Here is a 57,671-nt window from a genome sequence, read left to right on the forward strand (position 1 = left end):
TCCGGAATGCTGGCCGCTAAACTCGCGTTAAGACAATTAAACGGAGAAAAAGTAGATTGGCAGAGGGAATACACAGATTATATTTTATACGGAGTGGATGTTTTCACCACGTATGTAAAAGAATGGTATACCGGAAATCTTCAGGAGCTATTCTTCCATCAGCCGGAAAATCCGGATGTAAAGAAAAAAATCTGTGCTGTTTTAGCAGGCTATGTCTGGAATAAAGACAATCCTTTTGTGAGAAAGCACGATACGGTAATTAAAAACCTTGCGAACCTGATCAAGCTGGAAAAACAGGAGCAGCAAAATCAAGCATAAAAAAAACGGTCTGAATTTTTCAGACCGTTTTTGTTTATTTTATAACTTCTTTGATTTCCTTTCCCAATTTTTTTCCGGTAACTTCATAGGCTGCAGCTATTCTTCCGTATTCCCATGCAAATTCTTTATTCATTTGCTTGCCTCCTATTTTATCTGCTTGTAATCTCATCACTACTTTCGAAGGATCATCAGTTTCCACAAACTTCATATCTGCTGTTAATTTTGCTTCCTGAGAACCTATCATTCCGCCATACCAGCCGGCATAAATCCATTTTGCATCAATAATCAGCGTGTATTTTGTCTTTGCATCCTTTTTGAAAACTACTTTTTTGGATTTCCCATTTATGCCTTTAAGGAAATAGTCCAAATATTCAGAATTTTTAAACTGTCCCCACTGATAAATCCAGTTTTTCCATACAGCTTCGCTTTTTTTGGCTGTAATATCCGCTTTCCTGTTTTCCAGGTATTGAGCTTCCGTCATGTTCTTCTCCTGATAGACTGCATTATCAAACACCAACTGAACATTCACTTCGTTTTGATCTTTTAAAAAATCAAAATTTCCGGATTCAACTTTAATTTGATTTTGGGCGAAAGCTACCTCTCCAATTGCCATGAACAGCAATAACAATAATTTTCTCATATTTTTTAAATTAGTTTTTATTTAAGCGCCCAAATATATTTACTTTTATTGATAAGTAACAGAAAAAAACAGTCTGAAAGTTCAGACCGTTTTTGTACAAAATTATTTCAATTTATCTTCTTTCTTTATCTTAGCATCTTCTGCCATCATTTTTGTATGATCTTCTGTCATTTTTGTATGTTCACGTATCAGTTCTTCATCCTCTTTCATCATTCGATCATGATCAGCTTTCAATTGATTGATGTCAAAATTTTCAGTTGCATGCTTTTTCTCCAGTTCATCATGTTTTTTTATTATTTCAGAATGCCTGGTAAGCAGGTCTGCATGCTGCTGTAGAATATCCTTATGCAAAGCCTCAATTTTGTTATGCTCACTGGTAGCAGGTTCATTCTGCAGGTGATGAATACTGGTAAAAGCAGCATGTTCTTTTTCCATTACCGAATGAGCTGCTTCTAATTTACTATGATCAGATTTCAATTTAGCATGTGCTGCCGAAAGTTCTTTTTCAAGTTCAGTACCTGGTTTTTTACATGATACTAATGCAAGGCCTACAGTTAAGCCGGCCATCAGAATTAAATTCTTTTTCATTTTTTTATGTTTAATTCTGGTAAAATTACTAAATAAGACTCTAAATAACAGATTTTTGTAAAAAAGCCATTTTATTTACATCGTAAGAAAAAATCCCGGTAATTTAAACCAGAATAAGTGTAAAATAAAAAGAATAAAATTAATTTTAAAGAAAAGCAGATCAGCGTAAATCAATAAAATTAATCGGTTTTCTGCTGTTTGGATTAAAAACTGCTTTAGAAAGAATATCAAAATCGATGATTTCAATTTTAGGACTTACTCTCAGTTTTGCACGGAAGTGGTCTCTTACTTCATTGACAAAACCTTCATGATCTGCTTCTGTACTAAGTTTAATGATAATCTCATCAAGTCCGATTTCGTTGGCCTGAATCACAATCTGGTAGCATAAAATAGTATTGAAATCGTTCAGAATATCATTCATAGCAGGAGGATACAGCGTTGTCCCTTTGTATTTGATCATCTGCTGTTTTCTTCCTACAACAGGTCCTAATCTCATTGTATTTCTTCCGCACTGGCAAGGTTCATAATGTGCCTTTACAAGATCTCCGGTTTTAAACCTCAACAAAGGAATGGCTTCCACTCCCAAAGTCGTAATCGTAAGTTCTCCGCTTTCTCCCTCTTTCACAGGATTGCCATCGTCATCCAGAATTTCTGTAATAATCAGTTCCGGATGGTGATGTCCTCCAACCTGGAATTCACATTCTGTAAAGGCAGTACTCATTTCCGTAGAAGCATAGGTGGAAAAAAGTTTTATATCCCATTTTTCTTTAATCTTCTGTGAAAGAATATTATCTGTAAAATCCTGATTTTTGATACTTTCTCCAATACATACAGCACCGTAAACACCGGAATTTTTATAATCCAATCCATGTTTCTCGGCGTAATCAATCATTTTCAACAGAAAAGAAGGAACAGTGATCAGATATCTGGGTTTGTATCTGAAGATAGAATCCCATTGCAGTTCAGGAATTCCCGGTCCCATTCTTACTACGCTTGCCCCCATTTTTCTTAAACCAAGAAAATAAGCAAGCCCTGCCATAAATCTTTTGTCTATGGTTGTAATCATCTGAACAACATCTCCTTTCTGAATCCCTGCACAGGCAAATGATATGGCTTCATTGTATGCCAACCTTTCCAGATCACTGTCGGACAATCCGAAAGTCACTGGATCTCCCAATGTTCCGGAAGTGGTGCTGTAATCCACAATTTTATCAGGTGTTATGCAGAAAAAATCATGATTGTACTGCTGAAGATCATTCTTTGTGGTGGTAGGAATCTTCTGAAGATCTTCCAAAGTACGAATATCCTCAATAATAATATTATTTTCTTTGAACAGTTTCTGATAAAACGGCGAATGAGCTTCAAGATAGGCCAAAAGCTCATGAAGTTTTTCTTCCTGAAACAATTTGATTTCCTGAATCCCTGCTTTCTCGATTGACGGATGAAATTCCAATGATTTTAATTTTTAAAAAGCAAATTTATTTAAAATTACAAGATTGTAGGAGGTATTCATGTAAAATGTATTCATGATTGCAGCTACAGTTTTATCTTTGAAACGTATAAGTTTGTGTATTGGTATTCCCGGCAGTATTGATGGTTGTTATTTTTAAAGTATGAGAACCGCTTCCTTTAGGACATTTTTCATCAAAAGTGTAGACAAAATTGTCTTTTACTCTTGCAAACCTCAGCCATTTACCATCCAGTTCGGCACGAAATGATACAATATCTCCCACTTTCGTTGTTCCTTTTAAAAGTAATGAACTGCTATTAACCAATGCTCCTTCTGCCCAGCCTGATGAAACGGATGGAAGATTATTGTCAATCAACAATTTCGCCGTACCCAATCTTTTGAATTTCCCTTCTGCCCAGTCGCCATTCCATTTTGCTTTTACAAAATCTTTATCATTTCCGTAATCAAGAACAATAACTGTCTTATCTTTTTCTGTATTGGTTAATTTTCTATTCGGTTTTATTTTCAAAGTATATTCATCCTGAACAGGAATGTATGGACTATGCAAAACAATGGTATTTGAAACAGCATCCGGATCTGTATCCGGTTTTTCATAAGCATTGAAATTTAAAGCATCATAGATGGCATTTTTGCTGAAACTGATTTCCGCATTTCCGGTTGCAATTGTTTTCCCTTCATCAGGCATCACCGTTTTTCCTGTTGGAGATACTTTCTCTGAAGTTTTACTTAACTGAACTTTTGTTGTTAAGCGGCTTGTATTTCCTTTAACATCTTTCAGAACAATTTCAATGGTATGAACATTTTCATCCTGAAGTTTGACAAGCCCACTTAAGTCTGAAAGGCTATAATTCTGCAGTTTCATTCCCGGTAAATCAGACAAATGCTGGATTCCCATTTTATCTCTTATGAATTTGGTATAATCTACACAGCCGTTGATATACCGGGTATCGTCGTAATGTATTTTATCAATTTTAAAACTGTACATCAGCTTGCCATCCATAAACAGTTCTGTCTGATAAATACCAAGATTAAATCCTTTATTGGCTTTATCTACAGCTTTAATGGCAAAACTTGTCTCCGGAGAACTCACCTGAACAAGATTAGCTGTATAAGCATTTCCAGCTTTTTTTACGGCAATACTATTTGCACCAGGTTCATAAGTACTGAAACGTCTGTCATACCAATAGAGTCCACTGATGATTGGCGCTATATTATCAGGAATGTCAAAGCCAAAAAGTAACGGATTTAAGCATTCCTCTGTTTGGGTATCTCTTATTTCGAAATGCAGGTGTGGTCCTGCAGATCCTCCGGTGTTTCCGCTCAGTGCAATCTGCTGCCCTTTCTCTACAGGAAACTGGCTGGGCTGAAAAGTTATATCCTGTTCCCACTTTTCGTCTTTATATTGTCTTTCCTTTACGTATTCATCAAGTTGATTGAAATATTTATTCAGGTGGGCATATACCGTGGTATAACCATTGGGATGAGTGATGTAGACTGCATTTCCAAATCCGTAACGCTCTACTTTTATTCTGCTCACATAGCCTTCTGCGGCTGCAAGGACCGGAAGATTTTCCTGGCTATTGGTTCTTAAATCCAGCCCCATATGAAAGTGATTAGTCCTGATAGCTCCAAAATTGGCAGCCAGCTGCATGGGAATATTCAGTGGGTTTCTGAAATAATTTTGAGGGTAATTATTTTGAGCTTGTACAATGCCTGTGTTGATAAAACAAACAAAAAGCATAAGATAATAAAAGATTTTCATACAGCATTTGGGTTTATACGTCTAATTAAATATACGAATTTTTAAGTTATGCTTATTTTTTTGACCGCAGATTTCACAGATTTTCACAGATGATTATGTTGTAGGTTTTGGCTAGAGCCGGTGGATTTGTTTTTATTATTTAAGCGGGTTTCTTTCGACTATGCTCAGGATAATTGCCGCTCCTATTGAATAAATTGCATTAAATTCCACATCAAATACAACCCGAAAAATTCACTTATTGACCATTCACCATTCACTTTCCCCCACTTTCTTTATTATATTTCTGAAATTGAACTTTTTAATAGATGATATCGAAATAAAACATATATTATAAACCGACAAATTTTAGTAAATTTGCAGACTTAATTAATCAACGATATTGAGATATTTACAATGAGCCAATTTAAAGAATACAAAAACCTCAACCTTATTGACGTAGCAGAGAATGTAGCGGAATTTTGGAAACAAAATAAAACCTTCAATAAGAGTGTTGAGATCCGTCAGGGAAATCCTGAGTTTGTTTTTTATGAAGGTCCGCCTTCAGCAAACGGTATGCCTGGAATTCACCACGTAATGGCAAGAGCATTGAAAGATATTTTCTGCCGTTACCAGACTCAAAATGGAAAGCAGGTTTTCCGTAAAGCAGGCTGGGATACGCATGGTCTTCCTGTGGAACTGGGTGTAGAAAAAGAATTAGGAATCACTAAAGAAGATATTGGCAAAAAAATCTCTATTGAAGACTATAACAAAGCTTGTCGTGAAGCCGTGATGCGTTATACCGATGTTTGGAATAACCTTACGGAAAAAATCGGATATTGGGTAGACCTTGATGATCCGTACATCACGTACAAGTCAAAATATATGGAAACCGTTTGGTGGCTATTAAAGCAGTTGTATAGCAAAGATCTGTTGTACAAAGGCTACACGATTCAGCCTTACTCTCCAAAAGCAGGAACAGGACTTTCTTCTCACGAGCTGAATCAGCCCGGTACCTATCGTGATGTTTCGGACACAACGGTTGTGGCTCAGTTTAAAGTGAAAAAAGACTCTTCAGCATTGTTCAATGATGTTGACGGAGATGTTCATATCCTTGCATGGACGACCACTCCGTGGACGCTTCCATCCAATACGGCTCTTACCGTAGGGAGAGATATTGAATATGTTGTAGTGAAAACCTTCAATCAATATACATTTGAACCTGTAACTGTAGTTTTATCAAGTGTTCTTTTACCTAAAGTTTTCGGTAAAAAATACGCAGAAGGTACAGATGAAGATTTTGCCAACTATACTCCGGAAACGAAAGTAATTCCGTTCAGAATACTAAAAGAATTTACAGGAGAAAAACTTGTTGATACAAGATATGAGCAATTAGTCCCTTGGTTTACACCCAATGACAATCCTGAGAATGCATTCAGAGTGATCCTTGGTGATTTCGTTACAACAGAAGATGGTACAGGTATCGTTCACACGGCTCCAACTTTTGGTGCTGATGATGCGAGAGTAGCTAAAATGGCTCAGCCTGAGGTTCCACCGATGCTGGTAAAAGATGAAAATGATAATCTTGTACCATTGGTAGATTTACAGGGTAAATTCATCAAAGGAGATAATGTTCCTGCGGTATTCTCCGGAACTTATATCAAAAACGAATATTACGACGAAGGAACAGCTCCTGAGAAATCATGGGATGTAGAACTTGCCATCTTATTGAAAACAGAGAACAAGGCTTTCAAAGTAGAGAAATATGTTCACTCTTATCCACACTGCTGGAGAACAGATAAACCGGTATTGTATTACCCGTTGGATTCTTGGTTTGTGAAAATGACCGCTGTAAAAGACAGACTGGTTAATTTGAACAAAGAGATCAACTGGAAGCCAAAAGCTACCGGAGAAGGACGTTTTGCCAACTGGCTGGAAAATGTAAACGACTGGAACTTATCCCGTTCAAGATATTGGGGTATTCCGTTGCCGATCTGGAGAACAGATGACCTGAAGGAAGAAAAGATCATTGGTTCTGTAGAAGAGTTATACAATGAAATCGAAAAATCAATTGCAGCAGGACTGATGACTGAAAACCCGTTCAAAGGTTTCATCATCGGAAATATGGCTGAATCTAACTATGAGCTTGTGGATCTTCACAAGAATGTAGTAGACAAAGTAGTATTGGTTTCTGATTCAGGAAAAGCAATGAAACGCGAAAGCGACCTGATCGATGTTTGGTTCGATTCAGGGTCTATGCCTTATGCACAATTGCATTATCCTTTTGAAAACAAAGAATTAATCGACAACAACAAAGCATTCCCTGCTGATTTCATCGCAGAAGGTGTTGACCAGACCCGTGGATGGTTCTATACGCTTCACGCCATCGGAACAGCTGTGTTTGATTCGGTTGCTTATAAAAATGTAATGAGTAACGGTCTTGTTCTGGACAAGAACGGACAGAAGATGTCAAAACGTTTAGGAAATGCAGTAGATCCGTTCGAAACACTTGCTGTATACGGACCGGATGCTACGCGTTGGTACATGATTTCCAATGCCAACCCATGGGAAAACCTGAAGTTTGATATTGAAGGAATTGACGAAGTAAGAAGAAAGTTCTTCGGAACACTTTACAATACCTATTCATTCTTCGCTTTATATGCGAATGTGGATGGCTTCAACTATTCGGAAAAAGAAGTGGAAAACCGTCCTGAAATCGACAGATGGATCCTTTCTGAGCTTAATCTTCTGATTAAGGAGGTAAAAGCTTTCTATGAAGACTACGAGCCGACAAGAGTAGCAAGAGCGATCAGTACTTTCGTGAACGACAACCTGAGTAACTGGTATGTAAGACTATGCAGAAGACGTTTCTGGAAAGGAGATTATTCTGATGATAAGATCTCTGCTTACCAGACTTTATACACTTGTCTTGAAACAGTAGCTAAGCTTTCCGCTCCTATTGCTCCGTTCTTCATGGATCAGTTGTATCAGGATTTAAATAAAGTAACAGGTAAGGAAAATTGTGAATCTGTACACCTTACAGACTTCCCGGTAGCTGATGAAAGTTTAATCGATCAGGATCTGGTTGAAAAGACTCATTTGGCACAGAACATTACAAGTATGGTTTTCTCATTGAGAAAGAAAGAAAATGTAAAAGTTCGTCAGCCTTTACAAAAAGTATTGGTTCCTGTTCTGGATTCTAAAACAGAAGAGCAGATTCTTGCAGTTGCAGATCTGATCAAACAGGAAGTGAACGTGAAAGAATTACAGTTAATCAATGCTGAAGAAGCATCCCATTTAATTGTAAAACAGATAAAACCGAACTTCAAAGCGCTTGGTCCTAAATTAGGAAAAGATATGAAGGTGGTAGGTGCAGAGATTGCTAATCTTAGTGCAGAACAGATTGCCGGTCTTGAAAAAGAAGGAAAAACAGACGTTCAGGGATATGAGATCACTCTTGATGATGTGGAAATCTCTACAAAAGATATCCCGGGATGGACAGTAACTTCCGATGGAAAAACAACTGTGGCATTAGATTTGACGTTAACCGATGAGTTAAAATCTGAAGGGATCGCAAGAGAATTCATCAACAGAATTCAGAACCTGCGAAAAGATAAAGACTTTGAACTGACAGACAGAATTTCGATCACATTGGAAGAAAGTTCTCCTTTCCTGAATGAGATTAAGAAAAATGAGGAATATATTTCTTCCGAAGTCTTGTCAAATAAAATAGAAATTGTATCTTCACTTTTAAATTTTAACGAAATCGAAATAGATGAGGTTAATTTTAAGATAAATGTTGAAAAAAATTAACCTGTAGTTATTATATTTCAAATTCCATTTCATAATTTTATTAAAAAAGAGAAAGAATATGTCAGACGAAAGAGTTAGATACAGCGATGCTGATTTACAGGAATTTAAAGCAATCATTAAAGAAAAAATAGAAAAAGCAGAAAAGGATCTTCAGCTTATCAGAGAAAGTTTTATCAATGACCAGAATAATGGTACTGATGATACGTCTCCTACTTTCAAAGCTTTTGAGGAAGGAGCAGAAACGCTAAGCAAAGAGCAGAATTCTATTTTGGCAGGAAGACAGGAAAAATTCGTGCGTGATCTTAAAAATGCTTTGATCAGAATCGAAAATAAAACGTATGGTGTTTGCAGAGTAACAGGAAAGCTGATTCCTAAGGAAAGACTTTTAGCCGTTCCTCACGCTACGCTGAGCATCGAAGCGAAAAATATGCAAAAATAACCGTAAGGTTTGTAAAATAACATTGGGTTTATAACGTATTTACGGATACTTTATAAACCTAATTTTTAATGTATACCCATGAGCGAATTATTAATTTTGGGAGTGATCATCGCCGTAGTTGTCATATTTTTCAACAGAGAATGGATTAAAAACAGATTCTTCCCTGATCAGCAGAAGAATTACACGATTGATGACCGGTTCAATTCTGATAAACGCGAACGGGAGAAAGAAATCGACAGACTTTTGAGTAAGATGGGCAAAAACGGAGTGAATGATTTGTCTGAGAAAGACAGAAAAAGGCTGGATGAATTGTCCAAAATGTAAAAAAAATAAGTATAAGAAATGGAATCTATCATAGTACATCCTAAAAATTCTATGGAGCTGAGTGCACTGAAAAGTGTTCTGAAGGAAATGGGGATTAAATTTGAAAAAGCTCATGTTAAGAGCTCATTCAATGGACAGAAAGTAGTCAGGAAAGCAAGCGATAATAAAAATGTAAAGCCGGCATCAAAGCCTTCAAAACCTAAAGGACAGTAATGAAAAAGATCTTAGCAATAACATTTTTAGTGTTGTTCATTGACCAGGCTTCAAAAATTTATATCAAAACTCATTTTGAACTGAATGAGAGTATTCCTGTCATCAATGGTTTCTTTAACAAAACTTTTGTTGAAAATCCTGGAATGGCGTACGGATTTCATTTCGGAGGAATTATCGGAAAATATTTTCTGGTTATCTTAAGAGTATTCCTGATCGGAGGGATGATCTATATGTTCAGAAAATGGCTGAAAGAAGGAGCATCCAATTATCTTTTAGTTCCAATGGCGATTATTTTTGCAGGAGCTATCGGAAATCTTATTGATGGAATGTTCTACGGAATGATCTTCGACAGCGGAACTGTTTATGATGCCAGCACTGACCGATGGATTGGCTATGGCGGCATTTCTAAAATCGTTCCTTTCGGGCACGGATATTCCACCTTTATGAAAGGATGTGTGGTAGATATGCTTCATTTTCCTGTAGTAGACTGGTACGTTCCTGACAGCTGGCCTTTGATCGGAGGAAAACATATTGAGTTCTTCAAATATATTTTCAATGTTGCCGATTCTGCTATTACGGTAGGGGCTGCGTTCTTATTAATATTCAGAAAAAAAGCTTTTCCAAACGGTTTGGAATTTTAAATGATCTATTTTCAGATGAATAAAATAATCAAAAATATTGTTAAAATTTTCCTGCTCCTTGTGGTTGCAGGAATTATTTTTATTGCCTGGGCAAATTACAGCATCAAAAAAGACAGTGCACCATTTGTTTCCTACAATATTGCTGATGTACCGGAATCAAAAACCGGCTTATTACTGGGAACCGGGAAACTTCTGAACAACGGAACCCCAAATGCTTATTTCTATAACAGAATTAAAGCTGCTGCCGATTTATACAAAAGCGGAAAAATACAATACATCATCGTTAGTGGTGACAATAGCACCAAAGATTATAATGAGCCTGAAGACATGCAGCTGGCATTGATGCAGCAAGGAGTTCATCATGATAAAATTATTTTAGACCATGCCGGATTCAGAACACTGGATTCTGTAGTGAGAGCAAAAGACATTTTCGGTCAGACGAAACTGGTCATTATCTCACAGAAATTCCATAATGAAAGAGCTGTTTTTCTGGCCAGAAAAAATGGAATGGATGCCTTTGGGTATAACGCAGAGGATGTGAATAAGTATGCGGGCTTAAAAACCAATTTGAGAGAGTACCTGGCAAAAGCTAAAGCCTATTGGGATCTTCTTTTTGGAGTAGAACCGAAATTTGGAGGGGAGAAAATTGTTATTCCTTAATATTTTTCCACGGATTGCACAGATTTTCACGGATGATAAGTAAAGACATATAGATTATTAAAGGCTGATAGGTTTTGGCTGAAGCCAATGGATGTTGAATTTTAAGATGGCTGGGCTTTCTTCGTGAACTTACGTTCGTAACCTTTCAGGTTATGCTCAGAATTATAACCACCCCAATTGAATTTTAATAACAACATCTTTTATCTTTTATCTTTTATCTTTTATCTTTTATCTTTTATTATTCCCGGCAAACCTCGTAAATTTGCTGTTCATTAATTTTTAAATATAAATTGTAAACAAATGTCAAGAATTCTTACCGGCATTCAAGCCACCGGAACACCCCATCTTGGAAACTTATTAGGGGCCATTATTCCTGCTATTGAGTTATCCAAACAGGAAGGAAATGAATCATTTTTATTTATTGCGAATCTTCACACACTTACCCAGATAAAAGATGCGCAGACTTTAAGACAAAATACCTACGAGATTGCTGCGGCTTGGCTTGCTTGTGGATTGGATACTGAAAAAACATATTTCTACAGACAAAGTGATATCGCTGAAACCTGTGAACTTTCTTGGCATTTATCATGTTTTTTTCCTTATCAAAGATTAACATTGGCGCATTCATTTAAGGATAAGGCAGACAGGCTTCAGGATGTAAACGCAGGTTTGTTTACGTATCCTATTCTGATGGCTGCAGATATTTTATTGTATGACGCCGAAATTGTACCTGTAGGAAAAGATCAGCTACAGCACCTGGAATTTGCAAGAGATGTCGCTTCAAGATTCAACAACCAGATGGGTGAAATTCTTGTTCTTCCACAATCTGAACTTCAGGAGGACACTAAATATGTTCCCGGGACAGACGGACAGAAAATGTCAAAATCAAGAGGAAATATCATCAACATTTTCTTACCTGAAAAGGAGTTGAAGAAACAGGTGATGAGCATTGAATCAGATTCCAAGTCTTTAGAAGAGCCTAAGGATCCTGATACGGACAAAACATTCCAGATTTATCAGCTGATTGCTACGCCTGAGCAGACTGAAGAATTAAGAGCAAAATATCTTGCCGGAAACTTCGGATACGGACATGCTAAGAAAGAACTTCTGGATCTTATTCTGGTACGTTTTGAGAAGGAAAGAGAAACGTTCGCTTATTATATGAACAATCTCGATGAGCTTGAAGCAAAACTTCAGCAAGGAGCTGAGAAAACCAGACCTATTGCGCTGGAAACACTGAAAAGAGTAAGAACAAGCTTAGGATTTTAATTCCGGTTATAAACATAAGAAAGCCTTTCGTCTGAAAGGCTTTTTCTATTGATATAAAGTATTATTAATGGGTATTATTCTTTGTCAGAATAAAGTAATGCATCTGATCCCCATATTCATAATTAATGTCCCAACCCGGATATTGTTTGATAATGGTTTTGATGATAGACAGCCCTAATCCTGTGGAAGTATGATCTGAACCCTGTTTATAGAAACGGTTAAAGATTCTGGATTTATCTAAAGGTTCAGCACTTCCGCTGTTTTGAAATGTTATCCGGTTATTTTCCACGATAATGTTTAAAATCCCTTCCTGATGGTTATATTTAACTGCATTTTTAAGAAGATTGGATAAAAGAATATCTGCCAGATCCTGATTAAAATCTGCTATAAACTGTCCTTTCTCAATAACAGAGACCTCAATTTTTTTAAATGCAATGAAGTCTTCATAATTCTGTACCAGCTGAGTAATCATTCTGTTAAAATCAACGTCTGATGTTTTATTAAACTGGCTGTTTTCGATCCTGGAAAGCATGAGTAAGGATTTATTCAGTCCAACCATTCTTCTCAGGTCGTTTTTCACTTCAGTAAGAAAGTTGAGATTCTTTTTATCAAGATCATCATTCTGAATCATAAGATCAATTTTATTGATCACGATAGCCAAAGGGGTTTGAAGTTCATGGGAAGCGTTTTCAATAAACTGTTTCTGCTGATAGAAAACGAGTTCATTACGTTCAATCATTTCGTTGATTTCCACATTTAATTCTTCAAACTCAGTGATCTTATAGTTCTGCTTTTCCGAGGAAAAAGGAATTCCAAACTGATATTTTTTAAGTTTATCCAATATCTGATAGAACGGTCTCATCGCCTTATTAAGAAGATACCCGTTTACAGCAACAATACTTATTACCAAAAGGATATAAAGTACGATTAAGGCTGTTGTAAGATCGTATATCAATTCGTCCTCTTCTACCGTTGAAGTCCTGATAACAAGCCGCTGATGCCCTTTGAACTGATCAATAAAGTCAGCTTCCAAAACCCTGTAAGGCTGATCTTTATCATCATATTCCATATAATACATCTTATTGTACAACCTGCTTTTATTCTGATAATCTCCGGCTTTGATCGGATTGATTTTAAATTCATTGAATCCAAATTCATTATTCTTCAAAAGCTGAGGATTAAGATAAACAGCTTTAATGATCTGTATTTTTCTATCTCTTAAACCATCATCTACATTATCGTGTACTTCATCCAGAATATAGGCATAAAAAAGACCTGCCCACACTGCTATAATCAGCAGCAGGATCATGATCAGGTATTTTATCGTGTAATATTTTAATGAAGTTTTCATCAGATCAATTTGTATCCTATTCCGTACACCGCCTGGAAATCGGCCTCTGCATGTAGGGTTTTCAGTTTTTTACGAAGATTTTTAATCTGGGAATAAATGAAATCCAGACTGTCCGCCTGATCGATATAATCACCCCAGATGGCTTCTGCCAGTGTTGTTTTTTGTAAGGTCTTTTCCGGATGAATCACAAAATAATACAAAAGGTCATATTCTTTACGGTTAAGAACAAGCTCTTCATCACCTACTTTCACCGTTCTGTTCTCCGGGTCAATACTGATATTTTTGTAGCGGATGATATTTTCGCCATCCTGATTTTTCCTTCTGATCACAGACCTGATTCTGGCCATGAGCTCCGCAAGGTGGAAAGGTTTTGCAAGATAATCATCTGCTCCTATTTCCAGCCCGGCCACCTTATCATCTACTGAATCTTTGGCAGAAAGGATGATCACAGGATCTTTCTTGTGCATTTTTTTGATCTCTTTCAGCAGATCGATTCCGTTTCCATCAGGCAGCATGATATCCAGCAAAATACAGTCGTATTCGTAAGAAATAATTTTCTCCAGTCCGCCACTGTAATTTTCTGCATACTCTACAATGAAGTGTTCTGCCTCCAGAAATTTCTGTACGGTATCTTTCAGTTCGGGTTCATCTTCTACTATTAAAATCTTCATATTCCGGATCTATATGCTCTGCTGCATGGTTTACTTATATCAAATATAGGAAATTATAAGGAGGAAGCCTTAGATAGAGATACACATCTGAAAGTCTACGATAATATCATCAGTATAAGCGTGATATGGTAAATTACCGATAAGAAATCTACAAAATGGAAATGCTCTCTGCCTCCTTCCTTCAGGTTCTTTTTCATGAATCATCTAATTTGATTTCACATGCCGGCCGTCTGCATCAAAAACAAGACACAGGCCATTCATTAAATGAATTTTATAGGCACTGTATTTTTTTTCAATAGAGTCAATGATACTGCAAGGATGATTCCTTGTCATAAATGAAACCATATTCTTTCTAATCTGAGCAGAAGAAATCTTTCTTCCGTTGCTGTTTATTACATTCCAGTTGACCATAGTAATTAATATTGAGTGTTTGTATTCGGTTAAATGTTAATCATCGATTTTTTTAAAATTCCCGTTTCGGTCGAATTCAAGCTCCAGTCCATTGGAAAGTTCTGCCTTATAAGACCATCTTTTCTTTTCGATCTTGATGATGTAAGTATTGGGAAAATTCTTTGTGCTGTAATTTTTGATCGACGCAGGGATGAAACCATATGGAATTTTCTGGTGTTTACCATCCACTTCTTTCCAGTTTCCGCTGCTGTCGAACTCCATTTTCATTCCATTAGTCAGATATACTTTGTATTCATCTACTCCATAAATTTCTCTGTCTTCTATTGCAGAGTTTACAGGGATGCCTTTAAAATGAATTGCAAGGAAGTTTTTAGCTGTTTTGGGTAACTGATTTGCTGTGATTGCTCTGTCTTGTGCAGAAACTAAGCCTCCGATTAATAAAAAAACAATCATTAATACTCCGGTGATTTTCTTTACATTTTTCATAAGATTTAATTTTTTCTGTTAGTATTATGGAGCAAATTTCCTGATCAATTTGGGAAAGAATTGGGAAAAATGATTTCAGTAAAAAATAAATACGGTAAATTTTAAATTTGACCACAGATGATCACAGATGTCTGCATTGATTTTTAGAAAATATTTAAAAAACAAAAAAGCCATTAAGATGATCTCAATGGCTTTTATAGTATAGACTTTATTGTCTTTTATTATAAGTATTCCTTAATCTGCTGAAGATGGGTAATGGCTTTTAAACCTTCCTTCTGTTTATCTTCTTTATAGACATCAAAGAAAATAGCATCCATTCCGAAGTCTGTTGCGCCCATGGCATCTGCAATCCAGTCGTCACCAATCAGGATACTTTCTTCTTTTCTGGCTTCAGAAAGTCCCAGCGAGTATTCAAAAATCCTTGGATTAGGCTTTCTCACTCCCACGGCATCTGCACTGGTAATGGTTGTAAAATAAGGAGCGATTCCGGAAAGGGTACATTTTCTTTCCGTCACTTCCTGAAATCCGTTGGAAATAATGTGTAACGTATAGTTTTTAGCTTTCAGATATTCCAGAACATCCTCTGCTCCTTCTACCAGTTCATTATGGCTCACAATATTATCCAGGAAATGTTCTTCAAAATAAAGGGCAAGCTCTTTATTATCGATTCCGAAATGTTTGAATGAATCATAAAAACGGTGTTCTCTCAGATACTCTTTGCCAATAATTCCGTCTCTGATCTTTTCCCACAACTCTTCGTTGATATCGTGATACACAGAATGAAACTCCTCAAAGTCAATATGATACTTTAAAGTAATTTCCTGTTTTTCAAAAAGATCTTTGATGGTAAGATAGGCATTTCTGCGATGATCCCAGAGTGTATTATCCAGGTCAAAAAAAACGTGCTGCATTTTCATACAGCACAAAGTTAATAATTTTAATTTTTTGTAATAGGATAATTTTTGCTCTTACTTTTCACAATCTCAAGGCTTTTAGAAAAATTCAGCAAAAAATCAATTGTTTGTTTCTTAGGTTTCAAAGTTTTCACTTTTAAAGAATCATTTTTTTTCATAGGCGAAGTATGTTTTCTTTAAAACGTGAAATTTTCTGAAATATTATTTATCTCGTTAATATTATATTATTTTCGTCCATGATTTTTCTCAGGTTGATCAGTGCATATCGTACTCTTCCTAAAGTTGTATTAATACTCATCTCTGTATGATCTGCAATTTCTTTGAAGCTTAAACCATCGAAAAATCTCAATTTAATTACTTCCTGTTGGTTTTGCGGCAAAAACTGCAGCATCCTCAGAAGATCCTCCTGAATCTGATTGGTTACCAGCTGATCTTCAATATTTTCTGACGGTTCTCTGATCAAATCAAAAATAGAATATTCATCTGTTTCAAAAGTAGTTTCCGAAACTTTAATATTCTTTGCTTTTGACCTGAAATGATCGATGATTAAATTGTGAGAAATTCTTTTCGCCCACAGAATAAATTTACCTTCTTCATTATAGCGTCCTTCTTTTAGCATCACAATGATTTTCATGAATGTATCCTGAAAGATATCATTGGCCAAATCTTCATCATTAATTTTGTAAAAAATGAATGTAAAAAGCTCTCTCTGATGTCGGTGTATGAGGGTTGACAAGGCCGCCTCATCACCTTTCTGGTAAAGGGAAATTAGTAAACTATCCGATTTTGATTTCATAACTCTTCTCAATATAAATATTTGCAGACAGGTATTCCTCCAGATATTTCTTCTGGCCTTTGCTGTGTAAACAAAACAGTTCTAGAGTAGAGTCTCTTCTATAGGCGGTACAAATTATTATGATGTAAATATAATAATTTTTTAATAACTGTTAACCTATTATTAAATTTTATAGAGAAAAATCTAAAAAAAATCATTTAAACATATCATGAATGAATACGGTAGGAATATTTAATGTAAAATTAATATTAAGCCCTTTCATCTCTTTTCCGTTCAGACGGGTATCTCCGATAGGAAAAGCATAGCCTCCCGTAAGGTCAAGCATGCCAAATAAGGTAACTCCTATTTTAGGAGCAATGTATTTATTGGTTCCTTCAACGCCTGCCAAAAAGTAATAAGAGTGATAAAAATCCACATTTTTTTCAAAATTAAGAAGTACATCTGCCTGCAGTTTCGGCATAACAGCAAATTTGGAATCCACAGACCCCATCATGGCAGAACCTCCCAATCTGTAAATTACATCATCATTTTTAAGAAAAAGTAATTTCCCTCCTACTTCACCAAAACTTTGATTCTGGTAAGTATACCCGACACTGATCATTTTATGCATGGTATATTGAGCTTTTACTAATGTACTTAGCAAAAACAGAGACAGGGCGGCAACTACAATTCTAAAATTCATCATCTTTCTATATTATTAAGGTGTAAAATTAAAAAAAACTGCCTTATCCAAAGATAAAGCAGTTCATTATTATTCTTTAAAGAGAAATTAAATTCCAAAAGCGGCTTTAATTTCTTCTACTTTGTCAAGTTTCTCCCAGGTAAAGAACTCAAGATCTTTTAACGTAATCTCATTCTTATGACCTTTATTGAAAGTTTTATCAGCTACATAATGCTCTTTACCCATGTGTCCGTAAGAAGCGGTTTCCTGATAAATCGGGTTTCTTAATTTTAAATTCTGCTCAATAGCATAAGGTCTTAAATCGAAAATAGCAGAAACTTTTTTCGCGATATCCCCATCATGAAGATCCACTTTTGCAGTTCCGTAAGTATTGATATACAAACCACAAGGTTCAGCTACTCCAATGGCATAAGAAACCTGTACCAGAACTTCATCCGCTACTCCTGCCGCCACCAGGTTTTTAGCAATATGCCTTGTTGCATACGCCGCACTTCTGTCTACTTTGGAAGGATCTTTTCCGGAGAAAGCACCACCACCGTGAGCTCCTTTACCACCGTAAGTATCTACAATGATTTTTCTCCCTGTAAGACCGGTATCTCCGTGAGGTCCTCCGATTACAAATTTCCCTGTAGGATTGATGTGATATTTGATCTGATCGTTAAATAAAGCTTTGATTTCTTCAGTTTGCTGTGCAACAACTCTTGGAACCAGAATATTTTTGATATCCTCACGGATCTTGTTCAACATTTCTTCTTCCGTACCAAAGTCATCGTGCTGAGTAGAAACTACAATAGAATCAATTCTGATAGGCTTATGATCATCAGAATACTCAATCGTTACCTGGCTTTTTGCATCCGGACGAAGATAAGTGATCTCCTTATTTTCTCTTCTGATAGCAGAAAGTTCTTTAAGGATCGTGTGGGCAAGATCCAGTGCAAGCGGCATATAATTAGCCGTCTCATTAGTGGCATAACCGAACATCATTCCCTGGTCCCCAGCTCCCTGTGCATTTGCTTTAGCTTCAAAAGACTCATCATTTACGGCTCTGTCAACACCCTGGTTGATATCTGGCGACTGTTCATGGATTGCAGAAATAACCCCACAAGAGTCTCCATTGAACATATATTCTCCTTTTGTATATCCGATACCGTTGATTACTTCTCTGGCAATAGTCTGTACATCAAGGTAAGCATCTGATTTTACTTCTCCTGCCAATACCACCTGTCCGGTAGTTACAAGAGTTTCACATGCTACTTTTGAATCTTTATCATATGCTAAGAAATGGTCGATTAATGCATCGGAAATTTGGTCGGCAATTTTATCCGGATGTCCTTCTGAAACTGATTCAGATGTAAATAAATAAGACATATAATTCTTTTGTTTTTAAAGATTTAAAATAGTGTTTGCGAAAAATATGAATGAAATTGCCCAGAAAAAAGAATACTGTTTTAGCATTTTTTTATAGAGGTTGCAATCAGGTCAAATTTTTCCTCGTAATAAACGTCAGCAAATTTAAGTACTATTTTCCTAATACTCAAAAATTTTGTTTACTAATTACAATTTTATTTAAATTGATGATTTCTATCACTTTAAAGCATTTCCATTACTGAGGCTTTATACTTACAAATTCTTTCGGACTTTCGTGGTAATTCAGCTTAAGCTCTAAAGAAGTTTTGATAGAATGTGACAATTCATCAATTATTTTTTGCTTAAATGTAGGCTTATAATAAATAATACTGATTTCTCTGTAAGGGAAAGGTTTTTTGAATCTGAAAACATTTTTCTTCTGCTCTTCTGAAAGCTGGCTCAATGCCAGTTCCGGAAGAATACTGATTCCTCCTACTTTATCAACCATGTGTACCAGGGTCTGGATATTGGAAGCCAGGAAATCCAAATTTTTAGGCTTCAGGGTATTTTCTTTCAGGTGGCAGATATTTTCAAACTGATTTCTCAGGCAGTTTCCTTCTTCAAGAAGCCATACTTTCTCCACATTCAGATCTTCCGGAATGATGTAAGAATTCTTTTTATTGGCCTCTGTATTGGAGCTGTAAATCATCAATTCCTCGTTGAACAGGAAATCCTGATAAAACTCGTCAGCCGTATCATAAGGAGTAGAGATAATTCCCGCATCCAGTTCTCCTGCTTTCAGAGCTTTAATAATATTATCAGTTGTCATTTCTTTTACATTCATCTGAATTTTCGGATTATCTTCAAGGAATTTGAAAATTTCCGTTGGCAGGATGAAAGAAGAAACGGTAGGAATGATTCCCAGATTGATGGTACCTCCTAAAATATTGTTCAAAAGGTTGGCTTTGTTTTTCAGCTCATTGACAGACTCAATAATTACCTTTGCCTGATCAATAATCTGGAGACCTACATCCGTGGTACGGATCGGGTGGGTAGTTCTGTCGAAAACCTTTACATCCAGTTCATCCTCAAATTTCTGTATCATGGCACTTAACGTAGGTTGGGTAATAAAACACGCCTGAGCGGCCTTACCAAAATGTTTATACTTATCTACAGCGATAAGATACTCCAGTTGCTGAATGTTCATTTGATTAATATTATCTATTACAAAGATATAACGTTTTTGCTATTAGCAATTAAAAATTCAAGTAAATTTGATATTCATTACCTTTACACTGGATTTAGGAAAAAGAAACAATTATTCAAATCATCAATTATATGGATTCTAAAAAATTAACGTTGAGTAACGGCGCACCTTATTTTGAACATCAGGATTCACAGACGGTAGGACCAAGAGGCCCGGTATTGCTGCAGGACTTTATTCTTCAGGAGAATCTTGCGCATTTCGTTAGGGAAAGAATTCCTGAAAGGATTGTGCATGCCAAAGGAAGCGGAGCGTACGGAACTTTCACCGTAACGCATGATATCAGCCAGTACACGAAAGCAAAACTGTTTTCAAAAGTAGGAAACTCGTGCAGAATGTTCGCAAGATTTTCCACGGTGGGAGGTGAAAAAGGAAGCGCAGACACGGCAAGGGATCCAAGAGGTTTTGCCTTAAAATTTTATACTGAAGACGGGAACTGGGATCTTGTAGGAAACAATACGCCCGTGTTCTTTATTAAGGATGCAAAAAAATTCCCGGATTTTATTCATACTCAGAAAAGAGTCCCGAAAACCAATTTAAAAAGCGCCACGATGATGTGGGATTTCTGGAGCTTGAATCCGGAATCGCTTCATCAGGTTCTGATCTTAATGTCAGACAGAGGAACTCCATATGGTTACAGACATATGCATGGTTTCGGATCTCATACATTCTCCATGATCAATGATAAAAATGAAAGGGTGTGGGTGAAATTCCATTTTAAAACAAAACAGGGAGTAAAAAACTTCACAGATGAAGAAGCTGTAAAAATGGCTGGAGAAAATCCTGATTTTGCTCAGGAAGATCTTTGCAACGCTATTGAAAATGGGGATTTCCCTAAATGGACGATGTACATTCAGGTGATGACAGAAGAACAGGCAAAAGATTTCAGATGGAATCCGTTTGATGTCACCAAAGTATGGTTCCATGATGATTTCCCTCTGATTGAAGTAGGCGAAATGGAGCTTAACGAAATACCTGTTAATTATTTCGCCCATGTAGAACAGTCTACTTTTTCACCTAGCAGCTTAATTAACGGAATCAGCTTCTCACCGGACAAAATGCTGCAGGGAAGATTATTCTCCTACCCTGATGCTCACCGTTACAGAGTGGGAGTTAACGCTCATCAGCTGGAAGTGAACAGATGTCCTTTTGCTGTCAACAATTACCAAAGAGACGGTTTTATGGCAGATTCAAGCCACTATCAGGATAAACCGAATTATCACCCGAACAGTTTTGATGACATCAAGCCAGATTCATCTTATAAAAACTACGAATATGAGCTGGACAGTGCTCATGTTGCCAGCTACAACAGAAATGACAATGACAGTGATCACTATACTCAACCGGGACTGTTATATTCAAAAGCTATGAATGCAGATGACAGAGATCATTTGATCAAAAATATTGTAGGCAGCATGAATGGTATCACCGGGCCGAAAAGAGACGAGATTATCAACCGGCAGCTATGTCACTTTTTCCGTGCCAACATTGAGCTTGGCATGAAAGTGGCTTCTCAGCTAAATGTCAATATTGATGCAAATATGATGAATCATTCCAAATAATCATATTGAATGATAAATAAAAAAAAAGGAAAAAAAAATAATATTTTTTCCTTTTTTTTGTAAAAAATTCATAATTTGCAAAGGATGATATTTTAAAGTGGAAAAATGAGTTACGAGAACATATTATTAAAAAAAGAAGATAAATTATCTATCATTACCATAAACAGACCTGAGAGTTTAAATGCTTTAAATGCAAAAACAATTCAGGAAATCAGCACCGCACTGGATGAGCTTAATGCTGATACTTCATGCAGAGTCATTATCCTTACCGGAAGTGGAGAAAAATCTTTCGTAGCGGGAGCGGATATCAAGGAATTCAGTGAATTCGGACAGGAAAAAGCTGAAGAACTTGCAAGAAACGGACAAAATACATTGTTCAACAAAATTGAAAACATGTCTAAACCTGTCATTGCAGCCGTAAACGGTTTCGCATTAGGAGGAGGTTTGGAGCTTGCTATGGCATGCCACATCAGATATGCATCGGAAAACGCCAGATTAGGGCTTCCTGAAGTAACGCTTGGATTGATTCCGGGATATGGAGGAACTCAGAGGCTTCCCAAGCTTGTAGGAAAAGGTATTGCCAATGAAATGATCTTCTCAGCCAAAATGATTCTGGCTCAAAAAGCAAAAGAAATCGGACTGGTGAATGAAGTTTACCCTATTGAAGAATTATTAACCAAAACGAGAGAATTAGCAAACACGATTGCCTACAATTCACCAATGGCAATATCGAAGGCTATAAACGCCGTGAATTTATCGGATACGGAGAAAGGTTTTGAAACTGAAATCAAATATTTCGGAGAACTTTTTGAAATGGAAGATAAGAAAGAAGGAGTTACTGCGTTTCTAGAGAAGAGAAAACCTAACTTCTAAATCTTTCTAAAAGATTTTAATCCAAATTATTTCGAAAAAAAACAATGCTGCGGTATGAATAAGTTTGATAAAGCTTATCTAAAAATGGCTCAGGAATGGGCAAAACTCTCCTACTGTAAGAGAAAACAGGTGGGTGCTCTTATCGTAAAAGATAGGATGATTATTTCAGATGGTTACAACGGGACTCCTTCGGGATTCGAAAACTGCTGTGAAGATGAAGACGGGAAAACACACTGGTATGTATTGCATGCGGAGGCCAACGCTATATTAAAGCTGGCTGCCTCTACCCAATCTGCAAAAGGGGCAACGTTATATTTGACGCTTTCTCCCTGTAAAGAATGCAGCAAGCTGATTCTGCAGGCCGGGATTACGAGACTGGTGTATATTAATGAGTATTCGGATGACGATGGAATATCGTTCCTGAGAAACCATAACATTGAAATAGAACAAATATCGGACTGTGAACTAAAAAAATAAGCACAAATGACTTGGGATGAAAAGATCAAAGATTTTGAAATATTTCTTCGTTTCGAAAGAAATTTTTCAGAAAACACGCTCGACGCCTATGTTCGGGACATTAAGAAATTAAAAGATTACGCAGAAGAGGATCTGGAAAACGTCGGTCCAGACTCCATCGGTTACGAAAACCTGCAGGAATACATTTTCAATCTTTCCAAACAGAAATTCAGTGAGAGATCACAGGCAAGATGGATATCTTCCATCAAAGCTTTCTTCAAATTTCTGCTGGAGGATGAATATCGTGAAGACAATCCTGCGGCGTTACTTGAAGGCCCTAAACTGGGATTATATCTACCTGATACTTTAAGCCTGCCTGATATCAACAAAATTATTGCTGCTATTGAGGTGAATACAGATCTTGGAAAAAGAAACCAATGCATCATAGAGGTTCTATATGGCTGCGGACTTCGTGTTTCTGAACTGATTGATCTGAAGATATCCAATATCAACTTCAAAGAGCAATACATCAAGGTACACGGAAAAGGAAACAAAACCCGTTTTGTTCCTTTAGCTGATTATACGGCTGATCTGCTTGAAAGTTATATCAAAGAGGTTCGTTCTAAAGGTAAAATCAATAAGAAATATGAAGATACCCTGTTTTTGAACAGCCGTGGGACTTCTATGTCCAGGGTAATCGTATTTCTTATTATTAAAGAACTTACAGATAAAGCAGGGGTTAACAAAAAAATATCGCCACACACATTCAGACACTCATTTGCAACCCATTTATTACAGAATGGAGCAGATTTACGTTATATTCAGGAAATGCTGGGACATTCCAGTATTACAACAACGGAGATCTACACGCATCTGAAAACAGAAGAATTAAGGGATGTTATTTTGAGTTATCACCCGAGAAATATTAATATTGCTCAATGAAACTATTGAAATATTGCCCAAGCTGCGGCAGGGAGTCCTTACACTGGGATGGTGAAAAGAAATGGAGCTGCCCGGAATGTGGTTTTACCTTGTATAATAATGTGGCAGGTGCTGTAGCAGTTGTCATCAGATGTGGAGACGAAATTTATCTTACCAGAAGAAACAGAGATCCTAAAAAAGGAAAACTTGACCTGGCCGGAGGATTTGTTGACCCTAAGGAAAGTGCAGAGGAAACCTGTAAAAGAGAACTTTTTGAAGAACTTCAGCTTGATATCGATATTTCCAACCTGAAATACCTTACCAGCCTTCCCAACATTTATCAATATAAGGAAATTGACTACAATACGATCGATCTCTTTTATGAATACAATGTTCCGGAAAAATTTGAGGTAAGTCTTGAACTCTCTGAAATCTCAGAAGCAGTCTGGATTCCTTTACAGGATCTGGATCTTGAAGATATCGCTTTCGATTCTCAGAAGAGATTTTTCGAGAGTTATGTAAAGAAATAATTTTTGTAAAATATTCTCCCGCAGATTTTACAGATCAGGCAGATCATTGTTTAAAACAATATGCTTGGTTTGTAAAATCTGCGGGAGTTTTTTTATGGTGGAAACTAATAGGTTTTAGTCTTCAGCATTTCTTCAAAATACTGAATCAGCAATGCTCTTTCAGCTTCTGAAAGATTGGCTTCTTTGTGATAAACAATATAACCGGGCATCGGCATTGTTTTATTCTGAATGGTCTGAATGGACTTAGTCAGCATATTCTCCTTCAAATCCTTATTATAAGTTCCCCAGGTAGAAAAATTAAGATGTTCCCTGCCTTCATTCACATGGCTTTTTACAGACCATGAAATGGGTGCGATAAAAGCATATTTCGGATAAACCGTTTCATTGGAATGGCAGTCATAACAGGCGTTTTTAAGCAGCGTTCTGATCTTTTCCGGTGATTTCCTTGAATCAACAAAGTTAACCGCAGAATCAACGGGTTTATTCACCCTGTCAACAGGGAAAAACTGAATCAGGGCAAACGCCACCAATGTCCAGAATACTATTTTCTTAGCCGTCTTCATCTGCTTACTTAGCTGGAGTTAAAACAGCATTACCGGATTTAAATTCTTTTTTCTGTACTTGCTTCGTTGCTGCAGGTTCTGCAGACACCGGAGTTTCTGACGGAGATGGAATGGCAGGTGCCGGAGCTGGTGTTGTTACAGTTGGTGATTTTGGACTATCAAGTGTTCTGGTATCTTTCAGATCCCAGTCCTCTCTCGTTTCCCATAAGGCTCTGACAATAACTTTTTTATAGAATATATAAGCATCTTCAGCAAAAATATCATTCGCGAAATCTGCTTCGTCCCAATATTTATTTCCGTTATTATCCACCAGAATCCTTACGACATATTCTCCAGGTCTGAGTATATCAAACTTTACCTTATCTCCTTTGGTATATTTCTGGTAAGCTACCTTGTCAGAATCCATTAACTGAATCCAATAATTTGCTTCCGGCGCATTGGAAACAGAGAACTCAACACTTCCAAACTGATCTACTTTGGCGACATCAAAGTCAAAACGCTTTGATTGGGTATTTTTGGCATAGAATGAAGATACGGTTTCCTTAGGAACAGTAAGCTCATAGCTTTTTCCCATCACAAAGTCGGATTGAACATGGATCTGATAAGGATTTGTTTCGGAAATTTTAGCAGTGAACGGTAAAGTTGTTAAACTGTCTCCTTTGGCTCTTAAAGTCCATTTTGAAGGGTCAATTTTATCAACAATATAGTTTGATGCAATTTTCAGATCTGCCTTTGGAGCGATAGAAGTTCCGTCGTTATCACTAAAGACATCCATAGCGTTTTTCTTATTATATCTGTAAAATAAAGAAACGCTGTAGGCACTGTCTTTTTTCGGGCCTTTATTATGGGTGAAGATCAGCTTTTCATTCGCTTCCTGCCCTACATTATCTTTTACAGCATCAAACCAGATTCTCACCGAGTCTGATTTCGGATTGTGTGTTATTTTGACATCCTTCAGTTTCTCGTTCAGCGACTGTACTTTTACTTCATCAGGATTTCCTTCAAAGGTCATCAGAACTCCTCCCGCTATCTCTTTCATTTCTACATACTTCACCGGTTTTTTGGAAGGGTATACTTTTAAGTTTAATCCTGAAATGGATTTCTCAACATTGACCGGATCTTTCTGGAATCCTACTTTTTCCTTTCCCGGATCGTACATAGAATTTCCGTTCTCGTCTTCGAAAGCGATAATTTTATATTTTCCAGGAGTCAGATAGTTTAATTCATAATATCCATCTTCATCTACCTTAGTGATATAGTAAGGCTTTTTCTTGTAATCCATTGTATCTTTTACCTGATACAATCCTACCACTAGTTTATTTTCTGCTGTCGTTCCCTCTTTCTTTTTGGTATCGAGTGCATCCTTTACTTCACCGCTGATATACAAATCATCCAGTTTGTCTCCTGTGGAAAAAGCAAAATTGAAATACCTCAGTATATTAGATTCGTTATTATCAACAATTGAATTTCCAAAATTGAAATTATAGGTGGTATTGGCCTGAAGGGTATCTGTCCACTGAATCAGAACAAATTTGTTGGCAATATTCGATGGAAGTATTCTCGTTATTCCTTTAATAGGAGGTGAAATAATCAGGTTTTTATTGATATCCTTCAATGTCACATATTCATCAAAATCCAGACGGAGTTCACGAATATCTCTTTTGACATTGATTCTTGTTGTATCAATGTTTGAGCTTAAAAACTTGGGTGCCAGGGTATCTTTAGGCCCTCCGACAGGAGATCCTACTCTTGCACATGAATGTACAAGAAAACAGATAATGAGTAATAAAAGAAACCTTTTCATGAAAATGTTTAGGCAAAAGTAAACATTATTCTCCAAAAACTTCCTGTCCGGAATTCAAAGTATCTTTATTGTCGTGCATAACGGTATGCAGCTTTTCCTTCTGCAAAGGGAAATCTTCGAATAAACCGGACAATGCAAGAGCCGTATATACTTTGTTTGAATATTTATTTCCAATAGCTACAATGGTAACCTTAGATTTTAAAAGATGTGCAAATACAGAGTTTGTACCATGCCACCATCCGTTGTGATAGGTCAGCTTCTCGCCATTATCAAATATTTTCATTCTGAATCCTAATCCATAATTATTCATTCCTGCTTTTTCATTGCTGTAAGGAGTGAATACCATCTGCATCAGTTCCGGTTTCAGGAAATTTTTGGAAAACATTGCTTTTGAGAAGTTGTACAAATCTCTTGGCGTAGTGTACACATTTTTATCTCCGTAAATCAGATCAAGTCTGTCCAAAGGATACAACTTATTTCCTCCATAATAAAAAGACTGTGAAGCGGTAGGAATATCTTTTTCCTGGAAGATGTACGTGTTATTCATTTTCAATGGTGTGAAAACCATTTCTTTCATCGCCTGAGGGAAAGGAGTTTTAGTCACTTTCTCAATTAATAAAGCCAATAAAGCAAAATTCGTATTGCAATACATGAATCCTGTATCCGTATCTCTTGCCAGATCTGGTTTATACTTGATAATCATATTCAAAACATCTTCATTGGTAATGAAAGGTTTTGACAGTTCTGCCGGAGCAGGCTGTATTTTGGTGATAAAATATTCGTATTTCGGAAGACCGCTTCTTTGATCCAGCAAAGTCTGAACGGTAACATTCGGGTATGGAAACCCCGGAAAAAACTGAGTAAGATGATCTGTTAATTTTATTTTTCCGGCCTCTATCAGCTTCATCATTGCCATTGCCGTTAAAGTCTTTGAAACGGAAGCTACATGCAACGGTGTATTTTTGTCGATCGGCATCTGATTTCCTTCTCTTCCGAAACCTCTGTAATTTTCGTAAAGGATTTCATCTCCTTTGGCAACAAGAATTCCGCCGCTAAGATCTCCTCCTTCCCATATTTTTTTATAATACTGGTCTATATAGCTTACGGTAGTCTGCCTGTTCAGAAGCTGTCCGTCACCTTTTGTAAAAATATCACCCAGATCTACATTTCCATAGTTGGGCAGATTGGTTGCATTTTCAGCAGAAACTTCTTTAGCTTCAGACTTTTTTTTACAGGAAAATATAGATAAAAGAACAGTTAGGATAAGTACAAAATTACGCGTCGTCATGAGATTCAAAAATGAGCGGCAATTTAATAAAACTCAAAATAAATAATAAACAAGAGGTGGATATTATGAATTATTTAACATAAATGAATAGAGAATTAAAAATGCGAAATGACAAAATCGTGAAAGTAAATAAGTAAAAAGCTGAGAAAATAAATTCTCTTCCTCACAATCTAAAACTTATCCAATGGGAGGACCTGCTTGCCCTATTATTCTTCCGCTAAAAGTAATAAGACTATACAGATTTAAAATTGTAATATCCAAATCATCCTGGTTACAATAATACTCATCAATTGTTCCATATACCGAATACTCTGAAATATTAAATCCTTCTTCAATGTCATTGTAGTAAATTACTCTTCTACCTATCAATCCTACGACCCAGAAACCACCTCCTTCCTGTCCGTACTCTTCTTCGTACCACTTTTCAGGGTTTATTTTGATTAAATCCCAAAAATTTAAAAGATGGCCATTTAAATCTTTTTCTGTTGAATAAATCTTTTCAAAAATTTCTTCAATGGATATTGGAGTCCAGATCATGATTATATAAAAGTTAATAACTCGAAATTAATAAAAAAAGACGAATTCACTTCGTAAATTCATCTTTTTCTCTTTTTTATACTGCTTAGCTTAACAATGCGAAGCTACAATCTTATCTACAATAAACTGAGCCAGTTTTTCTTTACTTTGATGGGTCCATCCGGCAATGTGGGGTGTGACAATGGCTTTCTCCGATTCAAGAAGATATTTCAGATCTTCATTTTCCGATTCAATGTTCTCGAAAGAAGATTTTTCATATTCCAGTACATCAAGACATGCACCTTTTACTTTTCCGGACTTCATTCCTTCTACTAAACTTTTAGTTTCCACGTTTTTTCCTCTTGCCGTATTGACAAAATAAAAATCGTTTTTCATCTCTGCAATGAAAGCTTCGTCAATAAGATAGTGGGTTTCTGAAGTTAAAGGAATATGCAGGCTTACGACCTCTGCAGACTGTTTCAGTTCTTCCAGTGAAACCTGTGTTGCATATTCATCTGAAAGATCAGGAAGAATATCGTGGAAAATCACCTTACATCCGAACCCTGAAAGTCTTTTTGCAGTAGCTTTTCCCATGTTACCATAGCCAATCAATCCCACTGTTTTTCCCAACAGCTCATCTCCTCTGTTTTCTTCACGTTTCCAGATTCCGTTTTTCACTTCCCGGGAAGAAATAAAAAGCCTGTTCATGATCACCAGAAGCATTCCCACAACGTGTTCGGCCACGGAATCTCTGTTTCCTTCTGGAGAATTGATCAATTGAATTCCCAGTTTTTCTGCAACAGGAATATCAATATTTTCCATTCCGGCCCCTACTCTTGCAATGAATTTAAGGTTCTTCCCTTTCTCCAGAAAAGTCTGGTCTAATGGTATACGGCTTCTGATGATAATTCCGTCGTAGTTCTCAATTTTATCGCAAACCTCATCATAAGACGATGTAAAATCCTCTTCCAGGATAAAATTCTTAGCCAAAAGCTGTTCAGTGATGAGAGGATGGTTTTTATCTAAAAGAAGTATTTTCATAGTTTAAACACAAATGTCACTAATTTATTTCACAAATAGCACAAATTATAAAGTACCGTTAATTACTCTCTTAACACCATTTTTAAACTGAAGCGTATTGAAGTTGATCAACATTCCAAGTTTACAATTACTTAAGCGAAGATAAGTAAGTATTTGTGCTAGATGAATATCTTGTAATGATTCTATCGATTTGATTTCTAATACAAATTTTTTCTCAATCAAAAAGTCAAGTCTATAACCAACATCCATTTTAACCTCATCATACATTAATGGCATCGGTTTTTGTCTTTCTACAAGAATATCATGTTTACTTAATTCATAAAACAGACATTCTTCATAAGCACTTTCCAAAAGTCCTGGTCCTAATGCCTTATGAACTATATATCCAGCTTCGTAGACTATTTTTGATATATCATTTTCTGAAATATCCATATTATTTTTTCATCTGATCAGACACAAACCATTTGTGAAAATTTGTGCCAGCCATTCGTGTTATTTGTGTTTCAGTTTTTACTTTTTATCTTTCTTAGACTCCTGTGGTTCCTGGAATAGTTTTTTAAGCTCTACAGATTCCAAAGGTTTCATTCTTCCGGAAAGGATTAATGAAAGTTCTTTTCTACGGAATGCTGCTGCAAATCTTTCTTTCTCCTCATCTGTTTCAGGAATCATTTCCGGAATAGGAATCGGACGGTTGAATTCATCTACTGCAACGAAAGTATAAATTCCGGCATTCGTATGAACTTTCTTCTGGTTGATTGGATCATCCAACCATACATCTACATACACTTCCATGGAAGTAGAAAATGCTCTTGAAACTTTAGATTCCAACACCACAACACCACCTTCCGGGATCGGATGGTTGAAAGATACGTGGTTTACTGAAGCTGTTACTACTCTTCTTTCGCAGTGTCTTGCTGCAGAAATAGACGCACAACGGTCCATTTTTGCCAGAAGTTCACCACCGAAAAGGTTTCTTAAAGAGTTGGTTTCGTTCGGAAGAACGATATTGGTCATAATAGTCAGAGATTCTGACGCTTTTTTTATTTTTGCCATCTAGTCTTAGTGTTGTTTGGGACAGCCGGAGCAGATTGTTTTACTTTTCCGGCGGGTTTTACTAATGAATCTTTTTTCAAAGAATCTGTAACGGGTGTTTCCGGAGTATGTACTTTCATCTTCACCGTATCTTTTACGATCCTATGGGTAGAAGTTTGTACGGAAACATTATTGAAAGATTTTTTTCCGAAAAGAAGTTCCTGCTGGGTAAACGCCAGGTATACAATTCCAAGAACCGGGATAATCAGAAGGAAAAGCCAAAGAATTGTTTTTTTGAATTTAAAATCCTTTTCACGATTCACAGAAGCATTTACTTTTTCCCCGTTATTGATATCTGAAAATCTGATTTCTTCCAATCCGTAAAAATCCGGACGTCCGGATTCTATCCTCTTTCCTTTGAAATGGGTATGTCCTTCTTCAATGAAAACGGTTCCAAGGTTTTGAATGTCAAGAACCTGTTCCGCCTGAAGTTTTTTCTTCCAAAAATCAGTCTGAATTTTAAGATCACTTCTTGAAGCTTCCAGAGACATCTGTTTTTGTTCTGCAATAAAAGCAGTAAGGTCTTCAGCCCGGACTTCATAATCTATGGCAAATTCAATCTGGCTGGCCGGAGGTAAGATGCTTCCGTTTTCAGAATTGATAATTGCCTTAGAATTTTTCAGTGAAAACACCCCAAAGCCTGGAACTGTGGCAGTTCCAAATTGTTTTAAGTATTCTAAAATATATGCTGAAATATTCATTTGGCAGCAAATTTATAACTTTTTCGGGACTTTTTGTAATATTTAATGGATATAAAAAAGACTGCGAAAGCAGCCTTCTTCTTTTGAGTTATTAATAATTTAGTATTTGAACTTAATTATCTCTTTCATATTGATATCAGATAGATACAAAATATAATTTCCTTTCTGAAAAATATCCAAATCTATTGGATTACCATCTGCATTAACAGCCTTCTGTTTAACAAGTTTACCACTAAAATCATAAATATAAAGTAGTAGGTTTCCTTTTTCTGAGGGATACAGTTTTCCATCCGAAACAAAGGATTTTGTTTTAACAGCTTTAGTATCAGAAACAGACAGTGTTCCCAAAGTTGTTGTATTGACAAAGACTGAAATAGTACCAGATTGTTTTGTAGCACCGTTTTGCAGATCTTTAAACACAAAACTGATCTGATACACTGTTGTTCCAAGTGCCATCACGTTATTGGTATTGGTAAACAATTTATTATTAAGATTTACAAATCCTACATAAGCATTAGCCGAAGAGTCCCAATTCATTGTTACATTTGAATTATTCCATGAATCCTCAAATAAAATATTCTGTGAATTGTTATACTGATCAACCATTAAATGTACATAAAATGTAGGATTTCCAATTCCCGGATCATACATAGAATAATTATTCGAGCTTCCATATGTGATTTTACAAACTCCCGGACTTTCTACAGTAACCTGTATTTGTGCTGTAATAATAGTAGTAAAAAGAAACACTACTAATAGCGAATAAATTTTTTTCATTTGTTTTTTTAATTAAATAACAAATATATTACTTTCAAGATTAGATCAAAGTATAAATCTCTATAGAATAAAAAAAAGACCACATTAGTGGCCTTCAATTTATTCTATCAGTTTTAGGTATTTACATAAAAAACATCATTATTTATTGCTGTATTTTCCAGCTTACTCCAAACATAAAGTTCGTTCCTGCCTGAGAAAAATAATAAGGCTGCCCATCATAAACAGATCCGTTATTAACATATTTCTTATTGAACAGGTTATTCACCAACAGCTTCAATGCAATTTCATTATTGGCAATTTTAAACTGGTATTGAGCATTGAAATCTGTAAGGAAATAATCTTTAAGCTGCAGATTGGCATCTTCGGTATTGTCCAGATATTGTTTTCCAACATACTGGTTCATTAAAGCAAACTGGAAGTTTTTTGTAGGATTGAATTTCAAGCCTACATTGGCAATTACATTCGGAGAGAATGAAATCTGAGTATTTCCAAGGCTTTTAGGAACATCACCATTCTGAATATTAAAATCCTGGTTTCTGTTCTGGCTTAATGTTACGTTACCGGAAACCTCCCATTGTTTGGATAGTTTTACCAAAGCACCAATCTCAATACCTCTTCTGTAGCTCTTCCCTGAATTTGTTCTGATAAATGCCCCTACGTTATTCAATTCTCCGTTCAGAACCAATTGATTCACATAATACATATAATACACATTCGCAGTAAAAGAAACGATTCCGAACTGTTTTTCGAAACCGGCCTCAATGTCATGAAGCTTTTCAGCTTTCACATCATTATTGGCCATCAGGTCATCTCTGTTGGGTTCACGATGGGCGTGGGCGTAAGAAAGGAATATTTTACCTCCGTCAATTCTGTAATTCACTCCGGCTTTTGGATTAAAGAACAGCCAGTTTTTACTTAAATCTGCTCCTTCACCATCACCAGCCGTCAGAATCTTTGTGTTGTAATTGATTTTTCTGAGCTGCAAATCACCAAAGAATTCAAAATTATCCAATCTTAGTAAAGCTTTTCCAAAACCAGACACTTCATTCTTTACAGAGCGGTTTCTGTAGTATTCACTTTCATCAATCTGAGGAAAAAATACTCCTGTTACATTTCCATAGTGTCTTCCGTAATACTGATTGACCACAGCTCCAAAGTTCAGATCCAAATTTTCAAATTTCCCGTAAAGCGTTGAAACCATTCCGTAGAAATCGTTGTTCAGCCATTTTTTTCTGATAAAGTCTGAAGCTTTTATCGTTTGTCCTCCTTCTGTTATATTGGGAAGGTTATATCTTGAAAACGGATCTCCCTGCTTGTAGTTTTCATAATATCCTTTTCCTTTTGTATAGTGGAACGTGGTTTCAAGATTCCAGCGGTCGCTGAATTTCTGTTCCCACAGCAACTGATAATGATTCTGTCTGTAATTATCCGTTTCATTATCATAGAAACTTACAATATTCTCCCAACTGGAATCGTAAATGGCCCCTGAAATATTAAATTTGGGATCAGTCTCCCAGGTTTTACGATCAATCCCGTTCCATGCCTGATAGGTTTTCTCTTTTCCACCAAAAGCCATTAAACGTAATTTTGTATTTCCTTCTTCAAATAAAGCGGTGAAATTATAAGAATGTAAGTTGGATGAAGCTCTGTCGATGTATCCGTCAGAATGAATATGAGTATATCTTCCCATCACGGAAAGTCGGTTTTTCCAGAATTTCCCGGAACCTATTTCTGCTGAATATTTGTAGGTATTAAATGATCCGTAGCTGTCATCCGTTTTAAAATAAAATTTCTCTTCAGGATCCTTAGAAAGTACGTTAATACTTGCTCCGAAGGCAGAAACCCCGTTATTGGAAGTTCCTACTCCTCTCTGAATCACAATCTGTGAGGCAGAACTTGTCAAATCCGGAACGTTGACAAAAAAAGTTCCCTGGCTTTCAGAGTCGTTGTATGGAACACCGTTCATCATGACATTGATGGCACTTCCTGAAACACCACGAATCCTGAAACCGGTATATCCAACTCCGTTTCCGGCATCGGAAGTTGAAATAACTGAGGTTTGGTTTTTCAAAAGAATAGGAAGATCCTGTCCGAGATTTTTGCTGTCCAAATCTTTCTGTACATTGATGATTTCTTTTGCTACAGGCAATCTTTTGGTAAAGCTGACGGCTTCAATTTCCCTAACTTTTAGTGAATCTTTATTCTGAGCCTGTATAAAAGCCGCAGCTCCTACGGTAAGTCCTAAAAAAAATAATCCTTTCATTCTATAAATCTTTAACATTTAATGAATAAAAGGGGTCGAGCAATAATGTAACAATTTTATTAATTTAATAGTCTAGCAATTGGTATATTGTTATACTGTTTCATTGATACATTTTCAATTCCCTAAACAGCATTACCTGTTCCAGGTTCATTGGGTATAATCTCAGCCTGTTAAAGCACCCCTTTATTTCAGTGGCAAAATTACAAAAAATATATGAATTGAAATTCGGGTTTCGAGATGCGGGATAGTGGGTTGCGAGGTGCGAGATGTGGGTTGTTAGGTTGCGGGTTACGTAATTGAAAAATACTACGAAAAATAGGAGTTATCAAATGAATCATTCATCATTTATCATTCTCTAGTAAGTTTTGTTGTTGGCATCGATATAATAGTAATTTGAGCCGTCTTTTGTCACTTCAAACATTTTACCCAGTTTCCAGCTGAAATTTCTTTTAATATTGGAATATTCAAACGGAATAATCACGTTATTGTTAACATCAATAATTCCGAATTTATCATTATTGGAGGCAACAATCATCGGATTCGCAACATCATCCCCCTCAAGAATAAAAAGATACTGATATTGAGGATAGATCTGATATTGTCTGTAGTCGGCCGCATTCACAAATTTTGATTTTTCAATGATTCCATAAAAACCATTGAGGATATACGCCTGGAATAGCTGTTGTTTATATTCTTCAAATTTACATTTTCCAAAATCGGTATCTTTGAACTGATAGACTCTCTTCCCAGACTGATCTATACGGTAAGAAATCATATTTTTCTCCACCGTAGCATAATCTTTTGTTCCAAATTTTCTCACTTTTTCATTGGGTGAATTCAGAAGATTACAGTCTTCATAAAAAAATACGGCAATATGATATTCCGGCTGAATAATAAATTTCCCGTTCTGATTGACATACCCGAACTGATCTCCTTTTTTCTTAGGAATCAAAACAGGAAGATCTTTATTGATCACTACCAGATCAGCATTAGGTTTGCTGGCTGAAGCTGCTTTTTTAACCGTGCTTTTTGTTCCTTTTTTCACAGGAATTTTCTTCACAGATTTGGTCTGCGAGAAAACGAAAATCGAAATAAAAACACATAAAATATTCAGGATATTTTTCATATTCTCCATTTGATTACAAAAATACGACCAAAAATAGATATTATAAAATTCATATTTATAAAGAATCTAAATAATTTCATTCTTATAAAATTGTAAAATTTCGTAATTTTGGGGACATTTTGAAATGTTTGATAATTTTAAAAAACTTTTGAAAAAGTGTGGATTATGCTGACTTTATTCGGTTAATGTTGCATCAAAATGCGAGAACTCAAAATGTCATTAATTGTATTTATACACACCGGTAAAGAAAAAGCTGACCTAGCTTTAATTTTGAAAGACCTTCTATTATGAGTATTTATAAGGATTACATCAAAGAGATTGAAGAAAGAAAAACCCAGGGGCTTCATCCAAAGCCAATTGATGGTGCTGAATTACTAAGCGAAATCATTGCACAAATTAAAGATTCAGATAATGCTGACCGACCGGACTCTCTTAAATTTTTCATTTATAACACACTACCCGGAACTACGAGTGCAGCGGGAGTAAAAGCAAAATTTTTAAAAGAAATTATTCTGGGTGAATCCGTAGTAGAAGAAATTTCCCCGGCATTTGCCTTTGAATTATTGTCTCATATGAAAGGCGGACCTTCTATTGAGGTGCTGCTGGACCTTGCTTTAGGTAATGATGCAGCTATTGCTAAAGAAGCTGCCAACGTTCTTAAAACTCAGGTTTTCCTTTACGAAGCAGATACGAACCGTCTGAAAGAAGCATTCAACAGCGGTAACGAAATTGCAAAAGAAATCCTTGAAAGCTACGCAAAAGCTGAATTCTTCACTAAACTTCCTGAAGTTGCTGAAGAAATTAAAGTAGTTACTTATATTGCTGGTGAAGGAGATATTTCTACAGATTTACTTTCTCCGGGTAATCAGGCTCACTCAAGATCAGACCGTGAACTTCACGGTAAATGTATGATCACTCCTGAAGCTCAGGAAGAAATCAAAGCTTTACAGGCAAAGCATCCTGATGCAAGCGTTATGCTTATTGCTGAAAAAGGAACAATGGGCGTAGGATCATCCAGAATGTCCGGAGTAAACAACGTTGCTCTTTGGACAGGAAAACAGGCAAGCCCATACGTACCATTCGTCAACATTGCTCCTATTGTAGGAGGTACAAACGGTATTTCTCCGATCTTCCTTACCACAGTAGACGTTACCGGAGGTATTGGTATTGACCTTAAAAACTGGGTAAAAAAAGTAGATGAGAACGGAAACCCGGTTCGTAATGAAAACGGTGACATTGTTCTTGAAGAAGCTTACTCAGTAGCAACAGGAACTGTTTTAACGATTAATACAAAAGAAAAGAAATTATATAACGGCGATAAAGAACTGATTGACCTTACCAAATCTTTCACTCCGCAAAAGATGGAATTCATCAGAGCAGGAGGATCTTACGCGGTCGTATTTGGTAAAAAACTACAGACATTTGCTGCTCAGCTTTTAGGTATTGAAGCGCCAACAGTTTTTGCTCCGTCAAAAGAAATCTCTCATGAAGGACAAGGACTTACAGCTGTAGAGAAGATTTTCAACAGAAATGCTGTTGGAACTACTCCGGGAAAAGTATTACACGCCGGTTCTGACGTTCGTGTACAGGTTAATATTGTTGGATCTCAGGATACAACAGGTTTGATGACCGCTCAGGAATTAGAATCAATGGCAGCAACTGTGATTTCTCCAATCGTAGATGGTGCTTACCAGTCCGGATGCCACACGGCTTCTGTTTGGGATAAAAAAGCTCAGGCTAACATTCCTAAGCTGATGAAATTCATGAACGAGTTCGGACTGATTACAGCCCGTGACCCGAAAGGTGAATACCACGCCATGACTGACGTTATCCACAAAGTTCTTAACGATATCACTGTAGACGAGTGGGCTATCATTATTGGTGGTGACTCTCACACCAGAATGTCTAAAGGAGTTGCTTTTGGAGCTGACTCAGGAACTGTAGCGCTTGCATTGGCTACCGGTGAAGCATCCATGCCGATTCCTGAATCTGTAAAAGTAACTTTCAAAGGTGAAATGAAGCCTCACATGGATTTCCGTGATGTGGTTCATGCAACGCAGGCTCAGATGTTAAAGCAGTTTGGAGGAGAAAATGTATTCCAGGGTAGAATCATTGAGGTTCATATCGGAACACTTCCTGCTGACCAGGCATTTACCTTTACAGACTGGACTGCTGAAATGAAGGCAAAAGCTTCTATCAACATTTCTGAAGATAATACTTTGATCGAATCACTGGAAATTGCAAAAGGCAGAATCCAGATCATGATCGACAAGGGTATGGATAATCACAACAAAGTTCTTCAGGGATTAATTGACAAAGCAAATAAGAGAATTGCAGAAATCAGATCAGGTGAAAAACCTGCTTTGACTCCTGATGCAAACGCTAAATATTATGCTGAAGTTGTTGTAGACCTTGATGTAATTGTTGAACCAATGATTGCTGACCCGGACGTAAACAATGACGATGTATCTAAAAGATATACTCACGATACCATCAGAGACCTTTCATACTATGGAGGTGAGAAAAAAGTAGACCTTGGTTTCGTAGGATCCTGTATGGTTCACAAAGGAGACCTTAAGATCGTTTCCCAGATGTTGAGAAACCTTGAAAAGCAACAAGGAAAAGTAGAATTCAATGCTCCGCTTGTAGTGGCAGCTCCTACATATAATATCATTGATGAATTAAAAGCTGAAGGAGACTGGGAATTACTGGAAAAATATTCCGGTTTTGAATTTGATGACAACGCTCCAAAAGGAGAAGCACGTACAGAGTACAAAAACGTAATGTACCTTGAGCGCCCGGGATGTAACCTTTGTATGGGTAACCAGGAAAAAGCAGCTAAAGGAGATACTGTTTTAGCAACTTCTACCCGTCTTTTCCAGGGAAGAGTAGTTGAAGATTCTGAACGTAAAAAAGGAGAATCCCTGCTTGCTTCAACTCCGGTTGTTGTTCTTTCCGCAATCATCGGAAGAATTCCTAGCATCGATGAGTATAAAACTGCTGTTGAGGGAATTGACCTTACTACATTTGTTCCTTCTATTAAAGAATTAACAAGTACAAGCGCTCACTAAGAGATTGATAATAAGTCGCAAGACTATTGAATAACTATATTATTGGAAGATTTTAATCCTTAAGGATTTAAAATCTTCCAATTTTTTGTTTAGAACGTTTCTATTTTATGATAGTTACGTTTTTTTTTCGATAAAAGCTGGAAAATAAATTCTAATTTTTCTTAAATTGAAAGTTATAAAATCTATTGATTTCAGAATCAAAAATGCCCTGTTTATGGATTATAGGAACGTTTTTTGATGCATAGATAAGTGATTTTCTTTTTCAACACAGGGAAAAGAAGCATTAACGGAACAAGAACAAAACTAAAATACGATATGACTTTTGATATTGATATGATCAAAAAGGTGTACGAACGTTACCCTGAAAGAATTGCAGCAGCAAGACAAATTGTGGGAAAACCTCTTACCCTTTCAGAAAAAATCCTTTACACCCACCTTTGGGAAGGAAATGCTACACAAGCTTATGAAAGAGGAAACTCTTATGTGGACTTTGCACCGGACAGAGTAGCGATGCAGGATGCTACCGCACAGATGGCACTTTTACAGTTTATGCAGGCAGGAAAAGCTAAAGTGGCTGTTCCTTCTACTGCTCACGCGGATCACCTTATCCAGGCTAAAGTAGGTGCTGATAAAGACTTACAGGAAGGGATCAACAAAAACTCCGAGGTATTCAACTTCTTAAGCTCTGTATGTGATAAATACGGAATCGGATTCTGGAAACCGGGAGCAGGTATTATTCACCAGGTTGTCCTGGAAAACTATGCATTTCCCGGAGGAATGATGATTGGTACTGACTCGCATACGGTAAACGCCGGCGGACTGGGAATGGTTGCCATTGGTGTAGGAGGTGCTGATGCGGTAGACGTAATGGCAGGAATGGCCTGGGAACTTAAAATGCCTAAACTTATCGGAGTAAAATTAACCGGTAAAATGAACGGATGGACTTCTGCAAAAGATGTGATCTTAAAAGTTGCCGGAATTCTTACCGTAAAAGGAGGTACAGGATGTATCGTGGAATATTTCGGTGAAGGTGCAGAATCTCTTTCCGCAACCGGTAAAGGTACGATCTGTAACATGGGTGCTGAAATCGGGGCTACCACTTCTACTTTCGGATATGATGATTCTATGAGAAGATATCTTTCCGCTACAGGAAGACAGGACGTAGTAGATGCCGCTGATAAAATTGCTGAACACTTAACGGGGGATGCTGAAGTATATGCTAACCCTGAACAATATTTTGATCAATTAATAGAAATCAACCTTTCTGAACTGACTCCTCACTTAAACGGACCTTTCACTCCGGACTTAGCGACTCCTGTTGCTGAATTCAGAGCTAAAGCTGAAGCCAACGGATGGCCATTAGAAGTTGAGTGGGCGCTTATCGGTTCTTGTACCAACTCTTCTTATGAAGATTTATCAAGAGCGGCTTCCATTGTAGAAGATGCCGTATCAAAAGGCGTTAAACCTAAAGCTATCCTGGGAATCAATCCAGGTTCTGAACAGGTAAAATTCACAGCAGAAAGAGACGGATTCCTGGATTCTTTCAGAAAATTTGAAAACGCAAGAATCTTTACCAATGCCTGTGGACCATGTATCGGACAATGGGACAGAGAAGGTGCGGAAAAAGGAGAGAAAAACTCTATTATCCACTCTTTCAACAGAAACTTTGCGAAAAGAGCTGACGGTAACCCAAATACCCATGCATTTGTAGCTTCTCCTGAAATGGTAGCTGCTGTAGCGATCTCAGGAAGATTGGATTTCAACCCGATTACGGATACATTAACTAACGAAGCAGGTGAACAGGTAAAACTTAACGAGCCTAAAGGTTTCGAACTTCCTTCAAAAGGATTTGCTGTAGACGACAACGGTTACCAGGCTCCATCAGAGGACGGTTCTAAAGTTGTTGTGAATGTAAGCCCAACTTCAGACAGACTTCAGTTATTGGAAGAATTTCCGGCATGGGACGGTAAAAACATTACAGGAGCAAGAGTACTGATCAAAGCTTTCGGAAAATGTACTACCGACCACATTTCTATGGCTGGACCATGGCTGAAATACAGAGGTCACCTGGATAATATTTCAAACAACATGTTGATTGGAGCGGTGAATGCTTACAACATGGAAACCAATAAAGTTAAAAGTGAATTAACTGGTGAATACGGTGAGGTTCCGGCTGTACAAAGAGCTTATAAAGCGGCAGGTATCCCGACAATCGTTGTAGGAGACCAGAACTATGGTGAAGGTTCTTCAAGAGAGCATGCTGCCATGGAACCGAGACATTTAGGAGTGAAAGCTGTATTGGTAAAATCATTCGCGAGAATCCACGAAACCAACCTTAAAAAACAAGGAATGCTTGGAATTACTTTCGCTAATGAGGCAGATTATGACAAGATTCTTGAAGACGATGTTGTTAATTTCTTAGATCTTGATCAGTTCGCTCCGGGAAAACAACTTACTTTAGAGTTCATCCATACAGACGGAACTAAAGATATCATCATGGCAAACCACACTTACAACGATCAGCAAATTGATTGGTTTAAGGCGGGTTCTGCTCTGAACCTGATCAAACAACAGGAAAAATAAGATTAATTGTTAGATTAATTAATATAAGACGGCTTCAGTTGAAGCCGTCTTTTTATTTTAAAAGTCTTTAAATTTTCCTTTGCCGAACTTTGTGGTACATTATTCCAAACCTTACAGGTTTTAGAAACCTGTAAGGTTTAGCTCTCATATGATTATTATGATATTCTATCAAGAAGACCTGCTCTATAGCTTTCTCCAATAGGAATCTCATATTCAGGAAGAATCACTTTTTTAGCCCCGATACTTTTCACTTTATCCAGATTGACAATGAAAGATTTATGAATTCTTACAAATTTTTCAGGAAGCTGGTTTTCCATTGATTTAAGAGTATCCAGAACGATAAACTCATCATTTTCTGTCCGGATATTGACATAGTCCTTGATACTTTCAACGTAAAGAATCTCGTGAAAGCCTATGCGATGTTTTTGTCCCGAAGACTTTACAAAGAAATGGGTATTTTCTTCCTGTGGAAAAGAAAAACGCTCCTGAGCCTTTAAAACACTTTTTTGAAATCTTTCAAAAGAAACAGGTTTCAGAAGGTAATCCACCACATTATGCTCATAGCCTTCCAATGCATATTCAGAATAGGCTGTTGTTAAAATATATTTCTGATTAGTTCCTACAATTTTCATAAAATTGATTCCCGTAAGCTCAGGCATCTGAATATCCAGAAAGATAAGATCTGAATCATTTTTCTGAAGATATTCAAGGGCGTGAATCGGATTTTCTGTAGAAAAAACCAGTTCAAGAAAAGGAATTTTTTCCACATAATGTTCAAGAAGTGAGATGGCCAGCGGCTCATCATCTACGATAATGCATTTTAACTTATTCATCCCTTAAATCAATTTTTAAATCTACAATAAATTCCGTTTCCGAATCTTTGATCTCAAGCTGGTGTTTGGGATACAGAATTCCCAGTCTTTTTTTCACATTCTGAATTCCTATTCCTGAAACAGTATCTTTCATTTTCTGTGTTTTAAAATTTAAAAGATAAAAATGCAGAACTTTATGATGATCTGAGATTTTCATTTCAAAACCTTTATCACGAAAATCCCCATGTTTGAAGGCATTTTCCACGAAAGGAACCAACAGCATCGGAGAAATTTTAAGGTGAGGATGCTGAATATTTTTCTCTATGATTAACAGTTCGGGATTTCTGATCCTGAGTTTCTCCAGCGCAATAAGACTATCAATATATCCGATTTCTTTATCAAGCGAAATGGAATCTTTTTCAAGGTCTTTCGTGCTGTACCTCAGCAGCTGCCCCAGTTCTTCAATAGCCGGAAGCGCCTTATCCGATTTCTGATAGACAAGCGAGTAGATATTATTTAATGAATTAAAAATAAAATGAGGGTTGATCTGGGTTTTCAGAGCCTGAAGTTCAGCCTGTTTCTTTTCGATCAGAAGCTGCTTTTTATCATTTTCAGCCACTCCATATTTTTCCAGAATCCATAGAATACCGGCAATGAAAGTAGTCAGCGAGCTATTGTATATATTATCAAAAAGATAGTAGAGAAGTCCTGTATTTTCATCATAATTCCGGAAGCCAAGAGTAGAAGGCAGAATCATTTCTTCCAAAGCGTATCTCATACTGGCAAAACATAACAGGGTCAGCATAAAAACAAAAACTGCCGAATACAGTTTCTCAAGTTTAAAAACTTTTGGGAAAATAAAGAAATACGATATATAAAATGTCACAATTTTTACAATAAAAAAAGTAACCCTCAGAATGTGTACTTCCCGACGGTTAGTTTCCGGAACAAAAAAATTAGGAGTAATGACAGTTCCTATGAAATTGAAACTCCAGTAAATAATTTGAAGCCAGATAATTTGTTTTTTATTCATAATCAAATATAAATCTCTAAAGGCATAATTCATTAATTGTTTTCGACAAAAACCTGTTTTTTTCCGACGAAACTTTTTTGACATGAATAATTGTCTTCTTCATCTAAATGCTGTTTTCTCATAGAACCTCTTCCGGTACTTTTGTCAGAGAAATGTAATATAAATATCATTCAATCTGTCTTTTATAATATGGAAAAACACATTGTATTTATAGCCACCCTGATTTATTCTTTTTCAGCAGCACAAACCAAAGACACCGCCAATGTCAACAAAATAGAAGCGGTTATGGTGAATGGTAAAAAGGTCCTGGTAGAGCGTAAAGTGGATCGTCTTGTTTACAATGTTCAGAACTCTATGCTTTCACAGGGAAGTTCAGGCACTGAAGTTTTGGCTGGTACACCTTTACTGCAGGTAGATGAAAATAAAGGGCTGCTTTCCATAGCAGGGAAAAATGGAGTCTCTGTAATGGTCAATGACCGGATGCTGAATCTTTCCGGATCTGAGTTGATTAACTACCTTCGAAACCTTCGTTCGGAAAACATATTGAAAGTTGAAGTAATCACCACTCCTCCTGCCAAATACGAAGCTCAGGGAAACAGCGGGATAATCAATATTGTTCTTAAAAAAAATCAAAATCCTGGATGGAGCGGCTACCTGACCACGAATTATACCCAAAAGACTTATGCAGCATTCAGCACAGTAGCAGGAGTAAACTATCATAATGAAAAAGTGAAAGCATCTATCAAGCTTCAGGGTTATGACGGAGATAAAAGATCAGTGGAAAATTATAAAATTACCGGGCAAAGCTCTTCTGTAAGCAGGGACGAAAGAAGGGATATGAATGACGGAATAGGATTAAACGCTAGTTTTGATTATTCCCTTTCTAAAAATTCCAATATCGGACTGGTATATGATATTTCGAAAGGACATTCCAATATGGATATCAATTCAAAACAACATTACTTTACCGGGACCACTCCTACTTTGCAAACAGACACAGATTCAAAGCACCGTTCTTCATTTACTTCACAGATGCTTAATTTATATTTTGATCAGAAATTTGGGGAACATAAGCTAAGCATAGGTGCTAATTATTATGGAAATCTGCCCGATACAGAGGTAAATTTTACCACAAGAAATGTCGCTAACAACTCAACACAGATCGTAAAAAATCTTTCTTCAGTAGATTATAAGATCTATTCGGGGCAGGCAGATTTATCTTTAAATTTCAAAAAAATACAGTTGGAAACCGGAGCAAAATACAGTCAGTTTTCCAATAATTCTGACATCGGATATTTTAATTTTATCAATGGAAATTACACCATAGACCCTGCAAAAAGCAATCTTTTTGATTATAATGAAAAAAATTATGCCGCTTATATCAGCGTCAGTAAAGATCTTGGCGAAAAATGGTCTGTGAAAGCAGGAATCCGTTATGAATATTCACAATCCAGCGGTTTCTCTCCTTCTACACAGGCAAAATCTGAGAATAATTACGGTAAATTCTTCCCTACGGCCTATCTTTCTTATAAAGCCAATCAGGATAATCAGTTCAGTATCAATTATTCCCGAAGAATCAACCGCCCCTATTTCCGGGCTTTGGATCCGTTCCGATGGTATTCCAATCCGAACACGTATTATTCAGGGAACCCAAGCCTGCAGCCCTCTTTTAATCATAATATAGAACTTAACTATATGTTTAAAAGTAAGTTTTCGGCCAATCTTTACTACCAGAGAACAACAAATAACTTTGACCAGATCACATTCCTGACCGGGACTAACCTCGTTAGTACATTCGAGAATTACTATAATCAGGATAATTACGGGATCAATCTGAATTACACTGATACTTTCTTTAAAATCTGGGAAAGTAATATTTCAACTTCGTTCAGTTATAATGAGACTCAGATTACAAGGTTCAATCTGGTTCCTAAAAACGGACAATCGTTTTATTATTCCCTCAATAATACATTCCAGCTGAATAAAGCTAAAACGTTCATGCTATTTGTCAACTACTGGCATAATCTTCCTTCCCGTGACGGATACACCGCTGTAAGGAACAGAGCAAGTCTTGACGCCGGAATAAAGATGAGCTTTGTGGAAAAAGCACTCCAGGTTAACCTTTCGGTGAGTGATATTTTTAAGCAGTCCGGATATAAGGGAGATATGTATTTTACAGATAATACACAGTCATTCAACAACTATTGGGATGCCCGAAGAATGACACTCAGCGTTACCTATAATTGGGGGAACCAGAAAATCAAATCCAATAACAGAGCGGTGAATTTCGAAGAGAAAAACCGTGCACAATAATAATGTAACAGTAATTTAAAAAAATAAACTCATGAAAACCTTTCTTTATATTTTTCTTGTATGCCTTTCTACATCAGTATTCGCTCAAAAAATGCCTTCAGATTATTTTAAAAATCCAAAGACGAAAGTTTTGGTGGTAGGCTCCTTTCATTTTGATTATCCAAATCTGGATGCCCATAAAACCAATAAAGAAGATCAGGTAGATGTACTTTCTCCCAAAACAGCAAAAGAAGTCACAGAACTGGTAGAATATATCAAAAGATTTAAGCCGACAAAGATTGCAATTGAGGCCTGGCCGGGCTGGAATGCCAATCAAAAGCTGAAGGAATACAGCGAAGGCAAACACCGTGACAAAAGAGATGAGCGTTATCAGCTTGCTATGAGAATAGCCAGTGAACTCAAAATAAACGAATTGTTCAGCATTGACGCAGAATCTATTCTGGATGACCTTGAAAAACATTTTGGGAAAACTGATTTTGCATTTTTTAAAAACCTCAGCAAGGATTATGATTTCAGAAGTGATGACCCGATCTCCCAACAGTTTATTGCCTTCTACAAGAGTTCTGAGCCTAAAAATTTTAAATCTCTTCTGGACACTTTTACTTATATGAATTCCAAAGAAAGCCATCAGTACGGATACGGGGCTTATCTTAGCGGTGACTTTAAACTAAGAGAATATGACGGCGCCGATATGCTCGCTCTTTACTGGTACAGCAGAAACCTGAGAATGTTCCGCAATATTCAAAACATTCCTCACAACGATGAAGACAGAATTCTTGTGATTGCAGGAAATGGACATGCGGCAGTATTAAGACAACTTTTTACCTCTTCCGCAGAATATGAATTCATTGAATTTTCTTCACTGAAATAAATAAAAAGACAGAGATTGAGCCTCTGTCTTTTTTTAATCAAAACGTCAGTCTTGATATTAGAAGCTGAATTCAATTCTTGCAAACAAGAACCTTCCGCCTATACCGTACTGGGAAACCTGTCTGGAATACACAAACTGGTTATCAGCCGTTAACGAGCTTATTGCAGGGCTTTTAGAAGGCAAAATATTAAAGATATTATTACTTCCTACAGTTGCTGAAATATTTTTATTAAAATTATACCCTACTGACAGGTCTGTTATCACGCGGCGGTTAAGGACGAAATGCTCTGTACTTCCTGTTACACCATCAAAGTTAGCATCCACAACATCTGCATCGGTCACTTTACCAAAGAAAGAATTACGCAGTACGAAAGTAAAGCCGGAAACTCTTACCGTATTGCCCAATGTAGCTTTTACACGGGGTACAGCTTCTTCAAAATAGATTCTGTTCGGTTCTGAGAAATAATTATTGATCTGACTTACCAATTTAGGAGAAGCGTGGATATCCCCGATTCTTTTAGTCTGATTAAAATTGATTCCCAGATTATTCTCCAGGGAAATTCCGGATGAGATTTTTGAGTTCTGGGAAATGGTGATATCCAACCCTTTTGTCTGAGAATCTACTGCATTGGCAAAAAAGTTGGCAGCGCTGGCTCTGGCAAGATCAAAAGCATCCTGTAGAACGGCCTGATCCGAGCCAGGAGTAAAATTACCATCAGGGCGATAGAAGAGATCGGTCAGTACGGCTCTGTCTTTAATCTTTATTAAATAAGCATCCGCTGTGAAAGTAAGGCTTAATGCCGGAATCTTCCAGGTAATTCCTGTGCTGTAGGATTGTGAGGTTTCCTGTTTTAATTTTGGAATACCCAATGCCTGTGCAGCCTCAGAATTATTTCTGAAAGTACCTACCTGTGTTGTCTTTCCCTGCTGAATCAGCGTAGAGGTAGAACTGTAATAGATTTGTGCTAATGAAGGCGCTCTGAACCCAGTAGAAACAGCTCCTCTCCAGTTGAGATTGGAAGCCAGTTTTACATTGGTTGCCACCTTATAATTGAATGTATATCCGAAATCTGAATAATTCTCATACCGTACAGCTCCTTCCAATAACCATCTATCGGTAATTTCCAGTTCTGCATCAGCATAAGTTGCAATACTGTTTCTGTTTCCGGAAACTGCATTTTCAGGACTGAAGCCAGGGAAAACCTGAGCTCCTGCGGGTCTTACACTTCCAAAAAAATCGGTTACTTTTTCATTTTCAGGGGTTTTGGCTGTTACTACCCGGCCATAGATGTCGTAGGAAGCATAAGAGTTTTCCTTTCCTGCATTTACTTTATAATTTTCATGCCGGTATTCACCACCAAACGCAATGTTCAACCCTTTCAGAACATCATATTTCTTAGAGAAATCAAGGTTGACAGTATTTTGTGAGAATTCAGATCCTCCGGCATCAAAAGTTCTTGGAGAACTATCTGTAAGTGATGCATTAAAAGTATTGACAACACCAAAACCGAAAACATTTTTCCCGAATGTGTTACTGAAATCCACATTCCAGCCATCCCATTTTCCTTTAATTCCGGCAGCAAGGGAATAATCATTTACAGAGGCTTCAATCTGAGGCAGATATCCGTTGGGAGTAACTCCATTAATATTCCTTTCATTGTTCGGAAGTCTGTAAAATCCTCCTGCATTTCCAAGACGGTAGCTGTAGCCACCAAATGAATAAACCTTCCATTCGTCATTCACAGGAATTTCAGAGTTGAAGAAGAGCTGTCCGGACTGTAGTTTAGACTGCCCGGCTCTCAAACTGAAATCTTTTCTCTCCAATCCTCTGTAATTAAGCTCCTCAGAGGTAAAATCTTTACCCAATACTTTTTGAAGTTCAGAAATGCTGTTTGCCCCGGAAATCTGAGATTGAAAATCAGGTGCAAAATATCCAACCTTAGTCGCATACTGTTTAATGGTATTGATGATTTGCTGAGTATTGGAAGTATTGGTAATATTTTTATAGAGCCCGTCAATATTCACTCCATCCTGTAATGCCCGGTAATTAATGGCATTATAGGCGTTGAAAATATCTCCTTCCCTGACTCCAGCTCTGGAATAAGGATCACGGTATTGCGCAGAACCTGTAATGTTAAAAAATCCGGATTTCCCTATTTTAGCACCATAATTAAGGTCTACAGAAACAGTCTGTCCGTCTACCCCTCCGGAGAAATTATTGGCAACAGGTGAAGCATATCCACCTAAAAATACCTGTCCGGAAAGTCCCAGCCTTTTTTTCAGTCCCAGGTTTATCACTCCCGCAATAGCATCAGAGCCATACTGGGCAGAAGCTCCATCCCTTAAAACCTCTATTTTTTCCAATGCAAAAGCAGGAATAGCATTAAGGTCGGTTCCCACAGAACCTCTTCCCGGTGTAAGGGTAACATTAATCAGTGAAGACTGATATCTTCTTTTTCCATTGAGTAATACCAAAACCTGATCCGGTCCTAACCCTCTCAACAGTGCCGGATCCACAAAATCAGTTCCGTCATTTACAGTATGTGATGTAGATGAAAATGAAGGTACGATATAGTTTAAAGCCTGGCTGATATTATTCGTCGGGCTCTGTTTTAAAATTTTAGATATATTAATGATGTCCACCGGAACAGGAGTATCGGTCAAAGATCTTCCGGAACCCCTGGACCCAAGGATGACTACATCTTCTATTTTCTTCGATTGTAAAGTGTCCGTCTGTGCGTAATAAAATGAAGAAATAAGCACGATAGAAGGAATAAAAATTCTTTTTTTGAAATTATGCATGTTTGTTGTGTACTTTTTTGTTAATGAAATTTGTTTTTTAAGCAATACAGATCCTGTAGCCCTAAATTGTAAGGTTACCATAGAATTCGAAATGTTTGTATTATTTTTTAGAAATAGAAAAGGCTAGAAGCAACAACACATGCGCATGTAGAAATGGCATGAGAACATATCAGAGTAATGAAGGCTCACTTCATGATCTGAAGAATAAAAAATTACTGATGGAATGTGATTTCCCTTGTCTTTAAACATTTGATTTTAACTTTAAAACAAAAATTCAAGATGGGAGTAATGATAGAATGATAAACATTTTTTCCGGAAGATCCGGCTTATCGATTGCAGCACCTTGCTTGTTTTTGCAGGTTGCTATCCCATCTAGAGATTCTTGATAATTACCTGGCAAAGATATAATTATTTCCGAAATAAAAAAAATTTAGCCTAAATTTTCGATTTTCAACATTTTAGCGTAACAAATTATCTTTTTCAGCGTCTAACCGGATAACAGTAAAACATTATGAAAAAAACAATTTTCGCTTTATCCTTACTAAGCTCTGTTTTTGTTTTTTCACAAGAAAAAAATAATAAACCACAGGAAAAACAAATTGAAGGCGTAGTCATTACCAAAACTAAAAAAGCCGTTGAACAAAAAGCAGACCGTACTATTTTTGACTTTTCTGAGCAGCCTCAGCTGAATAACGGAAACGTTCTGGAAGGAATTAAAAAACTTCCAGGACTTGTATCTACCGATATTGCCGGGATGATGTATCAGGGAAAAATGCTGGAAGTATATCTTAACGGAAGACCTCTGAACATCACTTCCAATGAACTGAACTCTTTCCTGGAGGGAATGCCGGCTAATTCCGTAGAGAGAATTGAAGTGATCACCCAGCCAGGTGCTGAGTTTCCGGCAACTTCCGGAGGTGCCATCATGAATATCATCACCAACAAAAATGCAAATAAATATTTAACCGCTACGTATTCAGGGAATTATTCTTTTACAAATTATGACCAATACAGAAGCAGAACGACTAATTCTGTTAATTTAAATGCAAGAAATAAATATTTCGGATGGCAGCTGAATGTTGGGCAGAATTACCGTGAAAGTATGCTGAATGGCCAGCAGGATGAGCTTCTAACAAGCCATACCGATAGATACGCACGCGGATATTTTGCAAAATCCGGATTAACTTTTGATCTGGGACAGGACAGGTTATTATTGAACTACGATATTTATCACAATAATAATGACAACTATACTTTAAGTGACGGGCATGGAGATTTACCGTTCAAGAGAAACCCGAAAGATTTACAAGAAGCTTTTTATACTTCTTCTGACGTTGCCCATACCAATAATTTGAGACAGGAAGCGGTTGTAACCTATCAGAAACGTTTTGCTGACAAATCTCAAAAACTGGATTTCCAGTTTGGGTATACGAGATCAGACAGCAAATTTTCTCAGGATAATTACTTTCAGGATGGGACATTTCTAGCTTATCCCAATGAACCTCTTGATAGCCCTACCAATGGATTAAAGGATATTCTGAATAATAAATCCGTGATGAATATTGCCAACTTTAAAGTAGATTACGCACAGCCAATCAAGCTTCTTGACGGTGGAAAGGTAAGTTTTGGAGGATTGTATGAAAGACAGGATTATGATACAGAAAGTTTTGGACTGACCAATCTGGAATATCAGAGACAGACTGCTTCAACGTATTTAGAGTTTCAGGCTAAACTGAAAAAATTTGATTTTACATTGGGTTCCCGTGCTGAAAACTATGATATTTCCGGGGTAACAAGATATTTTGATAAAGATGCAAAACTGGTAGAGGCTAATTTAATTCCCTTCAATAAATTTAAATTTTTCCCGAACGCAAGTGTACAGTATAACATGATGAATCAGGTTTATATTGCCGCGAATTACAACAGAAAAATCAGTCTGCCAAGTATTTCTGCCCTGAACCCGAATAACGTAACATTCTCGGGACCTAGTACAGAAGTAAATGGTAACCCGAATCTACAGCCTACTATTTTTGATAATTATGAATTGAAAATATCAGCTTTTGATTATGCGTTTATCGGGTATAGCGTAAGCTCGGCAAGCAATCAGGTAGCACAGATCATCCGAAAAGACGGAAGAAAACTCTTCAATGAGCAGGTGAATATTTCCAATATGAAAATTCACAATTTCAATGTGGGATTACCGGTTCCTTTTATGATTTTCAGTAAGCCTTTGAGTGAAATCATGAAATTTAATTTCAATCCGGATAAAATAAACTTCATGTATTTATATGCAGGATATCAGAAGCATGAAATTGATAATCTGAACAATAAAGGGTTCTGGATTTTCAATATCATGACGCAGATTATTTTGCCTAAAGACATCAAACTTACTGCGAATTACAGCTATCTGACTCCAAAGGCAGGATATTTTTACTTCACGGCAGAGAAACCATTCAACAACTCGTTTGATATTACGTTGACGAAGAAGTTTATGAACAACCGTCTGACACTTTCTGTTTTTGCAAACGATATTTTCAACGGACAGGTGATGCAGGTACGTTCTAATCCGCCATCTGGAAATCCGGTGATGATCTACAGCAAATACGACACAAGAAATTTCGGACTTTCCATTAATTATAAAATTCCGACGAGAAATAAATTGGCGAAAGAAGATCCGAATATCCTTAACCAGACCAAAAAAGAAGATACCGGAGGTGTAATGCAGCAGGCACAATAATTCTTCTTTATAATAGATAAATAAAAACAGGTGGTAAAAATGATTATCACCTGTTTTTTTATATAAATTTTGGATAACGCCAATGGATCGTTTTATACACGTAAGACGGGCTAAAGCCCGCCCCTATTGATATGTATTGCTAATAAAATGGTGTTATTTGTGAAAACATTTGTGACATTAGTGTTTACATTTACATCAGAAATCTACCGTCTGAAATCTCCAGCTCAGTGTGTCTACCAATGTCAGCTGATTCAAACTTACCGGAAGATCTGTTATGATTTTTAAGGTCTGAAGTGCCATCATACTTCCTATCATTCCGGGGAGAGCACCCAATACACCAAGGCTGTCACAATCCGGAAGATCTTCATCAAAGGGCGGTTCTGGGAAAATATCTCTTAAGTTTTTACTTCCGTTATGATTAAACACAGCAACTTGTCCTGAGAATCCTAAGATACTTCCGTAAACCAGAGTTTTTTGTAATTGCACACAGGTGTCATTCACCAGGTATCTTGTTGAAAAATTGTCTGAACCATCAATAATAATATCATATTGAGCAAGGGTTTCTTCAGCATTATCATTACTGATTTTTTCTTCAATTCCTATGAATGTAACCTGATGATTGAGTTCTTTTACAAAGGTTTCAGCACTTTTCACTTTGGATAATCCCACTCTGTTTTCGGTATGGACGATCTGCCGGTTCAGATTATGAAGTTCAACCTCATCAAAATCTGCAACACCTAAAGTTCCTACTCCTGCTGCGGCCAGATATTGTATAATTGGACTTCCCAAACCTCCTGCTCCTATGACAAGAACTTTAGATGACCTTATTTTCTTTTGTCCTTCCAATCCAATCTCATCAATAAATATCTGCCGGCTATACCGTGAAAAATAATCTTCTTTCATAATTATCATTGAACCATTAAGATCCTTTAAGCTTTTAAGAATAGTTAAGTTGAGCTTCGCTTGAAAAAGCTGTCTTAAAAATCTTAGATTCTTCTTAATTCAACTTCATCTCTTCAAAATCCTTAATGGTTTTAAAATTTTAAAATCCACTGTAAACAGAATCCCAGTCTTTCATCACAGGATCATAGCCTGCTTTTTTGATCATTGTTTTAATCTCTTCCATACTTCGTTCGTCGCTGGTTTCAAACTGTTCTAAAGATTCTTTATCCACTGCATAACCACCAGGATTTGTTTTTGAACCCGCACTCATAGCAGTTGCTCCCAGAGAGACAATATTATTTCTGAAGACTTCATTTTCTCTGGTAGAAATGGAAATCTCAAGGTCTTCATTCCAGATTCTGTAAGCACAGATCAGCTGAAGCAGATCTTTGTCTTCCATGATAAAATTGGGTTCAATAATTCCTTCAGCAGGTCTGAGCCTTGGAAAGGAAACAGAAAACTTACTTTTCCAGTACTGTTTTTGAAGATAATCGATGTGTAAGGCATTGAAAAAGCTGTCTACTCTCCAATCTTCAAGCCCAAGCAGGACTCCCAGCCCTATTTTATGAATTCCTGCTCTTCCTATCCTGTCAGGAGTTTCCAGGCGAAAATGGAAGTTGGATTTTTTACCTTTCGGATGATACTCCCTGTAAACATCCTGATGATAGGTTTCCTGATAGACCAATACGGAATGTACCCCTTCTTCATGAAGCAGTTTGTATTCATCTTCCATTAAAGGCTGAACTTCGATGGAAATATTGGAAAAATGTGGCTTTAACTTACGTACAGCATTCTGAAAGTAAGGAACTCCCACTATTTTATTGGCTTCACCACTTACCAGCAATACATGGTTTACTCCCATTGATTTCAGGACTGATGCTTCAATCATCAACTCCATATCAGAAAGGGTCTTCCTTTTCAGATTGTTATCAAGACTGAATCCGCAGTAGGTACAGATATTCTGGCATTCATTGCTGAGATACAGTGGTGCATACAACTGAATGGTTTTTCCGAAACGTTTCTGGGTAAGTGCCCTCGTCATCACTGCCATCATTTCGAGTTCCTGAGAAGCGGCTGGCGACAGAAGATTAAGGAAATCATCAATCGTTTTGTTTTTCTTCTGAAGACTGTATCTTACATCGGCCAGACTTACATTTTCAAGCTTATTCTTTACCTCATCCCACTGGTAGTTTTCAAAAACATCTTTAAAGCTTTTCATAATCCTGATTATTCAAATAAAAACGAAGTCAGCGGACTTGAAGCTTCAGCATGACTTGAAATGGCTCCCAACCCTGATTCAAAAGCTCTTCTTCCGGCAATGACACCTTCTTTAAAAGCAACAGCCATATTCAACGGATTTCTCGCTACAGCAATGGCAGTATTCACCAAAACGGCATCTGCTCCCATTTCCATTGCTTTTGCGGCATCTGAAGGTGCCCCGATTCCGGCATCTACCACTACAGGAACGTTGCTCTGGCTGATGATTATTTCAAGAAAATCCTGTGTTTTTAATCCTTTATTCGTTCCAATAGGGGCACCCAAAGGCATTACGACAGCTGTTCCGGCGTCTTCAAGACGTTTGCACAAAACAGGATCAGCATGAATGTAAGGCATTACCACAAATCCAAGTTTGGCTAATTCTTCAGTGGCATATAAGGTTTCAATGGGGTCCGGCAGTAAATATTTCGGATCGGGATGAATTTCCAGTTTTACCCAGTTGGTTTCCAGAGCTTCTCTGGCTAATTGAGCAGCCAATACGGCTTCTTTAGCGGTTCTGGCTCCGGAAGTATTAGGCAGAAGATGAACATGGGTTTCTTTTAATGAGTCAAGCAGATCATCTTCATTGGATTGGGCATCAATCCTTTTCAGCGCCATTGTCACCATATTGGTTTCAGATGCCATGACAGATTGCGCCATATCTCTCATACTTCCGAATTTTCCTGTTCCTAAAAACAGTCTTGATTCAAAAATTCTTCCTGCTATTTCTAATTTCTGATTGTTCATATCATTACTTTTTTTAATTCGTTAATAATCCCGGGCTGCCTGGTAATAATCCCGGAAACAGCAACTCCATAAATCCCGATTTCCTGTAGCGGTAAAATATCTTCAGGATTAACGCTCCCGATAGCAAATATTTTAGGGATCTCTATTGATTTATCCTTTAACCCGTCAATGATATTTTGGTAGCCTTCAAATCCAAGGACAGGACTTAACTTTTCTTTCGTTGTGGTAAATCTCAATGGTCCCAAACCAACATAATCACACGATTCTTTGATTCTCCTGATCACATCTGAAAGGGTATTGGCTGTCCCACCAATAATTTTGCTTTCTCCCAGAACCTGTCTTGCGGCTTCAACAGAGCTATCACTCAATCCTAAATGTACTCCATCAGCATCTATTTCTTTAGCGATCTGTACATGGTCATTGATGATACAAACCGACTGATATGCTGAGCAAAGCTGTTTTGAGATTTCGCAAAGACTGATTAATTCATTTTCAGGCGCATTTTTCCATCGAACCTGTACCCATTTGATTCCATTATCCAAAGCGTTACGGATATGCTGTTCCTGCTCCTGTATTGTATTTCCTTGTGATATGTATTGTAATTTTTCCATGTTTCTATGAATGCGTTCCCAATAAAGAGGAATTGCTTTTTAAAAATTTTTCGATGTATAATTTCCCGTTCCGACAGGCCGTTTCCATATTTTTCCCTTTCGCAAGTTCTGCTGTAATGGCTGAGGATAAAACACAGCCGGAACCATGCTTGGGAAAACATACCGTATTGTCTTCGTTTGGAAATAAAAAAATTTCTTTTTCGTTTTCAACTAAAACATCCGTTCCCAAATGATCTTCTCTATGCCCTCCTTTGATCAGCACTGCACATTGACGGGTATCCGGTAAAAGATTATTTGCCTTTAAAACACTGTATTCATTATAATTCGGAGTTATTAAACTGAGCTTATTAATGATATTTTTTAATTGAGGAAGTGTGTCAAGATTAAAAAAAGTGAATTCGGAAGTGCTTTTCAGAACAGGATCCCAAACGATTTTCACTTCAGAATTATTCTTTTGAACTGTTTCCACAATCTTACCCAGAAATTCAGCATCCTTCACTATTCCAATTTTCACGGCGGAAACGGAATAGTTTTCCATCAGCACCTGAATGGCTTCAATTATTTCATCTATGGGACGCCATTCCAGGCTTAAGCACTTGGAAGCGGTCTGTAATGTTAATGCCGTACACACTCCCAATCCCATTACTTTTGAATGTTCAAAAGTTTTACTATCTGATAATAAGCCTGCTCCACCACTGGGATCAAAGCCTGCAATGCTTATGACATAAGGACGTTCCTGCATTTTCTGAATACTTTTAAAGGTTCTTCACTTTCCCAGATCGCACCCAATAGGGCTGCTCCATCGATATCTGATTCGAAAACTTCATGAATATTATCTTGATTAATTCCTCCAAGGGCTATCAATTTGACATCCGGATTGTTCCGATGTTTTACTTCTTCTTTAATGGTAGAATCCAATCCATATCCTTTTTTGGAGATACTTGGAAAGAATGGACTTATGAAAGCATATTCCCATACTTTATCCAAAGTATTGTAGGTTGTGATATCGTGCACTGAAGTTGAAATCATATTTTCTTCCGCGAAAGTTTTAAATGCTTCTTCTTTCCGGTCGATTTCCCTGAAATGAAACCTTGAGATCTGATATTCCTTTCCAAGATCGTAATGCGTATGCAGTACAAGCTGTGAGTGAAAAGAGTCATCAATTTGGGTGATAAATCCAATCATTTCATTACGACTGATCCATGGTTTACGGATGTGAAGCAGGTAAAGACCTTCCTGAAACATCTGATTAATACAATCAGTTTCATTCGGAACAATCAATTCAGGAGTGATAACGAGGATCATATATAAATTTCTTTCCCTTTTTCGATGAATTCCTGTGATTTATCCAGCATCCCTTTTTCTGCAGATTCACGGATTTCCTGAGTGATTTTCATCGAACAGAATTTTGGTCCGCACATAGAACAGAAATGGGCAATTTTTGCACCTTCTGCCGGAAGTGTTTCATCATGGTAAGCTCTTGCCGTCTCCGGATCTAATGAAAGATTGAACTGATCCTCCCATCTGAATTCAAATCTTGCTTTACTTAATGCATTATCTCTGTATTGTGCACCAGGATGTCCTTTTGCTAAATCTGCCGCGTGGGCTGCCAGTTTATAAGTGATCACCCCAACTTTTACATCATCTTTATTCGGAAGCCCCAAATGTTCTTTTGGAGTTACATAGCAAAGCATCGCACATCCAAACCATCCGATCATGGCAGCCCCAATCCCTGAAGTAATATGATCATAACCCGGTGCAATATCCGTTGTCAAAGGGCCTAAGGTATAGAATGGAGCTTCATGACATTCTTTCAGCTGTTTATCCATATTTTCTTTGATCATATGCATTGGTACGTGCCCAGGTCCTTCAATCATTACCTGTACATTGTGCTTCCAGGCAATTTTAGTGAGTTCACCTAAAGTTTCCAGTTCTGCAAACTGCGCTGCATCATTGGCATCTGCAATAGATCCCGGACGAAGACCGTCTCCCAGAGAGAAAGCCACGTCGTATTTCTTCATAATTTCACAGATCTCCTCAAAATGGGTATACAGAAAACTTTCTTTATGATGGAATAAACACCATTTTGCCATAATCGATCCTCCTCTGGATACAATTCCGGTTACTCTGTTGGCTGTCAGATGAATATATCTTAGTAAAACTCCTGCGTGGATGGTAAAATAAGAAACTCCCTGTTCAGCCTGTTCAATCAAAGTATCTCTGAAGATTTCCCATGTAAGATCTTCAGGAACACCTTTTACTTTTTCCAATGCCTGATAGATTGGAACGGTACCAATCGGAACCGGACTGTTTCTGATGATCCATTCTCTTGTTTCGTGAATA

Annotated in this window: 52 protein-coding genes and 2 riboswitches (2 of these 54 cut by a window edge); of the genes, 18 read left to right on the plus strand and 34 right to left on the minus strand. The window is 37.1% G+C overall.

Annotated elements, in window-relative coordinates; all coding sequences use genetic code 11:
- Window positions 1–318: the final stretch of an NAD(P)/FAD-dependent oxidoreductase gene (locus LIV57_RS10930; RefSeq protein WP_227942608.1), read on the plus strand. It extends 939 nt beyond the left edge of the window; 318 of the gene's 1,257 nt are visible here — the last part of the coding sequence; its start codon lies off the left edge, out of view; the stop codon is at window positions 316–318.
- Window positions 319–352: 34 nt separating this feature from the next.
- Here LIV57_RS10930 and LIV57_RS10935 read toward each other — a convergent pair whose 3' ends face one another.
- From LIV57_RS10935 to LIV57_RS10950, 4 genes are all read right to left on the minus strand, one after another.
- Window positions 353–958, minus strand: a complete 606-nt coding sequence (locus tag LIV57_RS10935) for a hypothetical protein (protein ID WP_227942609.1) — start codon at window positions 956–958, stop codon at window positions 353–355.
- A 102-nt stretch (window positions 959–1,060) separates the two neighbouring features.
- Entirely contained in the window at window positions 1,061–1,546 is a 486-nt protein-coding gene (locus LIV57_RS10940) for a hypothetical protein (RefSeq protein WP_227942610.1), read from the minus strand.
- 160 nt (window positions 1,547–1,706) lie between these two features.
- Window positions 1,707–2,999 (minus strand): phenylacetate--CoA ligase family protein, encoded by a 1,293-nt coding sequence (locus LIV57_RS10945; RefSeq protein WP_227942611.1) that lies wholly within the window; start codon window positions 2,997–2,999, stop codon window positions 1,707–1,709.
- Window positions 3,000–3,090: 91 nt separating this feature from the next.
- Window positions 3,091–4,779, minus strand: coding sequence for a M23 family metallopeptidase (locus tag LIV57_RS10950; protein WP_227942612.1), 1,689 nt, complete (start codon window positions 4,777–4,779; stop codon window positions 3,091–3,093).
- Window positions 4,780–5,172: 393 nt separating this feature from the next.
- Between LIV57_RS10950 and ileS the strand changes: the two genes are divergently transcribed.
- The 7 genes from ileS to trpS all read left to right on the plus strand — a co-directional run bounded on the left by ileS (window position 5,173) and on the right by trpS (window position 12,114).
- A complete protein-coding gene (gene ileS, locus LIV57_RS10955; RefSeq protein ID WP_227942613.1) occupies window positions 5,173–8,568 on the plus strand; it encodes an isoleucine--tRNA ligase in 3,396 nt (1,131 codons plus the stop codon).
- A 58-nt stretch (window positions 8,569–8,626) separates the two neighbouring features.
- On the plus strand, window positions 8,627–9,007 hold the full coding sequence (locus LIV57_RS10960) for a TraR/DksA family transcriptional regulator (RefSeq protein ID WP_002983772.1): 381 nt from the start codon (window positions 8,627–8,629) through the stop codon (window positions 9,005–9,007).
- 78 nt (window positions 9,008–9,085) lie between these two features.
- Window positions 9,086–9,331: a DUF6576 domain-containing protein gene (locus tag LIV57_RS10965; RefSeq protein ID WP_227942614.1), complete on the plus strand. Its 246-nt coding sequence runs from the start codon at window positions 9,086–9,088 to the stop codon at window positions 9,329–9,331.
- 18 nt (window positions 9,332–9,349) lie between these two features.
- A complete protein-coding gene (locus LIV57_RS10970; RefSeq protein ID WP_110009866.1) occupies window positions 9,350–9,544 on the plus strand; it encodes a DUF2683 family protein in 195 nt (64 codons plus the stop codon).
- Window positions 9,544–10,185, plus strand: a complete 642-nt coding sequence (locus LIV57_RS10975; protein WP_110009867.1) for a lipoprotein signal peptidase — start codon at window positions 9,544–9,546, stop codon at window positions 10,183–10,185. The genes LIV57_RS10970 and LIV57_RS10975 overlap by 1 nt, the downstream gene beginning before the upstream one ends.
- 15 nt (window positions 10,186–10,200) lie before the next feature.
- Entirely contained in the window at window positions 10,201–10,845 is a 645-nt protein-coding gene (locus LIV57_RS10980) for a vancomycin high temperature exclusion protein (protein ID WP_227942615.1), read from the plus strand.
- Between the two features lie 300 nt (window positions 10,846–11,145).
- Window positions 11,146–12,114 carry a tryptophan--tRNA ligase gene (gene trpS, locus LIV57_RS10985; protein WP_110009868.1) on the plus strand — a complete coding sequence of 323 codons (969 nt, stop codon included), beginning with the start codon at window positions 11,146–11,148 and terminating at the stop codon, window positions 12,112–12,114.
- A gap of 64 nt (window positions 12,115–12,178) precedes the next feature.
- On the opposite strand, the gene LIV57_RS10990 is transcribed toward trpS, so the two are convergent.
- From LIV57_RS10990 to LIV57_RS11025, 9 genes are all read right to left on the minus strand, one after another.
- Window positions 12,179–13,465 carry a sensor histidine kinase gene (locus LIV57_RS10990; RefSeq protein WP_227942616.1) on the minus strand — a complete coding sequence of 429 codons (1,287 nt, stop codon included), beginning with the start codon at window positions 13,463–13,465 and terminating at the stop codon, window positions 12,179–12,181.
- Window positions 13,465–14,136: a response regulator transcription factor gene (locus tag LIV57_RS10995; RefSeq protein ID WP_110009870.1), complete on the minus strand. Its 672-nt coding sequence runs from the start codon at window positions 14,134–14,136 to the stop codon at window positions 13,465–13,467. The genes LIV57_RS10990 and LIV57_RS10995 overlap by 1 nt, the downstream gene beginning before the upstream one ends.
- Before the next feature lie 447 nt (window positions 14,137–14,583).
- Window positions 14,584–15,033, minus strand: coding sequence for a PepSY-like domain-containing protein (locus tag LIV57_RS11000; RefSeq protein WP_227942617.1), 450 nt, complete (start codon window positions 15,031–15,033; stop codon window positions 14,584–14,586).
- Window positions 15,034–15,254: 221 nt separating this feature from the next.
- The gene (locus LIV57_RS11005; RefSeq protein WP_227942618.1) at window positions 15,255–15,950 is read right to left on the minus strand and encodes a YjjG family noncanonical pyrimidine nucleotidase; all 696 of its coding nucleotides are present in this window, start codon (window positions 15,948–15,950) and stop codon (window positions 15,255–15,257) included.
- Window positions 15,951–15,970: 20 nt separating this feature from the next.
- On the minus strand, window positions 15,971–16,105 hold the full coding sequence (locus tag LIV57_RS22900; protein ID WP_262510398.1) for a hypothetical protein: 135 nt from the start codon (window positions 16,103–16,105) through the stop codon (window positions 15,971–15,973).
- Between the two features lie 47 nt (window positions 16,106–16,152).
- Window positions 16,153–16,743, minus strand: coding sequence for an RNA polymerase sigma factor (locus tag LIV57_RS11010; protein WP_110009874.1), 591 nt, complete (start codon window positions 16,741–16,743; stop codon window positions 16,153–16,155).
- 193 nt (window positions 16,744–16,936) lie between these two features.
- Window positions 16,937–17,428 (minus strand): hypothetical protein, encoded by a 492-nt coding sequence (locus LIV57_RS11015; protein ID WP_227942619.1) that lies wholly within the window; start codon window positions 17,426–17,428, stop codon window positions 16,937–16,939.
- An 84-nt stretch (window positions 17,429–17,512) separates the two neighbouring features.
- Window positions 17,513–18,793: a methionine adenosyltransferase gene (metK, locus tag LIV57_RS11020; RefSeq protein ID WP_110009876.1), complete on the minus strand. Its 1,281-nt coding sequence runs from the start codon at window positions 18,791–18,793 to the stop codon at window positions 17,513–17,515.
- 235 nt (window positions 18,794–19,028) lie between these two features.
- Complete coding sequence (locus LIV57_RS11025; RefSeq protein WP_047428937.1) at window positions 19,029–19,979, minus strand: LysR substrate-binding domain-containing protein; 951 nt, start codon at window positions 19,977–19,979, stop codon at window positions 19,029–19,031.
- A gap of 131 nt (window positions 19,980–20,110) precedes the next feature.
- Here LIV57_RS11025 and LIV57_RS11030 point away from each other — a divergent pair, with 131 nt between their 5' ends.
- The 5 genes from LIV57_RS11030 to LIV57_RS11050 all read left to right on the plus strand — a co-directional run bounded on the left by LIV57_RS11030 (window position 20,111) and on the right by LIV57_RS11050 (window position 24,378).
- Window positions 20,111–21,598: a catalase gene (locus LIV57_RS11030; RefSeq protein ID WP_227942620.1), complete on the plus strand. Its 1,488-nt coding sequence runs from the start codon at window positions 20,111–20,113 to the stop codon at window positions 21,596–21,598.
- Window positions 21,599–21,703: 105 nt separating this feature from the next.
- Window positions 21,704–22,471 (plus strand): enoyl-CoA hydratase/isomerase family protein, encoded by a 768-nt coding sequence (locus LIV57_RS11035; RefSeq protein WP_110009877.1) that lies wholly within the window; start codon window positions 21,704–21,706, stop codon window positions 22,469–22,471.
- A 54-nt stretch (window positions 22,472–22,525) separates the two neighbouring features.
- Complete coding sequence (locus LIV57_RS11040; RefSeq protein ID WP_007844123.1) at window positions 22,526–22,948, plus strand: deoxycytidylate deaminase; 423 nt, start codon at window positions 22,526–22,528, stop codon at window positions 22,946–22,948.
- Window positions 22,949–22,954: 6 nt separating this feature from the next.
- Entirely contained in the window at window positions 22,955–23,869 is a 915-nt protein-coding gene (gene xerD / locus LIV57_RS11045; RefSeq protein ID WP_110009878.1) for a site-specific tyrosine recombinase XerD, read from the plus strand.
- On the plus strand, window positions 23,866–24,378 hold the full coding sequence (locus LIV57_RS11050) for an NUDIX hydrolase (RefSeq protein WP_227942621.1): 513 nt from the start codon (window positions 23,866–23,868) through the stop codon (window positions 24,376–24,378). Before xerD ends, LIV57_RS11050 begins: the two co-directional genes overlap by 4 nt.
- 104 nt (window positions 24,379–24,482) lie before the next feature.
- Here the strand turns inward: LIV57_RS11050 and LIV57_RS11055 are convergent, their stop codons facing one another.
- The 11 genes from LIV57_RS11055 to LIV57_RS11105 form a co-directional block, all read right to left on the minus strand.
- Window positions 24,483–24,941, minus strand: coding sequence for a heme-binding domain-containing protein (locus LIV57_RS11055; protein WP_227942622.1), 459 nt, complete (start codon window positions 24,939–24,941; stop codon window positions 24,483–24,485).
- A gap of 4 nt (window positions 24,942–24,945) precedes the next feature.
- Complete coding sequence (locus LIV57_RS11060) at window positions 24,946–26,745, minus strand: Ig-like domain-containing protein (protein ID WP_227942623.1); 1,800 nt, start codon at window positions 26,743–26,745, stop codon at window positions 24,946–24,948.
- Between the two features lie 25 nt (window positions 26,746–26,770).
- Window positions 26,771–28,033: a serine hydrolase domain-containing protein gene (locus LIV57_RS11065; RefSeq protein ID WP_227942624.1), complete on the minus strand. Its 1,263-nt coding sequence runs from the start codon at window positions 28,031–28,033 to the stop codon at window positions 26,771–26,773.
- 177 nt (window positions 28,034–28,210) lie between these two features.
- Complete coding sequence (locus LIV57_RS11070; protein WP_227942625.1) at window positions 28,211–28,570, minus strand: hypothetical protein; 360 nt, start codon at window positions 28,568–28,570, stop codon at window positions 28,211–28,213.
- Window positions 28,571–28,660: 90 nt separating this feature from the next.
- Window positions 28,661–29,590 carry a 2-hydroxyacid dehydrogenase gene (locus tag LIV57_RS11075; RefSeq protein WP_227942626.1) on the minus strand — a complete coding sequence of 310 codons (930 nt, stop codon included), beginning with the start codon at window positions 29,588–29,590 and terminating at the stop codon, window positions 28,661–28,663.
- 45 nt (window positions 29,591–29,635) lie between these two features.
- Window positions 29,636–30,022, minus strand: a complete 387-nt coding sequence (locus LIV57_RS11080) for a GxxExxY protein (protein ID WP_262908323.1) — start codon at window positions 30,020–30,022, stop codon at window positions 29,636–29,638.
- 78 nt (window positions 30,023–30,100) lie between these two features.
- Window positions 30,101–30,643, minus strand: a complete 543-nt coding sequence (locus LIV57_RS11085) for an acyl-CoA thioesterase (protein ID WP_002983813.1) — start codon at window positions 30,641–30,643, stop codon at window positions 30,101–30,103.
- Window positions 30,631–31,383 carry a hypothetical protein gene (locus LIV57_RS11090; RefSeq protein ID WP_137904773.1) on the minus strand — a complete coding sequence of 251 codons (753 nt, stop codon included), beginning with the start codon at window positions 31,381–31,383 and terminating at the stop codon, window positions 30,631–30,633. The genes LIV57_RS11085 and LIV57_RS11090 overlap by 13 nt, the downstream gene beginning before the upstream one ends.
- A 99-nt stretch (window positions 31,384–31,482) precedes the next feature.
- Window positions 31,483–32,160: a T9SS type A sorting domain-containing protein gene (locus tag LIV57_RS11095; protein ID WP_227942627.1), complete on the minus strand. Its 678-nt coding sequence runs from the start codon at window positions 32,158–32,160 to the stop codon at window positions 31,483–31,485.
- A 142-nt stretch (window positions 32,161–32,302) separates the two neighbouring features.
- Window positions 32,303–34,423, minus strand: a complete 2,121-nt coding sequence (locus tag LIV57_RS11100; protein ID WP_227942628.1) for a TonB-dependent receptor — start codon at window positions 34,421–34,423, stop codon at window positions 32,303–32,305.
- Between the two features lie 101 nt (window positions 34,424–34,524).
- Window positions 34,525–34,616, minus strand: a riboswitch (TPP riboswitch).
- 162 nt (window positions 34,617–34,778) lie between these two features.
- Window positions 34,779–35,549, minus strand: a complete 771-nt coding sequence (locus tag LIV57_RS11105; protein ID WP_227942629.1) for a WG repeat-containing protein — start codon at window positions 35,547–35,549, stop codon at window positions 34,779–34,781.
- 287 nt (window positions 35,550–35,836) lie between these two features.
- Here LIV57_RS11105 and LIV57_RS11110 point away from each other — a divergent pair, with 287 nt between their 5' ends.
- Complete coding sequence (locus LIV57_RS11110; RefSeq protein ID WP_227942630.1) at window positions 35,837–38,620, plus strand: bifunctional aconitate hydratase 2/2-methylisocitrate dehydratase; 2,784 nt, start codon at window positions 35,837–35,839, stop codon at window positions 38,618–38,620.
- Between the two features lie 315 nt (window positions 38,621–38,935).
- Entirely contained in the window at window positions 38,936–41,203 is a 2,268-nt protein-coding gene (locus LIV57_RS11115; protein WP_110009967.1) for an aconitate hydratase, read from the plus strand.
- Window positions 41,204–41,358: 155 nt separating this feature from the next.
- Here LIV57_RS11115 and LIV57_RS11120 read toward each other — a convergent pair whose 3' ends face one another.
- Both LIV57_RS11120 and LIV57_RS11125 read right to left on the minus strand, forming a co-directional pair.
- Window positions 41,359–42,036 (minus strand): LytR/AlgR family response regulator transcription factor, encoded by a 678-nt coding sequence (locus tag LIV57_RS11120; protein ID WP_227942631.1) that lies wholly within the window; start codon window positions 42,034–42,036, stop codon window positions 41,359–41,361.
- Window positions 42,029–43,048 carry a sensor histidine kinase gene (locus LIV57_RS11125; RefSeq protein WP_227942632.1) on the minus strand — a complete coding sequence of 340 codons (1,020 nt, stop codon included), beginning with the start codon at window positions 43,046–43,048 and terminating at the stop codon, window positions 42,029–42,031. The genes LIV57_RS11120 and LIV57_RS11125 overlap by 8 nt, the downstream gene beginning before the upstream one ends.
- A gap of 189 nt (window positions 43,049–43,237) precedes the next feature.
- On the opposite strand from LIV57_RS11125, the gene LIV57_RS11130 reads away from it, so the two are divergent.
- Together LIV57_RS11130 and LIV57_RS11135 are read left to right on the plus strand one after the other, a co-directional pair.
- Complete coding sequence (locus LIV57_RS11130) at window positions 43,238–45,361, plus strand: outer membrane beta-barrel family protein (RefSeq protein WP_227942633.1); 2,124 nt, start codon at window positions 43,238–43,240, stop codon at window positions 45,359–45,361.
- Between the two features lie 31 nt (window positions 45,362–45,392).
- Complete coding sequence (locus LIV57_RS11135) at window positions 45,393–46,232, plus strand: DUF5694 domain-containing protein (protein ID WP_227942634.1); 840 nt, start codon at window positions 45,393–45,395, stop codon at window positions 46,230–46,232.
- A gap of 57 nt (window positions 46,233–46,289) precedes the next feature.
- On the opposite strand, the gene LIV57_RS11140 is transcribed toward LIV57_RS11135, so the two are convergent.
- Window positions 46,290–49,034: a TonB-dependent receptor plug domain-containing protein gene (locus tag LIV57_RS11140; protein WP_227942635.1), complete on the minus strand. Its 2,745-nt coding sequence runs from the start codon at window positions 49,032–49,034 to the stop codon at window positions 46,290–46,292.
- Window positions 49,035–49,330: 296 nt separating this feature from the next.
- A riboswitch (SAM-I-IV-variant riboswitch) is annotated at window positions 49,331–49,428 on the minus strand.
- A 117-nt stretch (window positions 49,429–49,545) separates the two neighbouring features.
- Between LIV57_RS11140 and LIV57_RS11145 the strand changes: the two genes are divergently transcribed.
- A complete protein-coding gene (locus tag LIV57_RS11145; RefSeq protein ID WP_227942636.1) occupies window positions 49,546–51,771 on the plus strand; it encodes an outer membrane beta-barrel protein in 2,226 nt (741 codons plus the stop codon).
- A 195-nt stretch (window positions 51,772–51,966) separates the two neighbouring features.
- Here the strand turns inward: LIV57_RS11145 and LIV57_RS11150 are convergent, their stop codons facing one another.
- The 7 genes from LIV57_RS11150 to thiC form a co-directional block, all read right to left on the minus strand.
- Entirely contained in the window at window positions 51,967–52,683 is a 717-nt protein-coding gene (locus tag LIV57_RS11150; RefSeq protein WP_227942637.1) for a HesA/MoeB/ThiF family protein, read from the minus strand.
- Window positions 52,684–52,813: 130 nt separating this feature from the next.
- Window positions 52,814–53,932 (minus strand): 2-iminoacetate synthase ThiH, encoded by a 1,119-nt coding sequence (thiH, locus tag LIV57_RS11155; protein ID WP_227942638.1) that lies wholly within the window; start codon window positions 53,930–53,932, stop codon window positions 52,814–52,816.
- 8 nt (window positions 53,933–53,940) lie between these two features.
- Complete coding sequence (locus tag LIV57_RS11160) at window positions 53,941–54,717, minus strand: thiazole synthase (protein ID WP_227942639.1); 777 nt, start codon at window positions 54,715–54,717, stop codon at window positions 53,941–53,943.
- A complete protein-coding gene (locus LIV57_RS11165) occupies window positions 54,714–55,328 on the minus strand; it encodes a thiamine phosphate synthase (protein WP_227942640.1) in 615 nt (204 codons plus the stop codon). The genes LIV57_RS11160 and LIV57_RS11165 overlap by 4 nt, the downstream gene beginning before the upstream one ends.
- Before the next feature lie 4 nt (window positions 55,329–55,332).
- Window positions 55,333–56,070, minus strand: a complete 738-nt coding sequence (locus LIV57_RS11170) for a hydroxymethylpyrimidine/phosphomethylpyrimidine kinase (RefSeq protein WP_227942641.1) — start codon at window positions 56,068–56,070, stop codon at window positions 55,333–55,335.
- Window positions 56,046–56,633, minus strand: a complete 588-nt coding sequence (locus LIV57_RS11175) for a thiamine phosphate synthase (RefSeq protein WP_227942642.1) — start codon at window positions 56,631–56,633, stop codon at window positions 56,046–56,048. Before LIV57_RS11175 ends, LIV57_RS11170 begins: the two co-directional genes overlap by 25 nt.
- On the minus strand, window positions 56,630–57,671 hold the 3' portion of the coding sequence (thiC, locus tag LIV57_RS11180) for a phosphomethylpyrimidine synthase ThiC (RefSeq protein ID WP_227942643.1). It continues 770 nt past the right edge of the window; 1,042 of the gene's 1,812 nt are visible here — the last part of the coding sequence; its start codon lies off the right edge, out of view — the gene reads right to left on this strand; its stop codon occupies window positions 56,630–56,632. Before thiC ends, LIV57_RS11175 begins: the two co-directional genes overlap by 4 nt.

Origin of the sequence: Chryseobacterium sp. X308, from assembly GCF_020733145.1 — a bacterium.
Classification (GTDB): Bacteria; Bacteroidota; Bacteroidia; order Flavobacteriales; family Weeksellaceae; genus Chryseobacterium; species Chryseobacterium cupriresistens.

Excerpts from the sequence above, each read along its gene's own strand:
- LIV57_RS10935 (WP_227942609.1), bottom strand. The coding sequence starts at position 958 with ATGAGAAAATTATTGTTATTGCTGTTCATGGCAATTGGAGAGGTAGCT.
- LIV57_RS10940 (WP_227942610.1), bottom strand. The coding sequence starts at position 1,546 with ATGAAAAAGAATTTAATTCTGATGGCCGGCTTAACTGTAGGCCTTGCA.
- LIV57_RS10950 (WP_227942612.1), bottom strand. The coding sequence starts at position 4,779 with ATGAAAATCTTTTATTATCTTATGCTTTTTGTTTGTTTTATCAACACA.
- ileS (WP_227942613.1), top strand. The coding sequence starts at position 5,173 with ATGAGCCAATTTAAAGAATACAAAAACCTCAACCTTATTGACGTAGCA.
- LIV57_RS10960 (WP_002983772.1), top strand. The coding sequence starts at position 8,627 with ATGTCAGACGAAAGAGTTAGATACAGCGATGCTGATTTACAGGAATTT.
- LIV57_RS10965 (WP_227942614.1), top strand. The coding sequence starts at position 9,086 with ATGAGCGAATTATTAATTTTGGGAGTGATCATCGCCGTAGTTGTCATA.
- LIV57_RS10970 (WP_110009866.1), top strand. The coding sequence starts at position 9,350 with ATGGAATCTATCATAGTACATCCTAAAAATTCTATGGAGCTGAGTGCA.
- LIV57_RS10975 (WP_110009867.1), top strand. The coding sequence starts at position 9,544 with ATGAAAAAGATCTTAGCAATAACATTTTTAGTGTTGTTCATTGACCAG.
- LIV57_RS10980 (WP_227942615.1), top strand. The coding sequence starts at position 10,201 with ATGAATAAAATAATCAAAAATATTGTTAAAATTTTCCTGCTCCTTGTG.
- trpS (WP_110009868.1), top strand. The coding sequence starts at position 11,146 with ATGTCAAGAATTCTTACCGGCATTCAAGCCACCGGAACACCCCATCTT.
- LIV57_RS10990 (WP_227942616.1), bottom strand. The coding sequence starts at position 13,465 with ATGAAAACTTCATTAAAATATTACACGATAAAATACCTGATCATGATC.
- LIV57_RS10995 (WP_110009870.1), bottom strand. The coding sequence starts at position 14,136 with ATGAAGATTTTAATAGTAGAAGATGAACCCGAACTGAAAGATACCGTA.
- LIV57_RS11000 (WP_227942617.1), bottom strand. The coding sequence starts at position 15,033 with ATGAAAAATGTAAAGAAAATCACCGGAGTATTAATGATTGTTTTTTTA.
- LIV57_RS11005 (WP_227942618.1), bottom strand. The coding sequence starts at position 15,950 with ATGAAAATGCAGCACGTTTTTTTTGACCTGGATAATACACTCTGGGAT.
- LIV57_RS22900 (WP_262510398.1), bottom strand. The coding sequence starts at position 16,105 with ATGAAAAAAAATGATTCTTTAAAAGTGAAAACTTTGAAACCTAAGAAA.
- LIV57_RS11010 (WP_110009874.1), bottom strand. The coding sequence starts at position 16,743 with ATGAAATCAAAATCGGATAGTTTACTAATTTCCCTTTACCAGAAAGGT.
- LIV57_RS11015 (WP_227942619.1), bottom strand. The coding sequence starts at position 17,428 with ATGATGAATTTTAGAATTGTAGTTGCCGCCCTGTCTCTGTTTTTGCTA.
- metK (WP_110009876.1), bottom strand. The coding sequence starts at position 18,793 with ATGTCTTATTTATTTACATCTGAATCAGTTTCAGAAGGACATCCGGAT.
- LIV57_RS11025 (WP_047428937.1), bottom strand. The coding sequence starts at position 19,979 with ATGAACATTCAGCAACTGGAGTATCTTATCGCTGTAGATAAGTATAAA.
- LIV57_RS11030 (WP_227942620.1), top strand. The coding sequence starts at position 20,111 with ATGGATTCTAAAAAATTAACGTTGAGTAACGGCGCACCTTATTTTGAA.
- LIV57_RS11035 (WP_110009877.1), top strand. The coding sequence starts at position 21,704 with ATGAGTTACGAGAACATATTATTAAAAAAAGAAGATAAATTATCTATC.
- LIV57_RS11040 (WP_007844123.1), top strand. The coding sequence starts at position 22,526 with ATGAATAAGTTTGATAAAGCTTATCTAAAAATGGCTCAGGAATGGGCA.
- xerD (WP_110009878.1), top strand. The coding sequence starts at position 22,955 with ATGACTTGGGATGAAAAGATCAAAGATTTTGAAATATTTCTTCGTTTC.
- LIV57_RS11050 (WP_227942621.1), top strand. The coding sequence starts at position 23,866 with ATGAAACTATTGAAATATTGCCCAAGCTGCGGCAGGGAGTCCTTACAC.
- LIV57_RS11055 (WP_227942622.1), bottom strand. The coding sequence starts at position 24,941 with ATGAAGACGGCTAAGAAAATAGTATTCTGGACATTGGTGGCGTTTGCC.
- LIV57_RS11060 (WP_227942623.1), bottom strand. The coding sequence starts at position 26,745 with ATGAAAAGGTTTCTTTTATTACTCATTATCTGTTTTCTTGTACATTCA.
- LIV57_RS11065 (WP_227942624.1), bottom strand. The coding sequence starts at position 28,033 with ATGACGACGCGTAATTTTGTACTTATCCTAACTGTTCTTTTATCTATA.
- LIV57_RS11070 (WP_227942625.1), bottom strand. The coding sequence starts at position 28,570 with ATGATCTGGACTCCAATATCCATTGAAGAAATTTTTGAAAAGATTTAT.
- LIV57_RS11075 (WP_227942626.1), bottom strand. The coding sequence starts at position 29,590 with ATGAAAATACTTCTTTTAGATAAAAACCATCCTCTCATCACTGAACAG.
- LIV57_RS11080 (WP_262908323.1), bottom strand. The coding sequence starts at position 30,022 with ATGGATATTTCAGAAAATGATATATCAAAAATAGTCTACGAAGCTGGA.
- LIV57_RS11085 (WP_002983813.1), bottom strand. The coding sequence starts at position 30,643 with ATGGCAAAAATAAAAAAAGCGTCAGAATCTCTGACTATTATGACCAAT.
- LIV57_RS11090 (WP_137904773.1), bottom strand. The coding sequence starts at position 31,383 with ATGAATATTTCAGCATATATTTTAGAATACTTAAAACAATTTGGAACT.
- LIV57_RS11095 (WP_227942627.1), bottom strand. The coding sequence starts at position 32,160 with ATGAAAAAAATTTATTCGCTATTAGTAGTGTTTCTTTTTACTACTATT.
- LIV57_RS11100 (WP_227942628.1), bottom strand. The coding sequence starts at position 34,423 with ATGAAAGGATTATTTTTTTTAGGACTTACCGTAGGAGCTGCGGCTTTT.
- LIV57_RS11105 (WP_227942629.1), bottom strand. The coding sequence starts at position 35,549 with ATGAAAAATATCCTGAATATTTTATGTGTTTTTATTTCGATTTTCGTT.
- LIV57_RS11110 (WP_227942630.1), top strand. The coding sequence starts at position 35,837 with ATGAGTATTTATAAGGATTACATCAAAGAGATTGAAGAAAGAAAAACC.
- LIV57_RS11115 (WP_110009967.1), top strand. The coding sequence starts at position 38,936 with ATGACTTTTGATATTGATATGATCAAAAAGGTGTACGAACGTTACCCT.
- LIV57_RS11120 (WP_227942631.1), bottom strand. The coding sequence starts at position 42,036 with ATGAATAAGTTAAAATGCATTATCGTAGATGATGAGCCGCTGGCCATC.
- LIV57_RS11125 (WP_227942632.1), bottom strand. The coding sequence starts at position 43,048 with ATGAATAAAAAACAAATTATCTGGCTTCAAATTATTTACTGGAGTTTC.
- LIV57_RS11130 (WP_227942633.1), top strand. The coding sequence starts at position 43,238 with ATGGAAAAACACATTGTATTTATAGCCACCCTGATTTATTCTTTTTCA.
- LIV57_RS11135 (WP_227942634.1), top strand. The coding sequence starts at position 45,393 with ATGAAAACCTTTCTTTATATTTTTCTTGTATGCCTTTCTACATCAGTA.
- LIV57_RS11140 (WP_227942635.1), bottom strand. The coding sequence starts at position 49,034 with ATGCATAATTTCAAAAAAAGAATTTTTATTCCTTCTATCGTGCTTATT.
- LIV57_RS11145 (WP_227942636.1), top strand. The coding sequence starts at position 49,546 with ATGAAAAAAACAATTTTCGCTTTATCCTTACTAAGCTCTGTTTTTGTT.
- LIV57_RS11150 (WP_227942637.1), bottom strand. The coding sequence starts at position 52,683 with ATGATAATTATGAAAGAAGATTATTTTTCACGGTATAGCCGGCAGATA.
- thiH (WP_227942638.1), bottom strand. The coding sequence starts at position 53,932 with ATGAAAAGCTTTAAAGATGTTTTTGAAAACTACCAGTGGGATGAGGTA.
- LIV57_RS11160 (WP_227942639.1), bottom strand. The coding sequence starts at position 54,717 with ATGAACAATCAGAAATTAGAAATAGCAGGAAGAATTTTTGAATCAAGA.
- LIV57_RS11165 (WP_227942640.1), bottom strand. The coding sequence starts at position 55,328 with ATGGAAAAATTACAATACATATCACAAGGAAATACAATACAGGAGCAG.
- LIV57_RS11170 (WP_227942641.1), bottom strand. The coding sequence starts at position 56,070 with ATGCAGGAACGTCCTTATGTCATAAGCATTGCAGGCTTTGATCCCAGT.
- LIV57_RS11175 (WP_227942642.1), bottom strand. The coding sequence starts at position 56,633 with ATGATCCTCGTTATCACTCCTGAATTGATTGTTCCGAATGAAACTGAT.